This is a genomic window from Halomonas sp. DP5N14-9, assembly GCF_019802175.1.
In the GTDB taxonomy this organism is placed as follows: domain Bacteria; phylum Pseudomonadota; class Gammaproteobacteria; order Pseudomonadales; family Halomonadaceae; genus Halomonas; species Halomonas litopenaei.
This window is the reverse complement of record NZ_JAHVHR010000002.1, coordinates 625,309-682,090: the sequence shown is the minus strand read 5'-3', so window position 1 is coordinate 682,090 and position 56,782 is coordinate 625,309. Positions and strand designations below refer to the sequence as shown.

Below are 56,782 nucleotides of genomic sequence, written 5' to 3'. Positions count from 1 at the left end.
ACCTGCTGCGGCGCAAGATCAGCGACGTCCAGGCCGAGCTGCCCCCCGGCGCCGGGACCTCCATCGTCAACGATGACTTCGGTGACGTCTTCGGCCTGCTGTTGACCCTGACCGGCGAGGACTACAGCCAGCAGGACCTGGAAGACCACGCCGACCTGCTGCAGCGGGAGCTGCGCCTGGTCGACGGGGTCAAGAAGGTCGCCATCGCCGGCACCGTGCAGGACCAGGTGGTGGTGTCGCTGGACCGTGACCGGATGCGCGCGCTGGGGATCTCGCCACAGCAGTTGAGTGACCTGCTCAACGCCCAGAACGTGGTGGGCGACGCGGGCCATATCAAGCTCGATGGCCTGTCGCTGTCGGTGCAGCCCACCGGCGAGTTCGACAGCGTCGAGTCGCTCGAGCGGCTGGTGGTGGGCCGTCCCGGTGACGGCCTGATCCGCCTTGGCGATATCGCCGAGGTCACTCGCCAGACCACCGATACGCCCCAGTTGCTCTACCACGCAGGGGGGCAGTCCGCGCTGTCCATCGGCATCTCGTTTGGTTCCGGCGTCAACGTGGTGGAGGTCGGCGAACGGGTCGAGAAGCGGCTTTCTGAGCTCGAACAGCGCATGCCGCTGGGCATGGAACTGGCCACCGTCTACCACCAGCCCGAGGTGGTGGAAGACGCGGTCAACGGCTTTCTGATCAACCTGGCCGAGGCGGTCGGCATCGTCATACTGGTGCTGTTGCTGTTCATGGGGGTGCGTAGCGGGCTGCTGATGGGCCTGATCCTGCTGCTGACCATCCTCGGCACCTTCATCATGATGTCGATTCACGGCATCCAGCTGCAGAAGATCTCGCTGGGCGCCTTGATCATTGCCCTCGGCATGCTGGTGGACAACGCCATCGTGGTCACCGAGGGCATGATGATCGGCCTTGCCCGGGGCAAGACCAAGCGCCAGGCGGCGCTGGAGGTGGTCGGTCAGAATCGCCTGCCGCTGCTGGGTGCCACGGTCATCGCGATCACCGCCTTTGCTCCCATCGGGCTGTCGCCGGACGCTACCGGCGAGTTCGTCGGGTCACTGTTCTGGGTATTGTGCTATTCGCTGTTCCTGAGCTGGATCACCGCCCTGACCCTGACCCCCTTCTTCTTCGATCTGTTCTTCAAGGAACGCATCGAAGCGGGCGAGGAGGGGGATAGCGATCCCTATCGTGGCCTGCTGTTCCGGGTGTTTCGCCGCCTGCTGGTGGTGGGGATTCGGTTCCGCTACCTGACATTGGTGCTGGCGGTGGCGCTGCTGGCCGGTGCCTTGTCGCTGTCGGGGCAGGTCAAGAACGCCTTCTTTCCCGACGCCACCACACCGCTGTTCTTTGCCGATGTGTGGTTGCCGGAGGGCACCGACGTGCTGGAGACCGAGCGCACCATCGCGCGCCTCGAGACGCAGGTGCTGGAGATGCAGGACGTGACCCGGGTGACCAGCGTGATCGGTGGCGGCGCACAGCGCTTCACCCTGACCTATGCCCCCGAGGACCGCTATGCGAGTTTTGGTCAGCTGATCGTCGAGACCGAGGACCGCGCGTCCCGGGAAGCCCGCATGAAAGAGGTGATCGAGACCCTGCGCGAGGACTTCCCCCGGGTCCAGTACAAGGTCCAGGCGTTGCAGGTCGGCCCCTCGGCCAAGGCCAGCATCGAGGCGCGCATCTACGGTGACGATCCCGAGACCCTGCACCGCCTGGGCGCCGAGGTGCGTGGCATCTTCCAGGACGAGCCGATGACCGACAGCATCCGGCTGTCCTGGAGCAATCGCGAGAGCGTCATCGTGCCCGAGTTCCTCGAGCAACAGGCACGTCGCGTCGGAGTCACCCGGGACGCCTTGCACCAGGCGCTCAGGCTCAACAATGACGGCGAGCAGGTCGGCGTCTACCGCGAAGGCAGCGAGCTGATTCCGATCGTGATGCGCTCCCGGGAGGACCAGCGCCACGACATCGACAACCTCAGCGCGGTCAACGTCTGGAGTGAAGAGCAGGGACGTTATCTCAGCGCCGGCAACGTGCTCGGCGAGCTGCACACCGAGCTGCGTGATCCGCTGATCAAGCGTCGTGACCGGCGTCGCATGCTGGCGGTGTACGCCGAGCCGATGCCGCTGTCCGGCGAGACCGCTGCCAGCGTGCTGGCGCGGCTGCGTCCCCAGGTCGAGGCCATCGAGCTGCCGCCGGGCTATGCCATCGAATGGGGCGGTGAGTACGAAACTGCCAGCGACGCTCAGAAGGCGCTGCTGTCATCGCTGCCCATGGGCCTGCTCGGCATGTTCATCATCACCGTGCTGCTGTTTGGCCGGCTGCGCCAGGCGCTGGCGATCTGGTCGATCGTGCCGCTGATGCTGATCGGTATCATCGGTGGCCTGGCGTTGCTCGGGGCGCCCTTCACCTTCATGGCGCTGCTCGGCACCTTGAGCCTGATCGGCATGGTGCTGAAGAACGCCATCGTGCTGATGGAAGAGATCAACGTGCAGCGTGGCCAGCAGGACAATGCCCACGACGCCGTGATCCAGGCCGCGGTCAGTCGTGTGCGGCCGGTGACCATGGCCGCCGTGACCACCATGCTGGGGATGCTGCCGCTGTTCACCGATGCCTTCTTCGCCTCCATGGCGGTGGTCATCGTGTTCGGTCTGGGCGTCGCCACCCTGTTGACCCTGGTGATCCTGCCGGTGGCGTATTGCACCCTGATGCGAATTCGCGCTGGCTGATCCTGCCGCCGCTGTCTAGCCGCCGGCTCCCTGAACGCTGGCCCCATGGGGGCCAGCCTCGTCGGCGATGGGGGACCAGGGGGCGGCTGACACGCCATCTGGCTGCGTCGACGGGGCCCGCTCCACCAGCCAGGAAGAAACCAGCGGCCACAGGGTGTCACGGTGGCGGCGGCGAAATCCTTCCAGGTGCCCCAGCACACCACTGCCCATTACCCTGGGAGACAGCTGCAGGCGCTTGATCGAAGCCCCGGTGAAGTAGCCTGCCAGCAGGTCGATGCTGTCGCTGCTGGCGTAGGGGTCGTCGTCGAGCCCCACCACTAGCAGAGGTAACGCCACGCGGGCGAATCGCACTTCGGCCTCGAGTTCCGGGTCGTCGAAGAAGTAGCGCGGCAGGCTGGTCCAGCGGCTGCACTGGCGGGCCACGCCCTCCGGCACGTCCTCGCTGATACCGAGCCGTCGGCAGGGCACATAGCCATTGATCCGGGACAGCAAGGGAAATATCAGCTTGAGCAGCATCCAGGCGCGCAGCCGCAACCAAGGCGAGGAAATGAAGCGCAGGCAGCTGGCATTGCAGGCGATCAGCACCGCGCCGCTCAAGTGTCGACTGGCGTCGCCCAGGCCGATGGCATGGCCACCGAAGCTGTGACCGATGGCAAGCAGCGGCAAGTCCGGCCAGTGCTGGCGAGCCCACTGGGTCACGCTGTCGGCGTCTAGCTCGGCCCAGTCCTGCATGCGCACCCCCAGTTTCTCGAGATGCTCCGGTCGCGACCGCCCGATGCCGCGGTAGTCGTAGCTCAGCACGTGGAAGCCTTGCTCGGCCAGGAACAGTGCGAAGGCCTGATAAAGGCGTTGTGACACCGCCGAGGCGGAGTGAATGATCACCACCCCACGCAGCGGCTGTGTGGCCTCGAAGTGGCTGGCGCCGAGCGGATAGGCATCGGAGGCGGAGAGGGTGAAGCGGGTCACGTTGGCCATGATGCTGCCCTTGCACAGAGTGTCTAAGAACTCTTAATACGATGCAGGAACGGCGTCGAGGCTTTACCTAATCAGGAGCGCGAGGGGGTGAAAAGTCGAAGAATATGCCGGAAACGCACTGTCAAAATCGTCGTTCTGAACGAGTAGCCCCCGCGAAGCGGGGGCTGTGTGGTTGTGCTGGAGGCTACCCTGAGGGTCAGTAGCCCAGCAGCATCGAGGGCAGGCCTGTGACCAGGGCGGGGAAGTAGGACATCAGCACGCAGGCAATCAATATCAGCGCGCAGAACGGGATCACCGCCTTGTACAGGTCGAGGGTCTCGACCTCCGGTGGCGCCACGCCCTTCAGGTAAAACAGCGCATAGCCGAAGGGCGGGGTCAGGAAGGAGGTCTGCAATACCACCGCCACCATCACCACGAACCACAGCATGTCGACGCCCATGGTCTCGATGATCGGCAGCATGATCGGGAAGCTCAGCAGCACGATGCCGGTCCAGTCGAGGAACATGCCCAGCACGAATACCAGCAGGAACATCAGGATCAGTGCGCCGGTGGTGCCACCGGGCATCGCCAGCACCAGTTCGCTGATCACGTCCATGCCGCCGCCGATGGAGAACACCCCGGTGAAGGCGGTCGCCCCCACCAGCACAAACATCACCATGGTGGTGGTCTTGCCGGCCTCGATGAAGGTGTTGTAGCAGGTCGACAGCTTGCGATCACCGAAGATCAGGAACAGCAGGAAGGCCAGGGTCACGCCGATGGCCGAGGCCTCGGTGGCCGTGGCGATACCGGTGAACAGGGCGCCCAGCACCCCGAGGATCAGGCTCATCGGTGGCAGTACGTACTTGCACAAGCGGATCACCAGCTCCCCGGTGCTGGTCTCGGCACGCTCCTCGGCGCCTACAGGAGGGCCGAAGTCGGGCTTGATCAGGCAGATCACCAGCACGTAGAGCGCGTACATCGAGCCCAGCAGCAGACCCGGCACCAGGGCGCCGGCGAACAGCGCGCCCACCGACACCGGCGAGTAGCTGGCCATCAGGATCAGCATGATGCTTGGCGGAATCAGGATGCCGAGACAGCCGCTGGCCATGATGACGCCGGCGGACAGGCCCTTGTTGTAGCCGTACTTGAGCATCGGTGCCAGGGCGATCAGGCCCATCACCGCGATGGAGGCGCCGACGATGCCGGTGGTGGCCGCCAGCAGCACCGAGACGATGACCACGGTCAGCGCCAGGCCGCCGCGCACGCGTCCGAGCAACAGGCGCATGCTCTCGAACATCTTCTCGGTGACGCCCGAGTCGTTGAGAAAGCGCGCCATCAGAATAAACAGCGGGATCGCCACCAGGACATAATTGTCCATGGCGCGCCCATAGATGTTGTTGATGATGATGCCGAGCACCTGGGGACCGGGGCCGAACCAGGCGCCGAGTACCGCGACACCGCCCAGCACGAAGGCCAGCGGATGGCCCATGAACAGCCCCAGCATCAGGCCTGCAAACATGAAGATGGTCAGAAGTTCAGCGCTCATTTGGCTTCCTCCACGCCCTGGCCTGTCAGCTCATTGATGGCGCGAATGACGATGGCGATGGCCTGCAGAAGGATCAGCACGCTGGCGATGACCAGCACGGCCTTTACTGGGTAGACCGGGATCGAGACGATGCCGTAGGTGGACTCGGCGCGGCTCCAGGAGCGCTCGAAGAAGCGCCAGCTATAGGTAATGAACATGATGATGAAGGGGGTGAAGAACAGCAGGTAGCCGAGCAGGTCGATCAGTGCGCGACCGCGCCGGGACAGCAGCTGCTTGACGATGTCCACCTCCACATGGGCGTGATGGCGCAGCCCGTAGGCGGCCATCAGCATGAAATGGGTACCGAACAGCATGGTGGTGACGTCGAAGGCCCAGTCGCTGGGGCGTCCGATAAAGAAGCGCATCGCGATGTCGTAGACCACCACGAGGGTGATGATCGCGATCAGCGGAGCGATCAAACGGCCGAACCACTCGTTCAAGCAGTCGATGGCCTTGGCAATGGCGTTCATGGTGGGGTTCTCGTCGAAGTCCAACGATGACCGGCGGCCTCGCGCAGAGAGCCGCCGGCCGGTAGTGACAGAAACGTGCCTGGTTGTTACTCGAGGCAGGCTTCGATCTCGTCAAGCGACGGCAGGTTGTCGGTGACGCGGCTCATGTTGTAGGGCACCGAGACGTCACGCCACTGGGCGTAGTCCTGCATGTAGCTGATCATCGACTGGTAGACCTTGCCGAGCATCGGGTCCTCGCAGGAACCCTGCACGATCACCTGGTTGGTGACCTCCTGGATCTGGGCCAGGTCTTCCTCGGACAGCTGGTTGATGGTGGTGCCGTCCTCGAGGAACTTGGCGGTACCCTCGGTGGACTGCTTCTCGGACCAGGCCAGCGACCAGGCCATGGTGGCCTCGGAGGCGATCTTCAGCTTCTCCTGGGTCTCCTCGGACAGAGCGTCCCAGGCGTCCTTGTTGATCATCACGCCGAACACGCTGGCAGACTGGTGCCAGCCCGGCGTCATCCAGTAGTCGGCAACCTCGGAGAAGCCGGCCTTGTAGTCGACACCGGGGGTCGAGAACTCGGCGCCGTCGACCACACCACGCTCGATGGCCTGGTAGATCTCGCCGCCGGCCAGGGTGACCTGGGAACCACCAAGCTGCTCGAGCACCCGGCCCTGGTCACGCCCGGACAGACGCAGACGCTTGCCTTCGATGTCGGCGAGAGACGCGATCGGAGTGCCGCCGCGGAAGCCGGACTCGTTGTTGGTGATACCGTAGGGCAGGTAGACCAGGTTGTACTGGCCGTAGATCTCCTGGTAGAGCTCGAAGCCGCCCCACTGGGTGATCCAGTTCAGGTAGTCCATGCCGTTGAACAGGCTGGGGGTGGCTGCCAGCGGCGAGAACGCCGGGCTGCGGCCGGCCCAGTAGCCCGGCCAGTCGCCGGCGGCCTGGATGCTGCCGGTCTCGGTGGCGTCGAAGACCTCGGTGCCGGGCATCAGGGTGCCGCCGGCGTAGAACTCGATCTGGATCTCGTCCCCGGCCAGCTGGTTGACCAGCTCGGCCCAGTGCTTGTCGATCTGGATCAGGTCGAGGTTTTCCGGCCAGGTGGTGGTCATGGTCCACTTTTCCTGGGCCATGGCGCCACTCGACAGGGCGGCCAGGGCGATGCCGGCAGCCATGCTGGTCAGGGTAAACTTGGTCATTTGCTTCATGCAGGTGCTCCCCGTGGGTTGTTGTGTTCTGTGCAAAGGAGGCGATCGCTGCCTCACCGAAATTGCGTCCGGCACCCTGGGCCATTGTCTTGGATTCGGTGCCTGGGGGTAGTGGCGTTCCAGCGTGGGGTTGGCCCACGATGGCGCCTCGGCTTCATCAAGCTAGCACGGTCTTCAAGAGATGATCGATGCGACCCATGTCGATGAAACGGCACACTTTTTTGGCGGCTGCACAGTCGATGGCGTGAGAAAAAGTTTCGACAATTCAGCAAAATGAATAAGTTAGAGCGACATCTATGCTGCGCTGCCGTAGTCGGCTCGATCGTTTAATCGGCGCAGCCTTTAGACCAAAGTTGATTTATCAGGGAGCCTTAATGTCCCACTTTTTGACCCGACAGGACCTCGCGCGGCTCGCTGCCTTTCGACAGCAGCTGCGAGGGCGGCGCTTTCGCGGCTTGCTGTGGGTGAGCGAGGCTCCTGACCGGGCGCGGGGCGTTGCCCACGAGTGCCTGGCCCAAGGCGGATGGTCGGCGCCGCTGTGGGTCGGGGAAACGTCGATCGACGAGGCTGCTGACAGGGCCGGCAACGGGGCCCATGACAGGGCCGCCAACCCCCCGCCGTCGCTTGAGCGCCTTCCCGCCGCCAAGGCGCGCACCCGGCTCGGCGGCGAGCACGACCTGGTGGTGTTCGACGCCGCCTCGCCAGGCACTGGCCTCGATCCTGACGCCCTGGGGGCGGTGGCCGGTACCCTGGTGGCGGGAGGCCTGCTGGTGCTGTTGACCCCCGACGACGGTGGCCGCCGACCCGACGACGACTACCGCCGCCTGGCGGCCCACCCGTGGCGGCTGGAACAGCTCACGAGCCGTTATCTAGAGCGCTGCCATCGGCTGCTGGCGGGTTTTCCCGGGATGCTGCGCTGGCGGCAGGGGGAGGGCCTGACGTCAACGCTCGATGATGGCCAGGAAAGCCCTTTTGCCGATGGCTCATGTTCAGACAGCCCTTGTCCAGACAGCCCGTGTCTAGACAGCCCCGACCCGGATTGCCTGAGCCCCGACCAGGCCGAGGTGGTACGTCGGTTGACGCACCTCAGGCGACGCCGCCCGTTGGTGATCACCGCCGACCGTGGTCGCGGCAAGTCGGCGGCGCTGGGCATCGCCTGCGCCCGCCTGCTGGTCAAGGCCGAGCAGCAGCGCCAGGCGCCGCTGGATATCCTGGTGACCGCGCCGCGGGCGTCGTCGGTGGCGCCGGTATTCGAGCGGCTGGCGGCGCTGTTGCCCGAGGGGCAGGGCGACGCCAAGGGCTTCGAGGCGCCTGGTGGCAGGGTGAGGTTTGTCGCCCCGGATGCGCTGACCGACGCAGTCGCCCGGGGGGAAGCCGGTGGCCCCGGCTCGCTGCTGCTGGTGGACGAGGCGGCGGCGATTCCGGCGGCGCTGCTGGGCGAGTGGCTGGCGGCATTTCCGCGACTTGCCTTCGCCACCACGGTGCACGGCTACGAGGGCTCGGGGCGAGGCTTTGCGTTGCGCTTTCGTCGTCATCTGGAGGCGCAGACGCCCCAGTGGCAGGCCATCGAGCTCAGGACGCCGATACGCTGGGCCGATGGAGACCCCCTTGAGCGGGCCATCGACGCGCTGTTGTGTCTGGATGCCGAACTGCCCTCAGCGCCGAAGGGGGCGCGGGTGAATGCGCCTTGCCCTGGTCAAAAGTTGGCCGAGCTGCCCTGTGCCACGCTTGATCGCGAGGCCCTGGCCCGGGACGAAGCCGCGCTGAGGGCCATCTTCGGCCTGCTGGTCCAGGCTCACTACCGCACCACCCCGGCGGACCTGCGGGCGCTGCTTGACGCGCCGGCGACCCGCATCTCGATCCTCGGGACATCACGTGCGCCGCTGGCGGTGTGCGTGTGCGTCGACGAGGGGGGCTTCGATGCGGATCTGGCCGAGCGGGTGCTGCTGGGACAGCGACGCCCGCGTGGTCACCTGATGGCCCAGTCGCTGGCGGCCCACGCCGGTGAAGCCGCGGCGCTGAAGGCACCCTGTGCCCGAATCACACGGATTGCCGTACACCCCGACTGGCGCCGCCTGGGGTGCGGGGCGAGGCTGATCCAGGAGGCGGCATGCCAGGCCGAACAGGCCGGCAAGGCGCTGCTGGGGGCGAGCTGCGGCGCCGATCCCGAGCTGCTGGCGTTCTGGCAGGCCCAGGGATTTCGTCCGGTGCGCCTGGGACTGACCCGGGAGGCCGCCACCGGCGAGCATGCGGCGATGGTGGCGCTGGCCCTGGGGGAGCACAACCGGGACCTGATCGAGCGGCTGTCGCGGCGCTTTGAGCGGCAGTTGCCGGGGCTGCTGGCGTTCGAACTGACACGCCTGTCGCCACCCTTGGTACTGGCGCTGCTGGCGAGCGTCGGCGATCGCTGTGCATTCGACGCCGATGACCGCTTCTCGCTCGACGCCGAAGATCGCTTTTCTTTCGACGCCGAAGACTTCTTTTTGCTCGACGCCGAAGATCGTCGTGATCTCCAGGACCTGGCCAGGGGCCAGCGCGAGCCGGCGCTGGCGCGTCCGGCCATCCAGGCCTTGGTGCGTCGGCTGGCGTCGCTGTCGATGTCGTCGTCCATGTCGTCGTCCATGTCTAAGGCTGACGATGACCACGACAGTCTGGCCTGGCTCGCAGCGTGGGCGTTTCAGGGACGTTCGGAAAGTTCCCTGGCGCACGGGCTATCGCTGCGCGGCAAGGCACAGGTCAAGCAATGGTTGCGGGACGCCGTGGGCCGAGCCCTGGCACTGCTGGAGACCCTTTCCAAGGCCCCGGGGCGAGGGTAGAGTGCCAACATTCGCAAAGGCAGACATAGACATCATGAACGAACATCTCGATAGCCTCGCTCCGACCGCCGTCTGGCGTCACTTCCGTACCCTGTGCAACACGCCGCGCCCCTCGGGCCACGAGGCGGCTCTGGTCGAGATCCTTGAAGCCTGGGCAGACGAGCGCGGCATCGCCCACGACCGTGACGCCTACGGCAACCTGCGTCTGTCCAAGCCGGCGAGCCCCGGGCGCGAAGGGGCACCGGGGGTGATCCTCCAGGGCCATCTGGACATGGTGGCCCAGGCCAACGCCGACAAGCCCCACGACTTCACCCGGGATCCCATCGTCACGCGGGTCGAGGACGGCTGGCTCAAGGCCGACCAGACCACCCTGGGCGCCGACAATGGCCTGGGGGTGGCGGCGGCGCTGGCGATCCTCGGCGATGATGAACTCGTCCATGGTCCGCTGGAGGCGATTTTCACCCTGGAGGAAGAGACCTCCATGGGCGGTGCGCTGAATCTGGCCGAAGGCTGGCTGGAGGGCAGTCTGTTGCTCAACCTGGACTCCGAGGACCGTGGCCAGGTCTACATCGGTTGTGCCGGTGGCGCCGACGTGGTGGTCGAGGCCCAGTTGCCGGTGGAGTCGGTGGGCGAGGACGAAGAAGCCCTGACGCTGAGCCTCAAGGGACTGCGTGGTGGCCACTCCGGGATCGATATCGACAAGGGGCTGGGCAACGCCAATCGCCTGCTGGTGCGGGTGCTGCGCGCCCTCGACAGCTGCGAGGTGCGCCTGGTCGACTACCGTGGCGGCACCCTGAGAAACGCCATCCCCCGCGAGGCCGAGGCGGTGGTAATGGTGCCTCGGGACGAGATCGACGCGCTGCGCTCGCGCATCGAGCGCCTCGAGGCCGACATGCGCCGAGAGCTGTCCGGCGTCGACGAGGGCCTGCGGCTGACCCTGGAGCCCTGCGCCACGCCGCGCGAGGAAGCGCTGACCCGCCACGCCAGCCGCCTGCTGGTGGCGGCGCTGCATGCCGCGCCCTGCGGTGTCGAGCGCATGAGCGTCGAGGTGCCAGGCGTAGTCGAGACCTCCAACAACCTGGGCGTGGTCAGCCTCGAGAACGGCCGCTTTCACCTGTGCGCCCTGGTGCGTTCACTGCGCGACAGCGCCACCATGGATCTGGCCGAGCGCTTCACCGCGCTGTTCGAGCTGATCGGTGCCCGTACCCGGGTCGAGAACGGCTACCCCGGCTGGACGCCTCAGCCCGACAGCGACCTGCTCAAGCGCTTCTGTGAGCTGCATCGTCAGCGCCTGGCGGTGGACCCGGAGATCAAGGTCATCCACGCGGGGCTCGAGTGCGGGATTCTCGGCGGCAAGTACCCCGAGCTTCAGATGATTTCCTTCGGCCCCCTGATTCGCGGCGCCCACTCGCCGGACGAGCGCGTCGAGATCGCTTCGGTGGAGGAATTCTACGGCCTGCTCAAGGCGCTGATCGGCGACCTGGCCGAGGGCACCCGCTGATATGAGGCTGAGATGAGTCCGGCCCTCGAGTCACTGTTCGCCCAGCCCCTGGCGCCGGCACTTGCCGGCGTCTCGCTGCTGGCGATTGCGTTGCTGGCGCTGGCCTGGCGAGGGCATCGACAGGGGCAGCGGCGTGAACAGGCCCTGGCAGCAGAGCTCGAGACGACCAAGGCTCAGCTCGAGCAGCGGCGCGAGGCCGCACGCCAGCTCGAGCAGGAGCTGGCCATCAGCGATGCCCAGCTCGACGCCAGCCGAGAGCAGCTCGAGACCCAGCGGGGCGAGCTCGGGGCCGCCCGTCAGCAGCTCGCCGATGTGCGTGAGCACAACGCCCGCCTGGAGACCGAGCGCGAGCAGATGGCGGCGCGTCATCGCGAGCAGATGGCGCTGGTGGAATCCTCCCGGGAGCAGCTCAAGCAGGAATTTCATCGGCTCGCGGGCCAGGTCTTCGACGAGCGCCAGCAGGCCTACCAGACCCAGAGCCGCGAGGGACTCGAGTCGCTGCTCAAGCCGTTTCGCGAGCAGGTGGACCAGTTCCGCCAGCGGGTCGAGGACCTGACCGGACAGCACAGCCGCGAGGCGGTATCGCTCAAGGCCCAGATCGAGCAGCTGGCGGGTCTCAACGCCCGCCTCGGCGAGGAGGCGGCGGGGCTTGCCCGGGCACTCAAGGGCGACCAGAAGGCTCAGGGCGGCTGGGGTGAGTTGATGCTGGAGACCGTGCTGGAACGCAGCGGCCTGCGGCGCGACATCGAGTACCGCCGCGAGGTGTCGATGAACGGCGAGCAGGGACGACAGCGTCCCGACGCCATCATCTACCTGCCCGAGGATCGCCACCTGATCGTCGACGCCAAGGTCTCCCTGACCGCCTGGACCCGGGTGGTCAACGCCGACGACGAGACCGAGCGTGAAAGCGCCATGAGCGCCCATCTGACCTCGCTGCGCAGCCATATCCGCGGACTCGCCGCCAAGGACTACCCGGCCCTGCCGGGGCTGCATTCGCCGGACTTCGTGTTCCTGTTCGTACCGGTGGAACCGGCCTTCGCCGCGGCCTTCGAGCGTGATCCTTCGCTGTTCCAGGAAGCCTTCGACCGCCAGGTGGTGGTGGTCACCCCGACCACCCTGCTGGCCAGTCTGCGTACCGTGGCGGGGCTCTGGAGCATGGAGCGCCAGAACGAGAACGCCCGGGTCATCGTGTCACGGGCAGAGCGCCTGCTGGCCAAGTTCTCGGGGTTCGTCGACAGCCTCGACGACGTCGGCAAGCACCTGGAGCGCGCCAGCGCCAGTCATCACCAGGCGATGAACCGGTTGTCCCAGGGCCAGGGCAGCCTGGTCGCTCAGGCGCTCGAGCTCGAACGCCTCGGCGCGCGGATGAAAAAGCCGCTACCGGAGGAGCTCAAAAGGGCGGCTCAGTCGCCGCGAATAGAAGAGTGAATTCAGCAGGTACATGATCAATCGGGTGCTGCACTTGCTCACTGAGACCGCCAAGCCATTGTTTTATTGTGGATGGGGGCGCCTTTTTAGAGATAAGGCGATTCTAGTTAAGTAAACCTGTCTAATTGTTGCGATGATAAAAACAAGGGTCAGAGCAACTAATGCCGGTATTTTTTCTATAATTGAAAGCTCCCCTAGGGTTGAATTAGCGTAGTAAAAAGACGCAGAGGTAGCCATGAGTTGAAGGGTTCCATAAGGATACCCTAATTTTCCAGGGTTTGTTATCTCTAATATTGTTGCTATTTCAATTTCTCTATTTTGTAGTTCGAGTAGTTTTGTTAGCCTAAAGGCTTCCCTTGCATGGTGTAACGATACTGAAAGAAGCGCAAGAGACATAAAGTAAAAAAGCCACGTCCAGTTTTTGTAAGATGTTTTTATTCCCGCGTATTCTATAGTGTTGTTGTTAGACGCTTTGGCTTCTAGGTTTTCAATGAAATTTTGTGCAGAATGCAATGATGTTTGATGGAGGTCTTTGTTGTTGCCAAACTTCTCAATGTTTTTAAATATAGATAGGTCCTGTTGTGCTTCTTCCGAAGTTTGGTTGTTCTTGGCAGTGCGGATGTTGTCAAGTAGATGTTGAAAGCTTGAGGCGTCTATCTCTTTTTTTTCAAGTTCTTCGGACAAATATTGTTGTATATTTAAGATCGATGGAGATGTTCCAAGTCTATGGTTTTTGAGAATGCTGTTTACCTTTTTTAGGCCGTATTCTTTGCAGTTTCCCTGAAGATCTATGGGGAGATAAATGTTAGATTTTATTATTTCTGTAATGATTCTAAGTCTGTTGGTGGCGATTTGGTTTTGAAGCGAGGAGTGGTTTCTATTTCTAATGTTGTTAATTGTTTCATTTACTGAGGATAAAGCTGTTATAAGGTTTAGTGTGGAAGCTTCTGCTGTTTCTTGGCTACATATTTGTAATTCTTCAATATATTCGTACTCAAGCCATGTGGATGAAATAAATTCCTGGTAAGTTTTTTCGGTTTGGCTTTTCTTGTGGTCCAGCATATGCCTGTCGATGATGTCAAGAGAAGCGGAGGTTATAATGTAAAGTAGGCCAAGTGATATGGCGTAGACCCATTTTTTGCATTTTTCTATGTGGGATATGCAGTTGTCGTGAACTTTATCGTAGTCGAGTGAAGGTACCTTGTTGGTGGTTCCGGGCATTGTCCTCACCTCCCAGCCGGGTGACGGATTCCGGTCCCTTGTGGACGGGGTGTTTATCTAGGGTAGTCGAAGATCAAACGGCCCGAGTGTGTTGTACAGTGGTTTGTGTTACTTCGATATATGTTTCTGGATTAACATCTTTAACAGTCAGCGCCAAGGCGGATGGGCAATATGCGCGTAAGAAAGCGCCCCGCTGGAGCCAGCGGGGCGCTTTGCATCTTTTTCGGTCCGTTCTGACCATAAAACCGTGCAAGGTTATTCAGTCCAGGTAGGCGCCCAGCATCCACACGGTCTTTTCCTGCTCGCGGATGTAGTCTCCGACCTGGGAGGCGGTGCCTTCATCGTCGGCGTCGGAGGCAACGGACAGGATCTCGCGCTGCAGTTCGATCAGCCGCTGGTAGCCTTCCAGCACGCCGCGTACGCAGGCTTCGCCGTCATGTACGTCCTTGGCCTCGGTGATGCGCGACAGCGAGATATAGTCGCTGTAGGCGTGAACCGGCTTGTGTCCGAGGGTCAGGATGCGCTCGGCGACCTCGTCCACCTTGGCCAGCAGGTCGGTGTAGAATTCCTCGAATTTTTCGTGGAGTTCAAAGAAGTTCGAGCCCTTCACGTTCCAGTGATAGCCACGAACGTTCATGTAGAAGATCTGGTAGTTGGCCAGGAGCTCGTTGAGCTTTTCGGCCAGATCGCTGGCGCTGCCTGAATGCAGGCCGATGGCGTTAGTGTCGCTCATGCAATACCTCCTTGATCGCTGTGTTCCAGTCTATCCCTAAGGGAAGGCGTTGGAGAGTGAATCTCTTCCATCGCCACGATAGCGTCCATTGATGACGCCTGCCAATGACGTAGGGATGACATAGGGACGACGAAGGCCGCTTTCAAGGGCAGCCCTGTCACCTTGGTAGGCCGGGCCTCCCTTCAACGGCCGATGGCCTGGAGCGTGCGAATCAGGTTCTCGCTTCGATCGGCGAGCAGCTCGGCGCAGCGTTCCAGCGCCTCGTCCAGTGCCATCGGGCCGTCGGCCAGGGCGAAGGCGGCGCTGACGCCCTCGTCCAGCGCCGCCTGCCAGCCTGGCGCCATACGTCCGGCCAGCACGATCACCGGCACCCCCTTGGCGCGGGCCGCCCGCGAAATGCCGATGGGGGTCTTGCCCGACAGGCTCTGGCCATCGAGCTGACCCTCGCCGGTGATCACCAGATCCGCTCGTGCCAGGCGTTCGTCCATGCCGGCCTGTTCCATGATCATCTCGATACCTGGGCGAAGCTCGCCGCCAAGGAAGGCAGCGACGGCAAAGCCCATGCCTCCGGCCGCGCCCGTGCCGGGGGCGTCGCGCAGGTCCTCGCCGAGGCACTCGGCGGCCTTGTCGGCCCAGTGCGCCAGGGCGGCGTCCAGGCGCGCTACATCGGCTTCGCTGGCACCCTTCTGGGGACCGAATACCGCGCTGGCGCCGCGCTCGCCCAGCAGCGGATTGTCCACGTCCACCGCCGCCTCCACCCTGACATCGGCCAGGCGCGAATCGAGCCCCGACAGATCCACCCGAGCCAGTCCCTCGAGTCCCGCCCCGGTGGGGGGAATCGGCTGGTCGTCGGCGTCGAGCAGGCGGGCACCCAGGGCCACCAGCATGCCGGCGCCCCCGTCGTTGGTGGCGCTGCCGCCCAGGGTGATCAACAGGCGTTCGGCGCCAGCGTCCAGGGCGGCCAGGATCAGCTCGCCGACGCCGTGGGTGGTGCTGTCCAGCGCGGTGCGCTCTGACGAGCTCAGCGCCTGCAGGCCGCTGGCCTCGGCCAGCTCGATATAGCCGGTGCGGGACTCTGGGTGCCAACCCCAGGCGGCCTCGGCGGGGCGCCCCAGGGCGTCCTGTACCCTGACGCTGCGTTTTTCGGCCCCGGTGGCGCCGAGCAGGGCGTCGAGGCTGCCCTCGCCACCATCGGCCATGGGGCACTCGTCGATGGTGATGTCCGGGTCGGCGCGGCGGGCCCCCTCGGCAATGGCGCGGGCGGCGTCGCTGGCGGCGAGGGCATCCTTGTAGCTGTCGGGGCAGATCAACAGGTTCATGGTCGGTCCTCTGGTGAAAAGGTGGGCGTACGCCTGAGGGGCGGCAGGCGGATCGCCGCTGGGCCCGAGGTTCGGCTGGGCGAGCGTTTGCCCGTGGCTCGGGACAGCGTAGACTCTTGACAGTATTTCACGCCCCTGGCTGGGAGGTCCTGATGCAAATGTACAAAAATTTGCCCGATAGAGGCCGCAACATTTGGGCGAAATGCTCATCAGTGGCGGTGCTGGGCCTGTTGCCCTGGCTGAGCGCCTGTCAGAGCACGCCTCAGCAGATGCCGGTGGCGGAACCCGCTCCCTCGTCCGGGTGTCAATGGCCGGTGGTAGCCGGCTCGGTATCCCTGGCCGATGTGGTCACGGTGCTGGAAGGCCGCGACTTCCTGGTGCGTGATACCGATACCGCACTCGGGGTGGTCAGCGCCGAGAAGACCGAGCGCACCACCTACCATAACGCCGACGCCGTGCGCCCACGCCTGGGCGGCTTCGTGCTGGGTGGCAGCGGTGGCCACGTCGGCGCCGGCGTAGGGGTCGGCTTTGGCTCCTGGGGCTGGGGTACCAACGACGATGCGACCCGGGTCGAGCGGGTCTCGGTGGCGCTGGATGGGCAGGACGTCCGTCTGACGCGGGATATTCGCCTGTTTGACTGGACCGGCCAGCTACGTGAGTCGCGCACCGCCAGTGACGCCGACTTCTGTGCATCGGTGCGTCAGCAACTGGCGTCGGTGGCATCCAGCAGCGGGGGTGTGCAATGACGCGAAGGTGGACATCAGTGGAGCGAAAGGCCCCCGGAAAGAGACTGCTGAGCCTGTCGGTGGTGCTGATGGCCGTCTGGCTGTCGGGCTGCGCCGGCTCATCGTCGGTAGCCGAGCCGCCGCGCCAGATGCTGGTCGCGGTGGCGCCCGGGCCGGCCCTGAACGAAACCCTGGCGATGCTGCTTGAGCAGGGCTATGTCGTCACCCAGGCCGACGGCGAACTGGGGCGTATCGACGCCTCCCTGGCACGTCCGCCGGGCTATCGCCTCGAGGTGCGGGTCGAGCCTGCCGGGGCCTCCGGTGCCAGCGTCTCGCTGCAAGGCTACCGTGGCGGGCGGCGCCTGCCGCCTGCGGTGGTGGAACCCCTGTTTGTCGAACTACAAGGAAGACTCGCCCGTTGATCTATCTCTCGCGTGCTGTGGCCGGATTTCAGGCCGCTTTGGACTTGCATCGCCGCGCCGCGGCGGCATTTCTTCTGTCTCTCGCGCTGGGCGCCGGCCTGTGGCTGGCGCCCGCCACACTGGCGATGGCTCACCCCCATAGCTGGGTGGATCTGTCGGTGACGCTCGAGACCGACGACCAGGGGCGGGTCACCGCCCTGCGCCAGGTGTGGCGCCTGGATCCCTTCTACAGCCTGGTGCTGCTCGAGGAGGCCCGCGCCGCCGAGGACGGCCAGGACGCCGCGCTGGATCGGCTGGGGGGCGACATGCTGGTCAATCTTGCGCCTCGGGACTTCTTTACCGAGGCCGAGGTCGACGGCCAGGCGCTGGCCTTCGCAGCGGTCAGCGAAGCCACGGTGATGGCCCGTGACGAGCGCGTGGTGCTGCACTTTCGGCTGCCGCTGGCCGAGCCTCAGGACCTTGCCGGCAGTACCCTGGAATATCGCGTCTTCGATCCCTCCTACTACGTCGAGGTGGTGCACGAAGCCGACGACGAGGGGCCTCTGGCCCAGGCGTTGAGCGTGCCGGATGCCTGTCAGGCGTCGATCATCGTCGCCGACCCCGATCCCGAGAAGGTCATGGCGGCGGCCCAGCTCGATGTCGACGATAGCGCCCCCCAGGGGCTCGGTCGCTTCTTTGCCGAGACGGGGCGGGTGTCATGCTGAGCAGGCAACGCCCCTGGCTGCAGTTGGTTCTTGCACTGGGCGTGGTGGCGGTGCTCATCCTGGCGCTCGAGGCCAGCGGAGCGCTGGACGCCCTCGGACACTGGGTCATCGCCATGCAGGCCGACCTGCACCGCCGCTTGACCCAGGCGGTAACGCTGCTCGACCGGAAGCCTTCCTCCGACGCCTGGCTGACCTTGATCGGCCTGAGCCTGTTCTACGGCGTTTTCCATGCCGCCGGTCCAGGCCACGGCAAGGCCGTGATCAGCGCCTACCTGGTCTCCCAGGGCGGAGCCTGGCGGCGGGCCCTGGCGCTGTCGGTGGCGGCCGCCCTGCTGCAGGGTGCGGTGGCCATCGTGCTGATCCTGGCGCTGGTGCAGGGACTTGGCTGGCTGACCCGGGAGGCCCTGGGCAGCGTGGTCTGGGTCGAGCGACTGAGCTTTGCGCTGGTCGCGCTGCTGGGCCTGTGGCTGAGTGCACGGGCGCTTGGACGACTGCTCAAGATCGCGCGATCCTCCTCGGCGGACCTGCCGCCTTCTCATGATGGCCACCATGGCCCTCATGAACCGCACCGCCACCACCAACACCACGGTCACCACGAACACCACGATTGCTGCTCCGGCCATCATCATGTCTCGCCCCACGGGCCGCGTCGGGAGTCCTGGCTTGCGGTGCTGGCGATCGGCGCAAGACCCTGCTCCGGGGCGGTGCTGCTGATGGGGGTAACCAGCCTGCTCGGCCAGCCCTGGATGGGGGTGGCCGCTGTACTGGCGATGTCGCTGGGTACTGCCTTGACGGTATCGACGCTGGGGCTTGCCAGCGTGTTGGCGCGGGACTGGGTCTCCGCCCGTGCCGCACGGACCTCCGCCGCTCGTGGTCGAGTAATGGCGCGGCTGGGTGCGCTGGTAGCGCTGACCGGGGGGCTGTTGATCGCCGGGCTCGGGATCCTGCTGATGTCTCAGGTCGGCGCCAGCGACCCCAGCCTGCCACTGATGTCCCCCGGAGGGCGACCAGGGGGACTGGGAGCCTGAGCCAGGCCGCTTCGACCTGGCTTTCGCGATGGGACCTGGGCTGTAGTCCGCTATCTGGCGGCCCGGGGCCATGCCCGGGGCACTGCCCCGAGCATCACACCGTCTCGTTCAACCCTTGAAGGACAGCCCGCCTGCCAGCGCCAGGATACGGTCCTTGGTGGCGGCAAGGCTGTCCTTGTCGTGGGGCGTCGCCTGGCCCTGACCCCACACCGGGCCAGGCCAGGCGGGGTCGCCCTGGTGGCGAACGATGACGTGGATGTGCAGTTGCGCGACCATATTGCCGAGGCTGGCGATATTGAGCTTGTCGCCGCTGGCATAGGCCTTCAACGCCTTGCCGATGCGGGTGGCCTCTCGCCATAGCTGCTGCTGGTCCTGTTCGGACAGATCGTACACCTCGCTCACCTCGGCGCGGCGCGGGATCAGCACCAGCCAGGGATAGCGGGCGTCGTCCATCAGCCGCAGCTGACACAGTGGCAGTTCGGTGATGGGGTAGCTGTCCGCGACGAGGCGCGGATCGACGACGAAGTCGCTCATGCAAGGCCTCCAGGATGGTGTCCAGCGCCTAGGGTACATCAGAGCGGGTGGGCAGGGTGACAACGCAGATGATTCGAACAGAGGACGACAGATGACGCCAGTCGAGGGAGTGGCCCTGCTGCTTGCGGGTATCGTGGCAGGTTTTATCAATGTGCTGGCGGCCGGGGGCTCGATGCTGACCCTGCCGCTGTTGATGTTTCTGGGCCTGCCGCCGCAGGTGGCCAACGGTACCAACCGGGTGTCGATCACCCTGCAGAGCGTGTCGGCGGTGGCCAACTTCTTCCGCGCCGGTGCCCGTCATATCCGTCTCAGCCTGCGCCTGTCGGTGCCCGCGGTCCTGGGCTCGATGCTGGGGGTGTGGCTGGCGCTCAGGGTCAGCGACGCTCTGTTCGAAACCATTTTGATGGTGGTGATGGTGGCCGCGGCGATCATCATGCTGTTGCCCCAGCCGAAGCTCGACACTCGCCCGCTGACCGTCGAGCGACTGACCCCTGGGGTCTATCTGGCGATGTTTGTCATCGGGCTCTATGGCGGCTTTCTGCAGGTGGGTGTCGGCATCCTGTTCATGATCGTGCTCTATCGCATGCTCAAGATCGATCTTGGCCAGGTCAACGCCTTCAAGGTACTGATCATCCTGGTCTACACCCTGCCGGCGCTGGCCATCTTCCTGTGGCACGACCAGGTGCGCTGGAGCTACGGCCTGGTGCTGGCTGCCGGCAGCATGACCGGGGCCTGGCTGGCGGTGAAGGTCAACATGAGCTCCCGTGGCGCCATGGTGGTCAAGTGGCTGACGGTGGCGGTGATTGGCGTGATCATCCTCAAGCTGGCGCTGTCATAAGCGGCTACGCGGTGGTCATGTCCAAGGTGGCGCTATCGTGAGTGGCTTCGCCGTGATCATCCTCAAGCTGGCGCTGTCATAAGCGGCTACGCGGCGGTCATGTTCAAGGTGGCGCTGTCGTGAGGGTCTTCGCCGTGATCATCCTCAAGCTGGCGCTGTCATAAGCGGCTACGCGGTGGTCATGTCCAAGGTGGCGTTATCGTGGGGGTCTACGCCGTGATCATCCTCAAGCTGGCGCTGTCGTGAGGGGCTTGGCACCGAAGTGAAGAGGCTTGGCACTGACGTGAAGGGGCTTCGTAGTAGCCGGACGGCGTCTGGCGTTGTGCCGTGTGGCGGATTACCTCGTCCGAGCGTTGGCTGGGAGGCTAGCGATGGGCGGTGATCGTGCTAGATTGTCAGAGGATGATGTATTTCGCTTACCTGCCTGGCTGCAAGGAGATAGGAACCATGAAAAGGATGCTGTCGTTGATTCTGGTATCAGTATTCACCCTGGCGCTGTTGAACGGCTGCAACACCGTTCGTGGGGTGGGCGAGGATATCGAGAAGGGTGGAGAGGCGATCCAGAAAAGCTCCAGCTAGCCAGAAAGGCTCGGTCTAGCCGGAAACGTTCCCGCTAGACCGAGCCAGGAAACGTAGGGGCAGCGAGAAGAACCACGGCGGTGAGCCGCCTCGTCGTCGCTGTTCTCCCCATGGGTGCTCTTTGTCGCCGTGCCTCTGCTGACTCGCGCTATCCGTTTTTCCGTCGGAACTTTCCCGCCATTGCTGTCTCCAACAGGTTCCATGTTCGTCGTCCCGACCGCCAGGTCTGTCAGTTGGCAACGAGTTGACCACGGCCTGTCCGTCAGGCGCAGCGCCGTGATAGGTTTTGAGGCGCGCTGCAGCGATACGAGGCTGGCGGGCGCTTGCACAAGGATTTCTGGCACTGGAGGCCATCGATGAAACCACTTCTTCCCCTGCTGCTGGTCGCGGCTCTGGCCGGCTGCTCGTCGTCGTCCGGCGGATCCGGCGAACCGGCACCGCTGCCGCCGGAGCGCGCTCCCATGGCCGAGGCCTGCGACGCCGAGGCGGTGCAGGGCCTGGTCGGCCAGAGCTACGACGCCAGCTTCGATGAACGGCTCAAGGCCGAGAGCGGGGCCAAGACGGTGCGGGTGCTGCGTCCCGGCGGGGTTGCCACCATGGACCTGCGGCTGGATCGCCTCAACGTGCGCCTGGATGATGCCGATGTCATCCGTGAGCTGGCCTGCGGCTGAGGGTCAGGCTGCCCGCCCTGCAATCGACAAGGCCGCCCTTTGGGGCGGCCTTGTTGTGTGGACTGGTTGTGTGGACTGGTTGTGTGGACTGGTTGTGTGGACTGGTTGTGTGAAGACCTATCGAGCTGTCGGGCGATGACACACCTTCAGCGCTCGCCCAGTTCCTGGTTCGTTCGCATTTCTTCCTCTTCGGCCTGCTTGCGTAACTTCTTGCGCAGCGCGGCTTTTTCGTAGCGCAGCTTGCGGATCGGCGTGTCCAGGGTCAGCGGAGGCACCGAGGCCGGGCGGCCGTCGGGGTCCACCGCCACCATGGTCAGGTAGCAGCTGTTGGTGTGGCGAATGACCTTCTGGCGGATGTCCTCCGCCACCACCTTGATGCCGATCTCCATGGAAGAGCGGCCCACATGGTTGACGCTGGCCAGAAAGGTCACCAGCTCGCCCACGTGGATCGGTTGCTTGAAGCGCACCTGGTCCACCGACAGGGTCACCACATAATGGCCCGAATAGCGGCTGGCGCAGGCGTAGGCGACCTCGTCGAGCTTCTTGAGGATGGCGCCACCGTGTACCTTGCCACTGAAATTGGCCATGTCGGGGGTCATCAGTACGGTCATGCTCAATTCGTGCTGACCCGGTAGGCTCTGCTCTGCCATCGAAGTTTCCTCGGAATACGGTGCGCGGGGGGCTGTAGGCGTCTGTCTGGCGCTCCACCACAGCATAACGCCTTGCCCCCCGGCAAGGGGACAAGGCGCTCGTTGAAAGTCAGTTGTCGCCTCGGCTGTACAGGTCGCCTGGCGCCCGGCTGACGCTCCGGGAGGCCTCTACAGCCAGGTCAGGCAGACCGAGATGATGATGCCGGTGACGAACAGCTGGATCAGGCAGAAGCCCATGATGTCCTTGGCCTTTAGCCCGGCGATGCCGAGTACCGGCAGCGCCCAGAAGGGCTGCAGCAGGTTGGTCCAGGCGTCACCCCAGGCCACGGCCATGGCCGCGCGGGGAATATCCACGCCAAGCGCCTGGGCGGCAGGAATGACCACCGGGGCCTGAACCGCCCACTGGCCGCCGCCGGAGGGCACAAACATGTTGACGATGCCTGCGCTGAGGAAGGTCCAGAACGGCAGGCTGGTCTCGGTGGCAAAGGAGATCATCGCCTCGGACATGGTCTCGGCCAGTCCCGACTGGATCATGATGGCCATGATGCCGGCGTAGAAGGGGAACTGGATGACGATGCCGGCGCCACCCTTGATGCCCTCGTGCAGGCTGTTGAGCAGGCTCTGGGGGGTGCGGTGGAGGATGATGGCCAGGAACAGGAACATGAAGTTGACCACGTTCAGGTTCAGACCGCCGCCGCCGACGAAGTAGCTGATTAGATAGATCAGACCCGGTACGCCTACCAGCAGCGCCAGAGTCATGCTGTTCTCGAGGCGCTCGGCCGGGCGGGTGATGCGTACCCGACGGTCCTCGTCATCTCCCAGCAGCGCCGGATCGACGTAGACGCTTTCCTTTTCGCCGGGCAGCATCAGCCGGTTGACCAGCGGCACCGCGATGAAAAGAGCTAGCACGATCAACAGGTTGAAGTAGGAGAAGATCGTCTCGCTGGTGCCGATCACGCCGATCTGCTCCACCGAGAAGTGGCCATCGGTGGCGATGGTCAGCGGCACCGAGCCGGCAAGACCACCGTGCCAGACCACGAAGCCGGAGTAGGCGCTGGCCACCAGCAGGCGGTAGTCCACCCGAATGACCCGGGCCAGCTCCTTGGCGAACAGGGCGCCGACCACCAGGCCGAAGCCCCAGTTGATCCAGCTGGCCGCCAGCGACACCAGGGTCACCAGCAGGATGGCGGCGCCGGCATTGTTGGCAAGGCCTGCCAGGCTCTGCAGCAGTCGCTTGACCGGCGGTGAGCTTGCCAGCATGAAGCCGGTGACCAGCACCAGCAGCATCTGCATGGAGAAGCTCAGCAGGTTCCAGAAGCCGTCACCCCAGTAGGTGAGCACGGCCATGGGCGACTGGCGTTCGATGGCGATGGCTGCTGCGGCGGCGATGATCGTCAGCAACAGGACGAAGATGTAGGGATCTGGCAGATAGCGTTCCACCAGTTTCACGGCGGGTCGTGACAATGCTCTCAGCATGGCGTGTATCGCTTCTTCTGGTTGTGAAAGAGGGCCTTCCCGGGCCACTGGGAGTCAACGGTGCCGCAGCAGGCGCCCGTGAGTCAAAACCACCTGTAAGGCAGATAACGTCTCGGCACATTCACCATCGGTGATCTTCGGCCGTCGCTCCTCAGGCGGTGTCACGCCAGCGCGTGCTGCGATAGCGAAGATAGTAGGTCACAAGTACCGCCGAGCGCACTGCGGTAAAGGTCGTAAAGGCCAGCCACAGGCCGTGGTTGCCGAGACCCTGGGTCAGCCACCACAGCGGTAGATAGACCGCCAGACCGATGAAGATGGAGTTGCGCATTTCGGCAATCGCGGTGGCGCCGATGAAGACCCCATCGAGCAGGTAGCTCCACACCGCGATCAGCGGCATGGCGACCATCCAGGGCAGAAACTGGGCCGCCGTGGCACGCACCTCCGGCAGGCCGGTAAGCAGCGCGATCAGGGCATTGCCGCCCAGCGCGAAGGCGAGGCTTGCCAGGGCCGCGGTGGCCAGCGAGCACAGCGCCGCCGCGCGCACCGAGAGAGCGAAGTCATCGAAACGACGGCGACCGATGGCGTGACCGGTGAGGGCCTCGGCGGCGTTGGCGAAGCCGTCCAGTCCGTAGGAGGTCAGCATGATGAACTGCAGCAGCACCGCGTTGGCGGCCAGCACGGTGTCGCCCTGGGACGCCCCCTGGGCGGTAAAGAAGGCCTGGGCGAACAGCAGGCCAAGGGTGCGCACGAACAGGTTGGCGTTGACCGAGAACAGCTCCCGGTAGGCACCAATGGTCAACAGCCGCGCCCGCTCGAAATGTCCGCCCAGTCGGCCCAGGCGTCGACGGCACAGCCACAGCCCCAGGGCGGCGGTGGTGTAGTCGGCGATTACCGTGGCCCAGGCCACGCCGTCGCTGGTCATGTCGAGGCCCACCACGAACAGCACATCGAGCACGATATTGACGCCGTTGTTGGTCAGCAGCAGCAACAGCGTCACCCGACTGTTCTGCTGGCCGAGGAACCAGCCGAGGATGGCGTAGTTGGCCAGCACCGCTGGCGCCGACAGCAGGCGAATGGCGGCGTAGCTCTCGGCGAGCCCGGTAGCCTCGGGGCTTCCATCCAGTAGCCACAGCCCCAGCGCGATCAGCGGGTCACCCAGCAGGATCAGCGCAAGTCCGATCCCTCCTGCCAACAGCAACGACTGCCCCAGCAGGTGGCGCACCTGATCGTCGCGCTCGCGTCCCAGCGCCTGGGAGGTCAGGCCGGTGGTCCCCATGCGCAGAAAGCCAAACCCCCAGTAGAGGAAGCCGAACAGGGTCGCGCCCAGCGTCACTCCGGCCAGGTAGCGTGAGTCGGGCAGGTGGCCGACCACGGCGGTGTCGACGAGGCCCAGCAGCGGCACCGTGATATTGGACAGGATGATCGGCCAGGCCAGGCCGGCGATGCGCGGCAGGCGTTCGAGGGTGGACGAGAAGGTGCTGGTGGAGGTCGACACGATGAAAGGCCTGTTCGGCTGAAGGCAAGGGCGCTACGGGACGGCGGCGAGGTGGGCAAGTGTCCGGTGATGGGAGAAGGGGGTCAAGGCCATGACCCCAAGGCGACGGCCTCAAGGTAATGCCGTCGCCAGGCATGGCGGTCGCGTTGCGGGAAGTGGTTGCTCAGGGCAGGGCCATGTCTGGAGTTGAAATGTCCGATATATCATTCAAGTGTCATCTCGTGTGATGAAACAATCTGTATCTCCTGATAATCAATAGATACGTTTTGTTTCATTCTAGAGGATGACAAAAATAGTCAGGATGACTACTAATAAAGAGAGGCAGATATTAATAAAAAAGGATTAATAAAAGACAGGAGGTATAAGAAGAAAACAGGAATCACTCGCGAAAAGCTGACGATATACAAAGAAAAAAACGATTTTACGCAGGAGTGTCAAAATGAAAGTTTTCCAGCGCTTTTCCCGGGGCGAAGCGGCCCCTGTGCACAAGATTTCCTCCCTGAATCACCCCCGCTACCGTGGGCAGCGCGGAGCCAGCGCGATCGAGTATGCGATCATTCTTGCGGTGATAACTGTGGTGATCATTGGCGTGCTTCAAACAGATTCTTTTACCTCGGGAATTTCTGGCCTGGCTACCGATATTGGGTCTCTTTTCTCTTCTGATGATTGAAAAAACAAATAGTCGTTAAGGCTTGCCAATGTCCCCATCATTATTAAGAGTTCTTGCGGGGTGTCTTGTGCTCTGCGCTCTGGCCATGGCCTTTATCGGCTGGTCGCTAAGTCGTACCGCGATGACGACGAGCGTCGATTCGGTGTCAGGCCCCGAGCCCACCCCCGAACCTCTGGGCCATCCGGTTCTGGTGGCGGCCAGAGACCTGGCAGCGGGGGAGCGTCCTGCCGATCTCGAAGACGCGTTGCGCCTGGCCTACTTCCCCGAGCCGCCTGCAAGCACCTTCTCAGCTCTCGATCAGTTGCCCGACACGCGCCTGGCACGTCCTCTGGCGGAAGGCGACGTGCTGCGTGAAAGCGGCTTTGTCGGTGGCAGCGCTCTGGCCGAGGTGGTGCCTCCGGGCTTTCGCGCGGTGGGGGTCGGCATCGATGCGGTGATCGGTGGCGGTGGTTTCGTCGCCCCGGGGGATCGCGTCGACGTGCTCTATTTTGCCGAGGCTCAGGGGGAAGGTGGCGAGCGACACCGCCTGGCGCGACGACTGTTTGCCGACGTGTCGGTGCTGGGGGTCGGCGAGCGACTGATGGGCGTGGACGGTGACGACGAAAAGGGTGGAGAGCGCACCGCGGTGCTGGCGATGCCCGAGACCGAGACCGCCCGGCTGCTGCTGGCCGAGACCACCGGGCGGCTGCGCCTGGCGGTGGTGGGCAGCGAGGAGGCCGCCGGCTTTGGCGAGGGGATCGATGATCTGCGCATGATGGCAGGCGGCGCCAGCTTCCTGCCGGTATCCCTGGGCCAGAGCCTCAGTGAGCCGGGCCAGACCGTCAGCTTCGAGGAGTTGACCGGTGTCGAGCGACCGGCAGCGAAAAGTGCTCCCGCGCCGCCACAGACCGGCTATCGGGTGGTGCAGCACGTCGGCGCCAGTCGCAGCGTGGTCACCCTGCCGTGACGGCGGTGGAGGAAGCAGGCAGACAACCATAACGAGAGGCCGGTAGTCGCCGAGGGAAAGGCGAGATACCGCGCCCGCGCAGGGAACAGGAAGGACCATGACGCGAGACAAAGAGATCGTCCCACGCAGATCGGGGCGCGGGGGTACGTGCGCCGGAACACCGGTTAGCCGTCTGGCGAACGCGGCCCCTTCGGCACCGTGCCTGATGTTCGGCCTTGGGCGTAGCCTGGTGCTTGGCCTTGTAGTCGGTCTGGCACTTATGCTGGCCGGCGTCACGACAAGCAACGGCCTGGCGCTGGCGCAACAGCCGCCGCTGACCCTGGCGGTCGGCGATCAGGAGTGGCTGGGCCAGCCCGGCCGTATCACCCGCACGGCGGTGGGGCGGGGCGACGTGGTCGAGGCCCAGGTTCTGGACCCGCGTTCGCTGCTGGTCACCGCGGTGGGGTCGGGCAGCACCACCCTCAAGGTGTGGACGGCGGGGGCCAGTCAGCCCCGCGAGACGTTCATTCAGGTACGTCCCGCCGGCGGCGAGGGGCTCGAAGGCGAGTACTCGCTGGCCCCCCATTCTTCCAGCGCCGAGATCCGTGGCGTTACGAGGTCGCTGGAACGCCACGATCAGGCGGTGTCACGCTTCGCTACCCCTCCCATCGATGCCAGCCAGCAGCTAGGCCCTGTTCAGGTGCAGACGGATATCCGCGTCGTCGAGGTCAACCGCAGTCGCATGGCTTCGGCCGGCTTCTTCATCGGTCGCAACCAGGCCGGCTCCACCCGCTTCGCGCTGGGGCGCAGCGACGAGACCCTCGACTTCCTTTCTGGCGGTGCGGTGGCACCCAACGCCGGAGACGGGGGCTTCTCGATCATCCAGGTCAACACCAGCGGGGTGCTGTCGGCGATCAGTGCGCTGAGCGCCAACGGCTTCGCCTACACCCTGGCCGAACCCAGCCTGGTCAGCCTGTCGGGCCAGACCGCCAGCTTCCTGGCCGGTGGCGAGTTTCCCTTCCCGGTGCAAAGCGGCGATGACGAGATCAGCGTCGACTTCAAGGAGTTCGGTATTCGCCTGCAGCTGACGCCGACGGTGCTCGATGAGCGTCGGATCATGCTCAAGGTGGCGCCCGAGGTGTCCGAACTCGACTTCTCCCGGGGCGTGCAGACCGCAGGAGTGGCGGTGCCGGCACTCAACGTGCGCAGGACCGACACCACCGTGCAGCTCGGCAACGGCGAGAGCTTCATCATCAGTGGCCTGGTCAGTCGCAACATCATCCAGAGCGTGGACAAGATTCCGGGGCTTGGCGATATCCCGGTGATCGGCAGCTTCTTTCGCTCCACCCGACTGGATCGCGACGAGAAGGAGCTGGTGATGATCGTGACCCCCCACCTGGTGCGGCCACTGGCTGCCGGCGTCGATCTGGGGCCGCTGCCTGGGGAGGCTTTCGAGGACTATGACCCCAATTTTCTCGAGCTGATGTTCGATCCCCGTGATGCCCAGGAGATCCAGCGTGTCTCCGAGGTCGGCTTCAGTCCCTGAAGGTTGGCGTTCGACGGCTGGTGTTCGGCGATCAGGAGGATGCATGCACTTTCGTCAAAAGCGAGTCCAGGAAACTGAGCCCCAGTCCGCCCCGGTCGTGGGGCCTGGGCTGGTCAGCGAGTTGCACCAGCTGGTCATCGAGCGCCTCGAGGATGATTCACGGGGGCTGCTGGACGATCCGCTGCAGCTACGCCAGCGGGTGCGGGAGCTGATCGAGGAGACCCTCAGACTCAGGGGCTACGCCCGTTCCGACGAGTGTCTCGAGCGGCTGGTCGAAGGTGTCTGCCGCGAGCTCAACGGCTTTGGGCCGCTGGAGCCGCTGCTCGCCGATGACGGTATCTCGGACATCCTGATCAACGGCCATTCCCAGGTGTTTATCGAGCGCGGTGGTCGGCTCGAACCCTGCGCGGTCAACTTCCTCGACGACGACCATGTGCTGAGGGTGGTGCGACGCATGCTGGCCCCCCTGGGTAAACGGCTGGACGAGTCGAGCCCCATGGTCGACGCGCGACTGGCCGACGGCTCCCGGGTCAACGCCATCATCGCGCCGCTGTCGCTCAATGGCCCCAGCGTGTCGATTCGCAAGTTTCGCCGCGAGGCGCTGGGTGCCGATGACCTGGTGGCCATGGGCAGTGTGCCGCCCAACCTCATGACCTTTCTGCGCCGGGCGGTGGAAGAGCGCTGCAATGTGCTGATCAGCGGTGGCACCGGTGCCGGCAAGACCACCCTGCTCAACGTCTTGAGTGGGGCGATACCGGCCAGCCAGCGGGTGGTGACCATCGAGGACAGCGCCGAGCTGCAACTCGCCAGCCAACACGTGGTACGCCTCGAGACCCGGGCGCCAAACATCGAAGGCGAGGGCGAAGTCGGCGCCAGCGCCCTGGTCAAGAACGCCCTGCGCATGCGTCCTGACCGGGTGCTGCTGGGGGAGAGCCGGGGCGACGAGGTGCTCGACATGCTGCAGGCCATGAATACCGGCCACCAGGGCTCCATGAGCACGGTGCACGCCAACTCCGCCGGCGACGCCGTGGTGCGCCTGGAAATGATGGTACGGATGTCACGCTTTCAGGGCACCGACGCCCTGGTACGCCAGATCATCACCACCGCCCTCGATCTGATCGTCCATGTGGAGCGGGGCAGCGACGGCAAGCGTCGGGTGGCCGAGGTACTGCGAGTCGGTGGTCTCCAGCTTGGCGAAGTCCAGCTGGAGCCCTTGTACCGAGCCGGCGGTGGCGCGGTGCCCTCGCTGCAGCCACCGGGCGACGATGACTCACCGATCGGCTGGCGCCGACTGCTGAGCTCCCTGCAGGAGCCTTCGCCATGACGGTCTGGGGGATGTTTTCGCTGGTAGCCCTGTGCCTGGGGGGCGCCGCCTGGCTGCTGCTGAAGAGCGCCAGTGCGCTTACAGAACGCGCCGCAGGTGGCACACGTACCGCCCGGCGGCGGCTGATGTCCCAGGATTCGTTGATGGAGTGGCTGGTGGAGCGACTCACCGCGGCGGGGCTGCCGGCCTCGCCGGCCGTCGTGGCGCTGTCGGGAGGCAGCCTGCTGGTGCTGGCGATGCTGCTGCTGTCGCGGCTGGGGGCGGTGTGGGGCCCCGCCATGGTGCTGGTCATGGTGCTGGCAGCCAACGCCCTGATTCGCTTCAGAGCGGCGAGGCTGCGACGCCGGGCGAGGCGCCAGCTTGGGCCCTTTCTTGGGCATATCACGCGAGGGCTCAGCGCCGGTCAGGGCCTGGAAACCGCCTTCGAACTGGCCATCAAGCGCTCTCGACCGCCGTTGTCGGATGTCCTTTCCCGAGTAAAGCTGCGTCGCCAGCTGGGCCAGGAGCTGGACGAGGGCCTGGCCCGGGAGGGCCAGATACTCAGGCTCGACGAACTGCGGCTGCTGGCCACCGCGATACGCATCAATCAGCGTCACGGCGGCAGCCTTTCCGAGATGCTCGACGCCTTCGCCTCGGCCCTGCATCAACGCGAGCAAAGCAGCCGAGAACTCGCCGCCATGACCGGCGAGACCCGCGTCAGCGCCTGGGTGCTGGGACTGTCGCCGCTGGCGTTGACGCTGTTTATCCACTTCACCCAGCCGGAATTTCTGGCACCGATGCTCGAAAGTGCCGGCGGACGCCAGGCGTTGATGCTGGCGGTGGCGCTGCAGCTCGGCGGCGGCTGGCTGCTGTGGCGAATGCTCAAGTCGGTGTAAACCCGGGCGCGTCGCGACATGACGATAACGAACAGGAGGCGCGGATGTGGAACCTATGGTGGAGCGGGGCGGTGATGGCGTTGGCGCTGGCGGCGTCACTGCTGTTGATCAGCGCCCGCCGGCCGCTGGGCGCCGAGGGCGAGCGACGCCACGACGAATCCCGACTGCTGCGCGAGGGGCGCGGCCTGTGGCGTAGTCGGTCCCGTCAGCAGGGTATGGCGGCGCGACTGTCGTTGCGCCTGCGCCAGTGCGGGCATGTCGGTGCCAAGGCGCAGCTTGCGGTGTTGCTGGCCTGGGGCGTGCTCGCTGTCGGTGCGGTGATGCTGGGGGGGCTTCTGGCGCTGGCCGGTGGCAGGCCACCGTTGGCTGTAGTCGCCATGGGAGCCGCCTGGGGAGGCTTCGCGCTCGGGCTCGGCTGGCTCGCCATGGAGCGCAAGCGGCGGCGGCGCATTCGACGACTCGATGAGGATATCGAGCTGGTGCTGCAGGTGACGCGGATGCTGTGGGACACCGGCATGACCCTGGAGAGCCTGCTCAACCGCCTGATCCAGCAGCTTGGTGCGACCACCCCGGACATGGTGCTGGAGCTTCGTGTCGTGGCCAATCGTATCGACAGCGGCCAGGACCGGGAACGGGTGCTGGAAGAGGCGGCCGCGGTGCAGGCCAGCGAAGGGGTCGAGCAGTTCTTTCTGCTGTTCGCCCAGATCGCCCGTACCGGCGGGCGAGCCAGGGACAGTCTGGCGACCCTGGTCGATCGCCTCGGGGCGCAGCGACGTACCCGGCTGCAACAGAAGGTCAGCCAGCTCTCCGGCACCATGTCGCTGGTCATGATGCTGTGCCTGTTTCCCGCCCTGCTGATCGTCATGGCAGGGCCTGCGCTGGTCAACCTGAGCGGCCTGATGGGGTCGCTCGGTGGACCATGACAACGGATCGCTGGAGGCGCCCATGCGCATGACAACAACGCTGAACAAGCGCTCGCCATCACCGAAGACGCGTCGCCTGTGGCTGGCCACCGGTGTGGTGCTGATGACCGGATGCTCGAGTACACCGGATGGCCCGACGTCGATGGCGGCGCTGGGCGCGCTGTCACCGGACATCTCGCGGGCCGCCCCGGAGCAGAGCGTCGGCCCCTGCGGCCGACGCTACGACGCCGAGATCGGCGTCGAGCTGTCGCTGATCCAGCGCATGCTGGACGACGACAAGCCGCGCTCGGCCGCGGCCCACCTAGAGGCCGGCGACTATGGTCTGCCGCTGGCCTGGCGGCTTGAGGGCGAGGCGCTACGCGCCGTCGGCGACACTGTCGCCAGCGACCGGGCCTACGAGGCCCTGCTGGGCACCTGCCTGGCCGCGGACGGCTATCGCGGGTTGGCCCGCAATGCCTTCAGCGAGGGACGGCGTGAGCAGGCGCTGGCGCTGATGCGCGAAGCCCGGCAGACACGGCCGATTGATCCACGCATTCGCAACGACCTGGGCTATCTGCTGATGCTGGCGGGGGACAATCGGGCCGCCGCCGAGGAGTTCCGCACCGCGCTCGAGCTGGACCCGGGGCACGAGCAGGCCGCCGCCAATCTGGTGCTGGCGCTGAGCCGCAGCGGGCAGCGGCAGCGTGCCGCCGACGCTGCCCGGCACTTCGGCGTGGATGCAAGGCTGGTGGGCGTGCGCGATAGCGCTGCAGCCACAGAGCTCTCTGCATCGGGCTCGGCATCGCCGTCGGTATCACGTCCGGGGGCGCAGGCCGAGAGTGAAGAGTCATGAAGCCTCGTCGATCCATCCATCCGTGCAAGGAGCGCCTGTCCATGCTGTCGAACCTGTTGTCGAAAAAGACCTTGCTCGAGCCGCGAACGCTGGTCTCCGTCGCCCTTATCTGCCTGCTGGTCAGCCTGGCGCTGGTGTTCTGGCCCGACAGCGCCAGCGCGCAGCAGACAGGAACCGCGCAGACAGGAACCGCGCAGACCAGCTCCCAGGCCGTTGCCTCGTCGCAGGTCGTGCGCCTGCCGGCCACCCGGGATCCCTTCGGCGAGCGTACCCGCACGCTACTGGCCGTCCAGCGCGACGGGCGCCTGGCGTCACCCTCGCCCCAGGCGCTTTCTGGCAAGGTGCAAGGTCAGATCTACCAGCGCTATGTGGACAGCTTCGGCCACCCGATTCCTGAGCGCTATATCGAGACGGGCTTTGGCGAGGACTAGACGTGTCATGGCGCCGTCGCCGCGGGTTGAGCCCTGGCCGAATCACGTAACCGGAAAGGCCAGAACCGGCTGGCCGGCGGACGATCGTGCTCAGGCGATTGGGCGAGCGAATGAGCGCAGGTGTGGCCCAGCATCCCAGCGTGGCGCCATCGGCGTGATGACCGCCTTCTTGCTGGTGGGGCTGGTGCTGGTGGTGACGCTGGCACTGGACGCCGGTCGCCTGTATCTCGAGCAGCGCCGACTTCAGCAGGCTGCCGACCTGGCGGCGGTCTCGACGGCGGCAAGCTGCGACGCGCTGTTTCAGGGCGAGGCGTGCCGCTCGGGAGAGCTGCGCCAGGCCGCCATCGCCGCCGTCGCGGCCAACGGAGTCGTCGTGGGCGCCGATAGCGAACAGGGCGAGGCCACTCTGGCGGTGACCCAGGGGGCGCTGGACGATGAAGGTGCTTTTGATGACGAGGCGGGACTGGCCAACGCCGTCAGCGTGGTCCTGAACCGCCAGGTGCCCAGCAGCCTGCTGGCCAACCTGGGAGAGCTGCTCGGGAACGAGGTGGAAGATCTGGTCATGCTCCAGGCCAGCGGTGTGGCGCGGCGAACCGCGGTGGTGACCCTGAGCGCCGGCACCCACCTGCTTGCGCTCGATACCAGCGAGTCGACGCTGCTCGATGCGCTGCTCGGCAAGCTGATCGGGGGGAGTCTCGATCTCACCGTGCTGGGTGCAGATGACGGCGTGGGCCTGGACGTCAGCCTGGGCGAGGTGCTGGACGTGGAAGCGCTGGACGTCGACCTCGATGAGGGCCTGGCTCAGAACTTGGCCCAGACCTTGAACGAGCCCTTGGATCTGCACACGCTGGGCAGTCGACTGGCATCGGTGTTGGATCTGGCGGGTGGCAACCCGGTGCTTGGCGACGCGCCGGGCGATAGCTTCACCCTGGGCGAGCTGCTGGCGATCGATACCAGCGGCGAAGTGTCGATGACATCCTTGCTCGAGGCGCGCGTTCCGGTACGGGATCTGCTCGAAGGGGCGCTGCTGCTGACGACCAGCAAGCAGCAGGATGGCGTCAGCCTCGGCTTGGCCGATCTCTCTCCGCTTGTTGTCGGCCTGGGGCTAGGCCTTGCCGATATCTCGCTTGAACTCGACGTTATCTCGCCGCCGAGCATCGCCGTGGGCCCTCCGGGGCCCGCAGTAGCAAGCCTCGCGAGCGATTGTGCACCTTCCAGTTGCTATCGCAGCGTGGCACGCAATGCCCAGCTCGGGGTGGCGCTGGATGTCGAGCTGAATGTTCTTGGGCTGATCGGTGTGAAGGCGAGCACGCGAGTGATCGGGGCCAGTGGCAAGGCGGCGATCGGTTCACTGGCCCCAGCGGACGATAGCCTCGCGCTGACGCTCGCCGCCAGGCGCGAACTGCTCGAGGTCACCCAGTCGGTGGAGGGTACTGGATTGCTCGGCATCGGCTCGGTTTCGCAGACCGTGCGCTCCGGCGGGACTGGTGATGCCACGCAGCTCATCCGCTGGCCAGCGCAGAAGGGGGCGGAGTTCGATGACCAGGGGGGGGCTCAACTGACCGGCGTGCTCAGCGGCCTGCTATCAGACCTGGGGCTCTCGGCGCTGTTGTCCGGGACCCTCACGGACGTCAATACGATACTGCTCGAGCCGCTGCTCGAGGGGTTGGGCATCGGTATCAACACCCTGGAGGTGCGGGTGCTGGCGGTGGACGCCGGAGGCGTCGAGTCGTTGACTGCCTGCGAGGCAACCCAGGCCGGCTGTCGAGGAGGAACCTAGACCATGCATAGAGGCAAGGGCACGCGAGCGTGCCGCCAGGGCGGAGCAGTGGCCATCGAGTTTGCCATCGTGCTGCCGATCTTCCTGCTGTTGCTGTACGCCCTGGTCAGCTATTCGGTGGCCATGGTGCAGCAGCACCAGTTGACCCAGGTGACCAGCGAGGCGGCCAGGTCTGCCGCGGTGGTGGCGAGCGCCCCCTGGCTCGCCGACGAGGATATGCTTGCCGAGGCCACCCAGCGAGTGCTGGACAGCATCGAGGCCATGGGCTGGCTCGCCGACGATACCCCTGGCTGCATCGAAGGTGCCAGGGTGGCGATCGAGGACGACACCCTCACGGTGTGTCTTGAGCGCTCGCTTTCGATAAAGACCTTGAGCGTGGCGGGCATCAGCGTCCCCGATCTGCCCGACGCCTTGAGTGGGCGGGCGGTGATCAAGCTCTAGCCGGCGTGCCGCCCCTGGCCTTGAAACGACACGAGCCGCCCTTGGGCGGCTCGTTGAGATTTTCGGGTCGTGGCTTGCGTCGTCGAGCAGACTTGGCTCGTTGCCGGACTCAGGCAGCGGTGATGATGTGGTACTTCTCCATCAGCTGATCATGGCTCTCGACCCGCTCCGGGTCCAGCGGAATGCAGTCCACCGGACACACCTGCTGGCACTGGGGCTCGTCATAGTGGCCCACGCATTCGGTGCACAGGTTGGGGTCGATGACGTAGATCTCCTCGCCGGGAGAAATGGCGCCATTGGGGCATTCCGGTTCGCAGACGTCGCAGTTGATGCACTCGTCGGTGATCATCAGTGACATTGGGGGTCCTCGCGCAGAGTCGTGGCCACAGGGCCAAGGCAGCGTGCCGCCGGAATCTCGCCGTCGCGAGGGGGCCGGGCAGGCTGCACGGGGGCTCGGCATGGCCGATAGCCACCCTGGAGTTCGGGATCAACGGGAAGACCACGGCCTGGTCGCAGCGCGCCGAGGTCAATTCCCAGTGTGATGGTCAAGTATTGTAATGGCTACGCAGGGTTTGTGCGACCTTGGGGTGCACATGCTTCGATATGTCGCCGCCCAGCCGAGAGATTTCTCGCACCAGGGTGGAGGAAATGTAGGAGTTCTCCACCTCTGGGGTCAGGAACACGGTCTCCAGGTCCGGCATCTGGGCGCGGTTCATGTTGGCCAATTGCAGCTCGTACTCGAAGTCGGAGACGGCGCGCAGCCCTCTCAGCAGCACCCGGGCGTTCTGCTCTTTCATGAACTCCGTCATCAGGCCGGAAAAGCCCACCACCTCGACGTTGCCAAGGGAGGCAACCACCTCGCGGGTCAGCGCCAGGCGGGTGTCCAGGTCCAGCGTCGGGCCCTTGCCAGGGCTCGAGGCGATGGCCACCACCACCTTGCCGAACAGCCGCGAGGCGCGCTCGATCAGGTCATAGTGGCCATTGGTGATGGGATCGAAGGTGCCAGGATAGATGGCGGTGGTCATCACCTCTTCTCCTGTCTCTCGTCAGCGAACGGCGTGTCCAGCTCGTCGCCGGCTTCGTCGAGCCGGCCGAAGGGATTGTCCACGCTCAGCGACACCGGCTGCTGGTAGCCGGGGATGTGGATGCTGTCGGCACCGACCTCAAGCTCAGGGCCTTCCAGCACGCCTTCACCGAAACGATAGCGCACGGCGAAGTGTCCCGCATCGGCCTGTTGGTGGTAGACGGCGGCCTGGGCCCGGGTCGCCTCGCGACGCTCGCGCCAGGCGGCCATGGCATCGGCGCCGTGGCGCTTGGCCAGCAGCCGTTCGGTGGCCTCGGGGGAGATCAGCACCCCGGTGGCGTTGTTGCCGCCAAAGCCCTTGGCGTTGATCAGGCTGGCGTCGGCCTTGAACGTCTGGGTGTCCTTGAACAGTCGCAGGCGCTCGGCGTGGACGTCGTCGGCGACCCGGTCGAGGGTACAGATGCCCGGCAGCAGACCGTAGGCGAAGCTGCCCAGGGCGTTGGTGAGCTGGTCGCCGGCGGCGCTGCCCTGGGAGTGGCCAAGGTAGGCCTTGATCGCCACCACCGGCCAGTCGGTGATGCCGTGGGCCTTGGCCACGGCGTCGAACACATGGGACTCGGTGGTGCGGTTCTTCGGCGTCGAGGTACCGTGGGCGTGGATATAGCTGCGTTCTCGCAGGCTGGTCTCGCCGAGCATGTCGCGAATCAGCGAGCAGGCCTTGCCCAGGGTCACGTAGTTGCCGATGCCGGGGGCCGAGATCGAACGCTTCCAGCCGTCGGCGTTGACGAACACCTCCGGTGCGGCGGCCAGGATATCGGCACCCACCTCCAGCGCCAGGCTGTCGTCCATCAGCATCACGAACTGGCTGGACTCCCCCATGGTAAAGCCGCAGTTGCGGGCGAAGGGGCGGCTGGCGCGCTGGTAGTCGGCGTCGGTCAGAAGCTCCAGGGCATCCAGCGCCTTGAGGCTGTCGTCGTCGGCCAGCGCCCCCATAGTGCGAAAGCCCTCGATGATCTCGGGGGTGATCGGGGCGTCCGAGGTGCCGACCATGACGATGCGGCGGCGGCCGCTTCTGATGTCGTCGATGCCCAGGCGCAGGTTGTAGAGGAAGCTGGCGCAGGCGCCCAGAGCGGCGCCGGTGGCACCGACGCTACCCAGCACATAGGCATTGAGGAAGTCAGCGGGCATCTGGCCGTAGCCCAGCGGCATCTGCTTGGAGGTCGCGCGCTTGCCCGAGACGAAGCTCTTGAGCAGGCCTCCCCAGCCCTCGTCGTCGAGCTGACCGATGGAGTTGCCGGCATAGACGGCGATGGCGTCCGGGTCCAGGCGGTCGCGCAGCGAGTCCCAGTCGAGTCCACTGTCACCGAGGCAGTCGCTGGCGGCGAATACCGCCATGGACAGCCCGCGCGGGTGGTGCACGCTACGGTAGAGCTGACTCGGGTCGAAGCCGCTGGGCAACTGGCCGGCGGCGCGGACCTGGGCCTGGCGGGTCTCTGGCAGCATCACGTCCATCTGGCCGGCGGGTACCGTGACTTCCAGATGGTGGCGATCGACCTCACGCACCTGCCAGGTGGGCGGCAGGTTGTCCGGTAGCTGCCTGCGGCGCAGGCGAAAGGTCAGCGGCGATTCCAGCGCCAGGTTGGCGCGGCGATTGGCGGGCAGCCCCTCGTCATTGAAGCGGGGATCCTCGATGCGACGAATCAGGGTGTGACTGAGCACCTGGTCGCGGGTCTCCTGCGCCAGCTGGGCGGCATCGAGCACCTGCCCCTGGGCGTTGTGCCAGCGCTGGTCGGCGTCGCAGTGCGCCAGGCGCATCATCGCCGCCAGGCCGAGCAGGGTGGAGGTCTGCTCGGCCTCGGGAAGGGCGTCGAGCACGGTGCGACGGAAGGCCTGGTGGCCCGAGGTACGGCCGGCCGGGTTGACGCCGCCCATGCCCACGATCACCGGTAAGTGTGACAAGCCGGAGTCCTCGTATTGAAGCGGGTGAAAGGCTCGCTCTCGGAGCGGAGAAACGACATTGAAGGGCGCTGCGACAGACCCGGACAGCCTGGCTGTCCGTGAACGAGGTAAAGACGGCTCGACTCTCGTGTTGCCTTGCAGCGATAGCGTGACGATCGCCTGCAAGCGTCGGTCGAGAGGAGCCTGAACCTCACCATTCTGGCGGCGAGGAGTCGTGCCTCGCGCGATGCCGCGTGCGCCCCAAGCAAAACGCCGTTCGATATTGCCATGGGAGAGGGATTCAGGCCAGCGATGTTAGCACTTGGTCTTGCCTCAGTCATGCGCGTTTCGGTGAAGCCAAGGGGGAGAAAGGCTTGGCGCCGGGGCTCGCGCCTGGTCTCGCTCGACAACGTGGATGGTGAAGGCGGGACGAGTCCTGCGGTGTAAGCCCCTGCTTACGCGTGAGGCACTTGATACACTGCACGCCAGGGCAAGACCAGGTCTTCGCCTCGCCGTTTCCACTGCCCGAGATCGCCCATGTCCGACGCCCCCCGCATCGTCACCTCGAACCAGACCGGTCCCCACGAGGACCTGCCGCGTCGGGTCAGTCGCGGTCTGTCCCATGTCTGGCGCAAGCCGCTGGCCGAGCACACCCGTGAAGCCTTCGCCGAGGCCGAGACCTGGCGCAGGGCTCAGGGTGAGCGAGGGCTTATTCTCGACGCCTGCTGCGGGGTCGGGCTGTCGACCCGCAAGCTGGCCGAGCGGTTTCCCGAGCACTGCGTGATCGGCGTCGATCGCAGTGCCGATCGACTGTCGCGGGACCACGGTCGGCTGCCGGACAACGCCCTGCTGGTGCGCGCTGACCTGGTCGACTTCTGGCGGCTGGCGCTGGCTGAAGGCTGGCGACCGGAGCGCCACTACCTGCTGTACCCCAACCCCTATCCCAAGTCGGTGCAGCTCAAGCTGCGCTGGCACGGGCATCCGGTATTTCCCGCCATCGTCGGCCTGGGCGGACGTCTCGAGGTGCGCTCCAACTGGCGCCTGTACATCGAGGAGTTTGCCATCGCCGTGTCCCGGGCCACCGGCGTCACCACACCGCTGGGGCCCTTCGACCCCGGCGATGACCCTCTCACCCACTTCGAGCGCAAGTACCATGAGCACCACCAGCCGCTGTGGCATCTGGTCGTCAACCTTGACCATCGCCCGGGGCTGATGCCCGGCATGTAAGCGGCCACTCGCAGACCCCCAGGCCGGTACTCTACCAGGGGGTGATCACGGCAAATGGCTCACCGGGACGAACTATGCTCTAGCGCGCGGAAGCTTTCGCCCAGGGTCCGGGCGAGCCAGCTGGCGATGGGGCCACGGGCGGCGTCGCGGCGGGCCACCGTCTCCACCTCGATGGTGGGGGGCTCGCCGAGGCCCGGTCCGGTCAGCTCGACCAGTTGGCGCCGGAAGGGTGGATAGTGCGCGATGTGCTCCGGTACCAGCGACCAGCCAAGCCCGCGGGCGGTCAACTCGGCCATGGAGTAGAAGCTGTTGAGTCGCCAGTGCTGGGGGCTCAACGGTTGTTCGGCCTGACGGTCTGGCTGGCGCGAGGCGATCATCAGCTGGCGATGATGGGCCAGTTCGCTACGGGTCACCGAGTGGACGCTGGCCAGGGGGTGGTCGCTACCTGCCACCCAGCGCTGGCGCAGGTGGGCGATACGCTGACCCTCCAGCGGGCCGGCGGTGTGGGCCTGGCTCAACAGGATGCCGAGATGGGCGGTGCCCTGTTCGACCCAGTCGGCGACGTCGCCCTGGGCGCCGTAGAGCAGGGTCAGCGACAGCGCCGGGTAGTGTTGCGCCAGTGCCTCCAGGGTGGCATCCACCGGCGGCATCTCGACCAGCGCCTCGTGGATCGCCACCACCAGCTGGGCCTCCTCGCCCTGGGACAGGGTCGCGGCTCGCGCATTCAGGCGCTCGCACTGGGCCAGCACCGCCCTGGCTTCCGGCAGTAGCGCCTGACCCGCCGGGGTCAGGGTTGGCGAGCGCGAACTGCGGTCGAACAACTCGCAGGCCAGATCGAGCTCGAGATGGGCGATGGCGGTGCTCACTGCCGACTGGGCGCGGCCAAGGTGGCGCGCCGCGGCGGAGAAGGAGCCGCGCTCGGCGCAGGCAATGAACAGGCGCAGCTGATCCAGGGTCCAGTGCATGGGGTGGGTCTCACCTATCGTAAAACCTGATAGTAGCTACCTGGCAACCATCGTCCAAGTCACTAGAATAGCGATCCATCGATAGTCATCATGCCGTCGGCGGGGGTAATGAAATGCGGTCGCTCAAGGAACGCCTGGTCCATATGGTGTCGTTTGAACTCGGCGGGCTGGTGATCGTCACCCCGTTGGCCAGCGTGCTGACAGGCCACGGTCTGGGTGAGATGGGCGCGCTGGCGGCGGGGCTGGCCACCGCCGCCATGCTCTGGAACCTGGTCTGGAACTGGCTGTTCGATCGCTGGCTGCCGACCCGTCGGCGCACCCTGTCCCAGCGTTTCGCCCAGGCCATGGGCTTCGAGACCGGGCTTCTGATCATGACCCTGCCGGCGGTGGCCTGGTGGATGGAGATCGGCCTGGTCGAGGCATTCTGGCTCGACGCCGGCTTCATGCTGTTCTTTCTGGTCTATGCCATGGTCTTCAATTCCCTGTTCGACCGCATCGTCGAACGTCGACTCCACGGAGCAAACGGATGAGCTACTTGTACCTGGCGCTCGCCATCGTGGCCGAGGTCATCGCCACCTCGGCGCTCAAGGCCTCCAACGAGTTCACTCGGCTGTGGCCAAGCGTGGTGGTGGTGGTCGGCTACCTGGCGGCCTTCTATCTGTTGTCACTGGTGCTGCGCAGCGTGCCGGTAGGCATCGCCTACGCCTTCTGGGCGGGGCTTGGCATCGTGCTGGTGACCCTGGTGGGTATCGTGGTCTACGGCGAGAAGCCAGACCTTCCCGCGGTGATCGGATTGGCCATGATCGTGGGAGGTGTCGCTGTCATTCAGCTGTTTTCCTCGGTGTCCTCTCACTGATGGGGTGGTTCGTCGTGTGACCGGGTTGAGTCGTTGCCGCCCAGCAGGTCGGTGCGGCCTTCCGGCGGCGTCGTAGTGCCGATGGACTGCTCGATGGCCCGGCGTTCGGTCTCGAGGCCGCCTTCGGCACTGGTGACGTCGGCATTGTCGCTGGCCGGGACGACGTTGCTCGGTGCTGGCGTGGCCGGTGTCGCGACTCCCTGAGGCGGCTCGACGGCGGAGACTTCCGATGGGGAAACGACGGGTACACCCTGGGGAAAGATGATTTCCCGGGCCTCGTCCGGCATCGAGATACCGGCTTCGGTCAAGGTGTTCTTGATCTGGCGCAGTACTGCCGAGCGCAGCTTGACGCCGGCGATGGTCTGGCCGTCAAACCAGAAGTAGGCCTTGAGATTGACCGTGGATGCGCCAAGGGCATCGACCAGTACCATGGGTTCGGGGTGCGCGATGATCGCTTCGTGCGCGGTCAGAACCTGATGGATCAGTGTCTGGGCATGGGTGACAGAGTCATCGTAGCCGATGCCGATATCGACGCTGGTCCTGAGGCCTGGTGAGGTGGAGTAGTTGATGACGATCGTCTTGAAGATCGTGGCATTGGGAATCTGAATATGATTGCCCTCGGCAGATAGCAGCACCGTCGAGCGGGCGTTCATGCTTTGCACGATTCCGCTGTGCTCTGCGACGGTGATCCAGTCGCCGCGACGAAAGGGCTGGCGTATCGACATGATCAGCGTGGCCAGGAAGTTCTCGGCGATGTCGCGAAAGGCAAAGGATACGACAATGCCGATCATGCCGGCGCCGCCGACCACGGAAAACGCCAGGCCGGTCAACCCGGCGACCTGCAGGATGAGATAGATGCCGAGCAGCAACACAGGAAGGGCGATGGCACGGGCCAGCACCTGGCGTAGAAAGGGCGAGGCGACACGCTTGCGCAACAGACGCCTGGCCAGCGCCGAGACCAGGCGTGCAAGCAGCCAGGCCAGCGGCAGCACCAGCAACGCCAGCAAGGCCAGCGGTACATAGGTCAACGCCTCGCGGCCAAAGCGCCCAAGTTCGTCGATGACCGGCGTCAGCGACAGCGTGAATTCGGGCTGCACCTCGATGCGATTGACGACGGCGACAACGCCCTCGGTCTTGGCGGCCAGGGAACCGGCCCAGTCGCGGTGGTTCCCCGAGGCCGTCGCACCGTCCAGGTAGACGATGCCTTCCTTGACCTCGACGTCGAGACTACGATACCAGCCGGCCGAGGCCAGAATGCCGGTCAATCGACGTTCGATATCGGCATCCTCGGTGCGCTCGGAGACCGCGATCGTCTGGGTGCCCTCGACGCTCGGCGCATCCTGGGCACGTGCGCTGCTGTCGAGTACGACGTTGCCAAGCATGGTGCCAAGGATCAGTACGTACAGGATCCCGCGCATGGCCTTTCTCCACGAATGCAAGTCGCTTCTCAGCATGCTGGTATTTTCCTGGCTTAGCCACTGCAGGCTGTGCTTGGCTGGCGCTGTTTCTGCTCGTCGATACGCGCGGTCGTGCGTCGGGTGACGTCGGTCGAATTAGGCGGGTGGTTCTCCGAGGATTGTGAGAATCGTCACCGATCCGCCGCCGGCCCGGTGGCGTAGAGAGCGTGCGTGGTCATGTCATCAAGCTATAGTCGAATCCTTGGACGCCAGGCGGTAGACTCGGCCCTCGTTGCGCCGCATGGGCGCAACGCCCGTTCATCGCAGGGAAGTCTTCATGTCGCCTCGCTCGCCATTCGCCTGGCCCGTTCTCCTCGTTTCCGCCCTGGTGGCGTTGTGCCTCACGCTGTTGTCCGCCGCCTCGGCGCAGGCCGCCGGCTTCGGCAATCTGGCCGAATTATCCAAGCAGGGCTTTCTGATCAGTGCCGAGGCACGTCTGCTCGGCACCGGTGATGCGCCTGGCGAGACCCTCGGCAGCCTGACCCCGGAGCGCCAGCTCACCCCGGCCTCGGTGACCAAGGTCTACACCGCGGCAGCGGCGCTGGATGCCTGGGGCCCGCAGCATCGTTTCACCACCGAGCTTGTCAGCACCGCGCGCCCGGGAAGCGACGGTACCCTGGCCGGCGATCTGGTGATGGTGGGGGGAGGCGATCCCAGCCTGACCAGCGAGGACCTGTGGCGCCTGGCCCAGCGTCTGCACCAGGCCGGGGTGCGCCGGGTGACCGGACGGCTGGTGGTCAGTCAATGGCGCTTCGGCCCGGTGACCTGCCGGACCATCGATCGCTGCACCGCCCGCGAGCGCTCCGACAACGCCTACAGCGCGCTGCTGACCTCGGCCGGGGTCAACTACGGTAGCTGGTGCGTGCAGGTGGCGCCTGGTGCCGTCGGCGGCCCGGCGCGTATCACCGGCTGCAACAGCCAGGCGCCGCTGTTCGCGGTCAACAACAGGGTCACCACCCAGGGCGCCAACGCCGGCACCAGCCTGCAGGCGACCCGGGTCAATGGCGCCGAAGGCGAGACCCTGACGGTCAGCGGCCAGATTTCGTCCAACGCCCTGTCGCGCGAGGTCTACCGCGCCAGCGCCGATCCGGCGGCCCAGACGGCGGCGACCCTCAACGCCATGCTGGCGCGCTCCGGCATCCTCGTCGAAGGCGGCGTGGCCACCAGCAGCGAGGCGCCCCCCGGCGGCGCCCGTCGCCTGGCAGCGGTGGACGGCAAGCCGCTGCAGGAGATCCTGCTGCGCATGCTCAACTACTCCAACAACTACATGGCCGATGTGCTGGCGCTGGATCTGGTGGAGGGGCCTCGGGTCGAACTCGATCAGGCCGGTGCGGCGCTGGAGGCCTTCGTCGCCCGGGTGCCTGGCCACGGCGAGGTGACCCTGGAAAGCGGCAGCGGCCTGACCACCGGTAACAAGATCTCGGCCCGGGGCGGCAACGCCCTGCTCGAGTACATGTTCGGGCGGGCGGACCTGTTCCCGGTGTTCAACGCCGGCCTGCAGGCCCCGACCAACGGCCCCATGCGCTTTATCCGGCGCGGCTCGCCGACCTTCCAGAGCCACGTGACGCTCAAGACCGGCACCCTCAATCAGCCGGTGGCGGTACGCGCGGTAACCGGCTACTTCCGTACCGCCAGCCACCGCTTCGGCGTTTTCACCGTGCTGGTCAACGGCACCGCCAACACCCCTTACATCAGCTGGGCCAGGGTCCTTGACCTGGTATCCCTGGATCTCGACCGCATGATTGCCAACCACTGAGGGGCCGGGAGCGCCCCTTTCGCCACGAGGAACCCTCATGAAGCCCGGACACACCGGCTGGCGCCACCTGATTCACTCGACGCGTTACTCGCTCAAGGGCCTGCGGGCCGCCTTTCGTCACGAATCCGCCTTCCGTCAGGAGCTCGCGCTGTGCCTGGTGCTGGTACCGCTGGCCTGGTGGATCGGTGACACCCCGGTGGAGTGGATCCTGCTGGTCGGTAGCTGCTTCATGGTGCTGATCGTGGAACTGCTCAACAGTGCCATCGAGAGCGTGGTCGATCGCATCGGCCCCGAGCGCCATGTGCTGTCCGGTCGGGCCAAGGACATCGGCTCGGCGGCGGTGATGCTGTCGCTGGCGATGGCGGGGCTGACCTGGGGACTGCTGGCCGGGGAGAAGTTCCTGATGGCATAAGCGGCCGTGCTCACACGCCCGGGCTTGAGTATGCTCAGGGGAGGAGCACAGGCCCAGGCCCGCCGTGATCTGCGCACGGGGGCGACGAGTGAACAAGGAGAGCCGCCATGCAGCTGAGCCAGGATTTCTTGCCCCGAGACGACATCCCCACCGCCCTTGTCGGTGCCCTGGATGCCGCCTGGGAGCGCCTTGCCTCGCGGCTCGAACAGGCAGACAACGTCGCCGAAATGAGTGGCAATGAGCCCCCCGGCGAACTTTATCAGGCATTGGAGCCCCATCGTCGGGTCGAACTCGCCCGGGTGCTGGCGATCTCCGAGTTCGCCTGCGAGACCCTGTGTCGCCATCCCCAGTGGCTGGGTTGCCTGGACTCCAGCGGTGAGCTGGATCGTGCCTTGACGCCCGAGGCGCTCAGGCAGCTGCTCGACGAGGGCCTCGAGGCCGCCGAGGACGAAGCCGCCATGCAGGCGGCGATTCGGCGCTTTCGTGCCGCGCGCATGCTGGCCATCGTGTGGCGCGACATCAACCGCCCCGAGGGCGTCGACGCCTGGGCCACCGGTGCCGCGGTGTCGCGCCTGGCCGAGGTCTGCCTGGAAGGGGCGCTTGGCTGGCTCGAACGCTTTGTCGAGGCCCGCTGGGGCCGTCCCGCCCCGCGCGAGGACGGCAGCGAGCAGCGCCTGGTGGTGCTCGGCATGGGCAAGCTGGGCGCCGGCGAGCTGAACCTGTCGTCCGACATCGATCTGATCTTCGCCTACCCCGAGAAGGGCGAGACCCAGGGTGGGCGCAAGTCGCTGGACCACGTCGAGTACTTCACCAAACTCGGGCAGAAGCTGATCTCGGCGCTGGACCCGGTGACCGCCGACGGCTTCGTCTTTCGCGTCGACATGCGCCTGCGCCCGCTGGGTGACGGTGGGCCCCTGGTCGGCAGCTTCTCGTCGCTGGCCGGCTACTACCAGGATCAGGGCCGCGAGTGGGAGCGCTACGCCATGCTCAAGGCGCGCCCGGTGGCCGGCGATATCGACGCCGGCTATGAGCTGTTGTCGAGCATCCGCCCCTTCGTCTACCGCAAGTACCTGGACTTCGGCGCCATCGAGTCGCTGCGCGAGCTCAAGGCGATGATCAATCGCGAGGTCCGGCGCAAGGGTATGCAGGGCAATATCAAGCTGGGGCCCGGCGGCATCCGCGAGGTGGAGTTCATCGTCCAGGCGTTTCAGTTGATTCGCGGCGGGCGCGATACGGAATTGCAGGTGACCTCGCTGAAGACCGCCATGCAGCGGCTGCCGGAGTTGGGCCTGCTGCCCCAGGAAGTGATCGACGAACTGCTGCCGGACTACGCCTTTCTGCGCGACCTGGAGCACGCCATCCAGGCCCTCGAGGACCGCCAGACCCAGGCGCTGCCCGACGACGACCTCGACCGCGAGCGGGTGGCGCTGGCGATGGGCGCCCAGGGCTGGCCGGCGCTGATGGCGCGTCTGGATGAGGTGCGTGGGCGGGTGCGCAAGCACTTCGACGCGGTCATCAGCGACCCCGAGGACGAGGTCGAGGAAGATGGCGTCGACGAGGGCGCCAGTCTCGATACCTGGCGCCAGCTATGGCGCGGCGAGCCGGACGATGACGAGGCCCAGGCGACACTGCAGGACGCCGGCTTCGACGATGCCGCCACCGCACTCAAGCGAATCAAGGGACTGGCCGGGTCACGCCAGGTTCAGGCCATGCAGCGTGTAGGCTACGAGCGCCTCGATGCACTGATGCCGCTGCTGTTGGACGCGGTGGCCGAGAGCGAGGCCCCGGATGCGGCGCTTGAGCGGGTGCTGCCGCTGATCGAGGCGGTGCTCAGGCGTACCGCCTACCTGGCGCTGTTGCGCGAGAACCCCGACGCCCTGGGCCACCTGATGAAGCTGTGCGGCGCAAGTCCCTGGATCGCCGAACAGATCGCCCGCTACCCGATCCTGCTCGACGAGCTGCTGACCCCGGACACCCTCTACACCCCGGCGGACAAGGCGCGCCTGGCCGACGAGCTGCGCCAGACCCTGGCGCGGATTCCCGAGGACGACGAGGAAGCCCAGCTCGAGGCACTGCGGGTGTTCAAGCACGCCCAGGTGCTGCACGTGGCGGCCTCGGACATCGCCGGCACCCGCCATCTGATGAAGGTCAGCGACTACCTCACCTACATCGCCGAGGTGATCCTCGACGCCGTGCTGGCCATGGCCTGGAAGACCCTGACCCGCAAGCACGGCTATCCACTGGGCAAGGACGGCGAGCGCGCCGGTAAAGCGCCGGAGTTTCTGATCGTCGGTTACGGCAAGCTTGGCGGCATCGAGCTTGGCTACGGCTCGGATCTCGACCTGGTGTTCCTGCACGACTGCGCCTCCCAGGGCGAGACCGACGGCAAGCGGGTCATCGACAACACCGTCTTCTTCACCCGGCTGGGCCAGCGCATCATCCACCTGTTGTCGGCGGTGACGCCGGCCGGTTCGCTCTACGAGGTCGACATGCGGCTGCGCCCCTCGGGCAACTCCGGCCTGCTGGTCAGCCCGCTCAAGGCCTTCGCCGAGTACCAGCGCGAGCAGGCCTGGACCTGGGAGCACCAGGCGCTGGTGCGCTCCCGGGTGGTGGCCGGCGACGCGACCCTGGCCGAAGGCTTCGAAGAGGTGCGCCGGGAGATCCTCGGCCGCGAGCGCGATCGCGAGGCGCTGCGCGAGGAGGTGGTCAAGATGCGCCACAAGATGCGCGATCACCTGGGCTCGAAGGGCTCCGACGATACCTTCGACCTCAAGCACGACCCCGGCGGCATGGTCGACATCGAGTTCCTGTGCCAGTACGCGGTGCTGGCGCTATCCCACCAGACACCGGAGCTGATGCGCTTCAGCGACAACATGCGCATCCTCGAGACCCTGGAGGAGACCGACCATCTCGAGGCCGGCGAGGCCCAGGCGCTGCGTGACGCCTACTTGGCCGCGCGCAGCGCCAACCACCGCGCCGCCCTGACGCGGGAAAGCGCCCGGGGCGACGTCGAGGCGTTCAAGGACCACCGCCGGGCCATCATCGACGCCTGGAAAGCCTGGCTCGAGCCTGAACAGGGGTGAATGACGGCGGGGTCCAGCCCCGCTCGAGTGGCACACCGCAAGAGGGCGAGGCACGCCAGGGCAACAGGGCAAACACCTGGTGAAGCGACATGACCGTGGATTCAAGCGTCGCACCTCGCTGCCTGTTCGCGCCAGCCGGTTCGTGGTCCTGGGCGTGGACGCCTTCAAGCAGTTCTGTGAGGATGAGCGAAAGCGTGCCGCCAACGAGCAGGCCGTCTCTCTTTTTTGCCCCCCACGGCGTGAACTGTTGAAGGAGAATCCTTGATGAGTGGCAAGGTACTGGTCCTGCACGGCCCCAACCTCAATCTGCTGGGTACCCGAGAGCCCGAGATCTACGGCCACGAGACCCTGGCCGATATCGACAACGCGCTGCGCGAGCACGCCGTGCTTGAAGGCTGGGAGCTCGCCAGTCGCCAGAGCAATCACGAAGGTGAGCTGATCGACGCCATCCATGCCGCACGTCTCGATGGCACCGTCGCCATCATCATCAACCCTGCGGCCTATACCCACACCTCGGTGGCGATCCTCGATGCCCTGAACGCCTTCGACGGCACGGTGATCGAGGTGCACCTTTCCAACGTGCACAAGCGCGAGAGCTTCCGCCACCACTCCTACGTCTCGCTGCGTGCCGATGGCGTCATCGCCGGGCTCGGCAGTCAGGGCTACCACGCCGCCCTGGATGCAGTGATCAGGAAGGGCTGATCGGAAAGGGGTGACGCCGGTTCAGCGATCGCGCCCCCGAGTCAGCGCCAGGGTGATTCCGGCGGCGCTGATCAGCGCCGCGCCGATCCAGGTCTCCGGGCGTGGCACGTCGCCGAAGAAGAGGAAGCCGAACAGCGCCGCCCAGACGATCTGCAGATACAGAAAGGGCGAGACCAGCGAGGCCGGCGCGTAGCGCATGGCCAGGATCAGTGTGAGCTGACTGGCCGCGCCCATCAGGCCGACAAAGACGAACAGCGGTAGATCACCCAATGCCACCGGGGTCCAGAAGGCCGGAACCACCGCCGAGCTGACCAGGGCGCCGGCAAGGCCCGCGTAGAACAGCGAAGTGAGGGGATGGTCCTCGCGCCCGAAGCGTCGGGTAGACAGCTGGTAGAGGGCGAAACAGGCGGTCAGACCGAAGGGCAGCAGTATCGCCGGGTTGGCGCGCCAGTCCACCGGGCCCACACAGATCACCACCCCACCGAAGCCCACCAGGATCGCCAGCCACTGGCGCCAGCCGACCCGCTCCTTGAGCAGCGGAATCGCCAGCAGGGTCACCAGCAGCGGCGAGCTGAAGTTGATGACGTAGACCTGCAGGATCGGCAGGGTGCGAAAGGCCAGGTAGGCGAAGGTGCTGGCCCCCAGCAGCAGCAGGCCACGAACGAACTGTCCGCCCAGGGATGACGTCTTGAGCATGGCCATGCCCGGCCCACGTCCCAGATAGACCAGGTAGCCGGTCAGCACCAGCATATGGCCAACGTAGCGCGCCCAAACCACCTGCACCGGCGAATAGTCCTGGGCCAGAGTCTTGACCCCGGTGTCGAGCATGCAGAACAGGAGCCCCGCCGCCAGCATGAAGGCGATGCCCTTCATCGGCCGGTCGCGATTGAGGGCCTGGGGCGGCGTCAGGGGCGTAGTGTCTGGTGTCGATGAAGGTGTGGACATGGCGGGCCGTTGGCGGTCGAAGCGGGACGGCGACATTCGGCGCCGACAAAAAAAGTAGCAAGCTAAATGATGCCTTTCATGGTACGTGAGCCAGCAGTCGGTCGCCAGCGAGTCAGCAGGAGTTGGGCATCAGGCCTCAGTCACTCGTCGGCAGCGCAATGGTGTCAGCCAAGCAGTGGCATCAGGCCGGTGTGTGATAGCGCCCACAGGACGACGCTAAGGGTCACGAAGCTTGATAGCGTGCTTGCCATCAGGGCGGCGGCACCCACGCCCTCCATGCCGAAGCGCTGGGCGATCAGCGGGTAGATGCTGATCATCGGGCAGGCGGCGAAGATCATGGCGCCGGCGAAGATCAGAGGGGGCAAGGGCGCCAGGACGGCCTGGAAGGCCAGCAGCATGCCGAGCACCAGCAGCGGGTGGAGTACCAGCTTGCCGAGCATGATCTGGCCCATGTCCTTGACCATGCCGCGGATCTTGAGGCCGTACAGGGTGCCGCCGATGACGAACAGCGCAGCGGGCCCGGCGGCGCCGGCCAGCAGCTCGATGGTGCGATCCAGCGTCGCCGGCAGGCGTATTCCCAGTGCCGCCAGTGCCAGCCCCAGGCTCAGCGAGATCAGGATCGGGTTGCGGGTTAGCCTGGTCAGGGTCTGGCGCAGGGCATCACCGGCGCGAGTGTCGCGCTGCTGACCGACCTCGGCCAGTACCAGTGCGCCGGGAATCACCAGCAGGATTTCGACCATCATGGTGTGGACCATGATGATACCCGCCGCCGCCTGACCCAGCGCCAGGGCAGTGATCGGGTAGGCGACAAAGCCGCTGTTGGAGGCGGACATGCCAAGGGCCTGGATGGCCCGCTCGGTGGGGGACTTCTTTTGGCGATTGCGCGGCAGCCACAGGCAGGCGACGAAGGTGGCCACGGAACCCAGGGCGTAGGCTGCCAGCAGCGGTAGGCTGATCACCTCGCCAAGCGAGTTGCGGGTCAGGGCGCCGAGGATCAGTGCCGGCAGCGCGGCGTACAGCACGAAGTTGGCGACACCGGAGAGCTGCACCGGCGACACCAGGTTCCAGCGCCGGGCCAGAAAGCCGACGCCGATCAGCAGAAAGATCGGTGTGGTGATGGAGAGTATCGCTAGCATTCAGGCCTCCCTGCCATTGTCATACTTCCCCATATGCGCCTGTCCCCGGTGCGCTCAGACAAGGACGATCAGCTCACGTTGGCGCGAATCTGGCGAGCCTTGCCCTGGAGCAGCGGCAGGTAGCGCTCAAGCAAGGTGTCGTGGTCGATTCTGGCGGCATTGGTGCTGATATTGATCGCACCGATCAGCTCGCCGTTGGCGTCGAAGGCGGGTACTGCCAACGAACGCAGCCCAGAATCCAGCTCCTGATCGACGATGGCATAGCCCTGCTGGCGAGCCTGGAGGATGGCGCGCTTGAGCTCAGCCTTGTCGGTGATCGTCTTGTCGGTGAAGCGCTCGAGGGTGGTGCGCTCGATAAAGGCATCCAGTTCGTCGTCGGTCTTCTGTGCCAGCAGCATGCGCCCCATCGAGGTGTAGGCGGCGGGCAGCCGCGTGCCCACCGACAGGGTGATGGCCATCAGCCGCTGGCGCGACGCCGAGCGCGCCACATAGGTGACCTCATCGCCGTCGAGTACGCCAAGAGAAGAGGATTCGCCGCTTTCTGTGGTGATGTCCTCGAGCACCTGCTGGATCAGGTGCTGATAATTGTTGGCGGACAGGAAGGCGTAGCCGAGCTTGAGCACTCGCGGCGCCAGCTCGAAGTGGCGGTGGTCCTTGCGCACATAGCCCAGGGCATGCAGCGTCAGCAGAAAGCGTCTGGCGCGAGCACGGTTCATGCCGGTGCGCGTCGCCACCTCACTCAAGGTCATCCGAGGGTGGGCCTCGTCGAAGGCCAGAATGACGTCGAGGCCGCTGGCGAGGGCAGTGACGAAGTCGCGGTCATCCGGGCTCAGGGCGGCGTCGGCCGGTGCCGTATCCATCGAGGTGTCCTTTTTTCAGATTCGAGTGTCACTAAGATCTAGTGTTGCAGTGATCGAGCGCCACGACGTGAGAGCGTTGTACAGCCCGAGCGACGATGATAGCAGGGCAGCGTCCGGATACGGCCCCCGATGTCATGGCGGCAAGAAGACATTCGTCTTCTGTGGGCGACGGTTTGCTCCCGTGTTGTCGATAATCTAGCATGCTTGTTCGAGGTGCGAACACCTGTGCGACTATTGGTGGAGCGGCCATGCTGTCGCCATCGCGTGTCCTTGTCGTTGCCTCCTCGCTGCTATCCCCTTGAACTCGCCCCGGTCGATACGCCCCATTCGCTCCCCAGAAGAAGAGGAACCTTGCCATGTCCGACGCCCTGCTGAGCCATCCATTCATGAGCCAGAGTGCCCTGGAAGCCTGTCGCGACGATGACCTGGTGGCCTCGATGCTGGCCTTCGAACTCGCCCTGGCGCGCGTCCAGGAAGGTGTCGGCGCACTGCCAGCGGGCAGCGCCGGGCGCATGGCGGCGGCGCTTGAGCATCATGACTTTGACACCGCGGCCATCGCCCGGGGTATCGCCAGCGGCGGCAACGCGGCGATCCCCTTCGTCAAGGCCGGGCGAGCGGCGTTGCCGGACGAGCTCAAGGCGTGCTGGCACCAGGGGGCGACCAGCCAGGATGTGGTGGATTCGGCGCTGATGCACCTGCTGACGCCGCGCCTGGCGAGCCTTGATGGCCTGCTCGAGCGCTGTCGCAACGCGGTTCTCGCGCTGATGCGTGACCACGAGCAGACGCCCATGGTCGGCCGTACCCTGATGCAGCAAGCGCTGCCGATGACCTTTGGGGTCAAGGCGGCCCAGTGGGGCATCGGGCTCGAGCGCGCGCGACGCCGGCTTGGGGATATCGCCGCCGAAGGACTGCCGGTGCAGTTCGGCGGTGCAGTGGGGGTGCACTCGGGCTGGGGGGAACAGGGGCTCGAGCTGATGCAGGCCTTGGCCGAGGAGCTTGGCCTGTCCTGTCCGGTACTGCCCTGGCATACCGACCGCCAGCCGATCCATGCCTTGCAGACCGCCCTGGACGCCGTCGCCGGGGCGCTGGAGAGCCTGGCGCTGGACGTCGCCCTGCTGACCCAGACAGAGGTTGGCGAAGTCAGCGAGCCGAGCGCCCCTGGCATGGGCGAATCGTCGTCGATGCCGCACAAGCGCAATCCGGTACGCTGCGCCCTGATTCGCGGCGCGTCGCGTCGGGTGCACGGCCACACCACTGTGATCATCGGTGCCGTAGCCCAGCCGCTGGAACGAGGCCTCGGCGAGTGGCACGCCGAGTGGGCACCGCTCAGCGAATCGGTGCTGCTGGTGGAAGGGGCGCTGGAGCAGGCGGCAACCCTGCTGGAGGGACTCGAAGTACATCCTGAGCGCATGGCCGCCAACCTGGCGTTGACCGGCGGCGCGATCATGGCCGAGCCGGTGGCGCGCTTGCTGACACCCCACCTCGGCAGCGACAGGGCCAAGGCGCTGGCGGCCGAGGCTGCCGAAACCGCGCGCCGTCAGGGGCGTCCTTATCACGAGGTCTTGCATGAGACTCTCCGGCTGCCCCCCGATATCAGTGTCGAGCAGCTCAAGGCCGCCACCGATCCGGCGTTATACATTGGTAGCAGCCGACAACAGGTCAGCAAGGCCAGGGAGTGGCTGGAGCAACGCTAACACGTTGATTGATTGGTAGAAGGACGTGAAGGGGCGGGAGCGGCATATGCCGTTCCCGCCCTTTTTGCGTTTGACGGCCCTGACGATCACCAGTAACTTGTTCGTATAACAAACCTACGTTCACATAGCGAACAAGGCTGTTCTGTCCACCGCATTGGTTCATCGTTAACAGAGGCAACCCACATGGCCGAGATCCTGAGTCTTGACGAAGCGGTAAGGCGCTACGTCCACGACGGCGCCACCGTCGCCATGGAAGGCTTTACCCACCTGATTCCTTTCGCCGCCGGGCATGAGGTCATTCGCCAGCGTAGGCGCGACCTCACCCTGATCCGGATGACCCCGGACCTGATCTACGACCAGTTGATCGGTGCCGGCTGCGTGAAGAAGGTGATCTTTTCCTGGGGGGGCAACCCTGGCGTCGGCTCGCTCCATCGCCTGCGTGATGCGGTGGAAAAGGGCTGGCCCCACAAGGTCGAGATTCTCGAGCACAGCCACGCCGCCATGGCCTGCGCCTTCGAGGCCGGCGCCGCCGGATTGCCGCTGGCGGTGCTGCGCGGCTACGTCGGCAGCGAGCTGCCCAACGTCAATGACCAGATCAAGTTCATCGAGTGCCCCTTCACCGGCGAGCGCCTGGCGGCGGTGCCCTCGGTGCGCCCGGACGTCTCCATCGTTCACGCCCAGAAGGCCGACCGTGCCGGCAATGTGCTGGTCGAGGGCATCATCGGGGTGCAGAAGGAAGCGGTGCTGGCAGCCAGCCGCGCCATCGTCACCGTCGAGGAGATCGTCGATGACCTGGACACCCACCCCAACGCCTGTGTGATCCCAGGCTGGGCCATCGACGCCATCGCCGTGGCCGAAAAGGGCTCGCTGCCGTCCTACGCTCACGGCTACTACCCGCGTGACAACCGCTTCTACAAGGAGTGGGACGCCATCGCCCGCGATCGTGACGCTTTCACCCGCTGGATCGAAGACAACATCATGAACACCGGGGAGGACGCCCGATGAGCACCGCAATCGACTACAGCGCCAGCGAGATGATGACGGTCACCGCCGCCCGGGCGCTGGAAAACGGCATGACCTGTTTCGTCGGTATCGGCCTGCCGTCCGAGGCCGCCAACCTGGCGCGGCTCACCCATGCCCCCGAGGTGGTGCTGATCTACGAATCCGGCACCCTGCAGACCAGGCCGGACGTGCTGCCGCTGTCGATCGGCGATGGCGAACTGTGCGAGTCGGCGCTGACCACAGTGTCGGTGCCGGAGATGTTTCGCTACTGGCTGCAGGGCGGAAAGGTCAGTGTGGGCTTTCTGGGAACCGCCCAGATCGATCGCTACGCCAACCTCAACACCACCCTGATCGGCGACTACACCGCACCCAAGGTACGCTTGCCCGGTGGCGGCGGGGCGCCGGAGATCGCTACCAACGCAGGTGAAGTGTTCATCACCCTGAAGCACTCGCCGTGGGCCTTCGTGCGTGACGTCGATTTCATCACCACCCTGGGCTTCGGCCGCGACGGCAAGGGACGCGACGGTGTACCCAATATCGGCAAGGGGCCGACTCGCGTGATCAGTGACCTGTGCGTGATGAAGCCGGACCCGGAGGATCGTGAACTGACGGTGGTCTCGCTGCATCCCGGCGTGACGCGCGAGCAGGTCCAGGAGGCCACCGGCTGGGACATTCGTTTCGCCGCCGAACTCGAGACCACGCCGGTCCCCAGTGCCCATGAGCTCGAGGTGCTGCGTGAGCTGAAGGCGCGCACCGATCGTGCCCACAGCGGCCAGTAACCGGCCCGTCAGCCCCAACCAGACCTCCATTTCGCCCCTTCCCCGACACACCCTGCGCCAGTGCGCGGGGTGACCAAGGAGTCCGACATGACCGACGTCTTTCTCTGTCATCCCCGTCGCAGCGCCATCGGGCGCTTCGGTGGCACCCTGGCAAGTGTGCGCCCCGACGACCTGGCCGCCGACATCTTCAAGGCGGTGCTGGCCCAGGCGCCAGAGCTTGACCCAGGCGCCATCGAAGAGGTGTTCATGGGCTGTGCCAACCAGGCCGGCGAGGACAACCGCAACGTGGCGCGCATGTCGGCGCTGCTGGCGGGTCTGCCGACCTCGGTGCCCGGTACCACCATGAATCGTCTGTGCGGCTCCGGCATGGATGCGGTAGGCACCGCCATGCGCGCGATCAAGGCCGGCGAGATGGATCTGGCCCTGGCCGGCGGGGTGGAGTCGATGTCCCGGGCGCCTTACGTCATGGGCAAGGCGGAAGGCGCCTTCTCCCGGGGGCAGCAGATCGAGGACACCACCATCGGCTGGCGCTTCGTCAACCCGCTGATGAAGAAGCTCCACGATACCCACTCGATGCCCGAGACCGCCGAGAACGTGGCCGAACAGTTCGACATCTCCCGCGGCGATCAGGACGCCTTTGCCGTACGCTCCCAGCAAAAGGTCGCGCGGGCCCAGCAGGAGGGTCGCTTCGCCGAGGAAATCACCCCCATCGAGATCCCCCGGCGCAAGCAGCAGCCGCTGGTGTTCGACATCGACGAGCATCCTCGCGCCGGCACCACCCTGGAGAAGCTGGCCACCTTGCCGACCCCGTTCAAGGACAATGGCAGTGTCACCGCCGGCAACGCCTCCGGGGTCAACGACGGCGCCTGTGCCATGCTGGTCGCAAGCCAGGCTGCGGTGGAGCGCCATGGCCTGGTGCCGATGGCGCGTATCGTCGGCATGGCCACCGGCGGGGTGGAGCCGCGCATCATGGGCTATGGCCCGGTCCCGGCGGTGCGCCGGCTGCTCGAGCGCAGCGGCGTTGCGATCGACGAGATCGACGTGATCGAACTCAACGAAGCCTTCGCCGCCCAGGCCCTGGCCTGTCTGCGCGACCTCGGTGTCGCCGACGATGACCCTAGGGTCAACCCCAACGGCGGGGCCATCGCCCTGGGCCATCCGCTCGGCATGTCCGGGGCGCGCCTGTTGATGACCGCCGCCCACGAGCTCAACAGGAGCGGCAAGCGCTACGCCTTGTGCACCATGTGTGTGGGCGTGGGCCAGGGCATCGCCACCCTGATCGAACGGGTATAGAGGAACAGGAGAGAGGTCATGGCATTTCTGAATATCGAAGGACGCAGCGTCGCGTATCGCCTGCTCGGCGCCGACGCCAATCCCCTGGTAGTGCTGGCGCATCCACTGGGCATGAGCCAGGCGGTGTGGGACGACGTCCTGCCGGCGCTGCTGCCACGCTACCGGGTGTTGACCTGGGACCTGCCCGGTCACGGCGCCAGCCAGGCCTGGGGCGACGGGCCGATCACTCCGGCTGAACTGGCGAAGGAAGCCATCGCCCTGGCCGACCACGCCGGCGCCGGCCGCTTCCACTTCGTCGGTACCTCTATCGGTGGCGTGGTGGGGCAGCAGCTGATCAGCGAGCACGGCGAGCGCCTGCTCTCCGCCGCCCTGACCAACACCGGGGCGGTGATCGGCACCAGCGAGCTATGGACCACCAGGGCCGAACGTGTGCGGCGCGAGGGCCTGGCGGCGATGTCCGACGAGATCGTGCCGCGCTGGTTCGCTGCCGCTTGCTTCGACGCCGAGCCGGCCCTCAAGGCGGGCTGGTGCACCCAGATGGGGCGCGGTGACGACGAGTCCTACGCGCTGCTGTGCGAAATGCTGGGGCGAGATACCTTCACCGGCAAGCTCTCCGGCAAAGGCGTCAAGGTGCAGCTGTTCGGTGGCAGCGAGGACCTGGCGACGCCACCGGCCACCCTGGAGGCCCTGGCGGCCGAGTGCGACGGCGCCCCGCTCGAGGTACTCGAAGGCGTCGGTCACGTGCCTTCGGTAGAGGCGCCAAGCCGATTCGCCGAGAAGCTGCTGGCGGTGATGGCGTTGGACCTGGGCGATGTGGGCGCGCAGGGCGTCGACTATT

52 protein-coding genes (2 of these 52 running past the window's edge) are annotated in these 56,782 nt (G+C 65.6%); 33 read left to right on the top strand and 19 right to left on the bottom strand.

What is annotated here, in order from left to right:
- Positions 1-2,726, top strand: partial view of an efflux RND transporter permease subunit gene (locus KUW00_RS04690; protein ID WP_045991384.1) — the 3' portion only. 319 nt of this gene lie to the left of the window's left edge; only the last 2,726 of its 3,045 coding nucleotides appear in the window; its start codon lies beyond the left edge, outside the window; its stop codon occupies positions 2,724-2,726.
- Positions 2,727-2,741: 15 nt separating this feature from the next.
- On the opposite strand, the gene KUW00_RS04685 is transcribed toward KUW00_RS04690, so the two are convergent.
- The 4 genes from KUW00_RS04685 to dctP form a co-directional block, all read right to left on the bottom strand.
- Positions 2,742-3,701: an alpha/beta fold hydrolase gene (locus tag KUW00_RS04685; RefSeq protein ID WP_222568342.1), complete on the bottom strand. Its 960-nt coding sequence runs from the start codon at positions 3,699-3,701 to the stop codon at positions 2,742-2,744.
- A gap of 196 nt (positions 3,702-3,897) precedes the next feature.
- Positions 3,898-5,226 (bottom strand): TRAP transporter large permease subunit, encoded by a 1,329-nt coding sequence (locus tag KUW00_RS04680; RefSeq protein ID WP_045991386.1) that lies wholly within the window; start codon positions 5,224-5,226, stop codon positions 3,898-3,900.
- Entirely contained in the window at positions 5,223-5,735 is a 513-nt protein-coding gene (locus tag KUW00_RS04675; protein ID WP_045991387.1) for a TRAP transporter small permease subunit, read from the bottom strand. The genes KUW00_RS04680 and KUW00_RS04675 overlap by 4 nt, the downstream gene beginning before the upstream one ends.
- Before the next feature lie 86 nt (positions 5,736-5,821).
- On the bottom strand, positions 5,822-6,928 hold the full coding sequence (gene dctP / locus KUW00_RS04670) for a TRAP transporter substrate-binding protein DctP (RefSeq protein WP_045991388.1): 1,107 nt from the start codon (positions 6,926-6,928) through the stop codon (positions 5,822-5,824).
- A 374-nt stretch (positions 6,929-7,302) separates the two neighbouring features.
- On the opposite strand from dctP, the gene KUW00_RS04665 reads away from it, so the two are divergent.
- Genes KUW00_RS04665 through rmuC form a run of 3 tightly spaced genes read left to right on the top strand, consistent with a single transcriptional unit; the run spans position 7,303 to position 12,673 of the window.
- Entirely contained in the window at positions 7,303-9,744 is a 2,442-nt protein-coding gene (locus KUW00_RS04665) for a GNAT family N-acetyltransferase (RefSeq protein WP_222568341.1), read from the top strand.
- A 34-nt stretch (positions 9,745-9,778) separates the two neighbouring features.
- Positions 9,779-11,245, top strand: a complete 1,467-nt coding sequence (locus KUW00_RS04660; protein WP_108131142.1) for an aminoacyl-histidine dipeptidase — start codon at positions 9,779-9,781, stop codon at positions 11,243-11,245.
- A gap of 12 nt (positions 11,246-11,257) precedes the next feature.
- Entirely contained in the window at positions 11,258-12,673 is a 1,416-nt protein-coding gene (gene rmuC, locus KUW00_RS04655) for a DNA recombination protein RmuC (RefSeq protein WP_222568340.1), read from the top strand.
- 63 nt (positions 12,674-12,736) lie between these two features.
- Here rmuC and KUW00_RS04650 read toward each other — a convergent pair whose 3' ends face one another.
- The 3 genes from KUW00_RS04650 to KUW00_RS04640 all read right to left on the bottom strand — a co-directional run bounded on the left by KUW00_RS04650 (position 12,737) and on the right by KUW00_RS04640 (position 15,946).
- Positions 12,737-13,894 (bottom strand): hypothetical protein, encoded by a 1,158-nt coding sequence (locus KUW00_RS04650; protein WP_222568338.1) that lies wholly within the window; start codon positions 13,892-13,894, stop codon positions 12,737-12,739.
- 259 nt (positions 13,895-14,153) lie between these two features.
- Positions 14,154-14,627: a Dps family protein gene (locus KUW00_RS04645; RefSeq protein WP_222568336.1), complete on the bottom strand. Its 474-nt coding sequence runs from the start codon at positions 14,625-14,627 to the stop codon at positions 14,154-14,156.
- A gap of 182 nt (positions 14,628-14,809) precedes the next feature.
- Positions 14,810-15,946: a glycerate kinase gene (locus KUW00_RS04640; protein ID WP_222568333.1), complete on the bottom strand. Its 1,137-nt coding sequence runs from the start codon at positions 15,944-15,946 to the stop codon at positions 14,810-14,812.
- A gap of 212 nt (positions 15,947-16,158) precedes the next feature.
- On the opposite strand from KUW00_RS04640, the gene KUW00_RS04635 reads away from it, so the two are divergent.
- From KUW00_RS04635 to KUW00_RS04620, 4 genes are read left to right on the top strand one after another with little or no spacing between them, the layout of a single operon-like run.
- Positions 16,159-16,692: a hypothetical protein gene (locus tag KUW00_RS04635; RefSeq protein WP_108195008.1), complete on the top strand. Its 534-nt coding sequence runs from the start codon at positions 16,159-16,161 to the stop codon at positions 16,690-16,692.
- Between the two features lie 17 nt (positions 16,693-16,709).
- Positions 16,710-17,093 carry a hypothetical protein gene (locus KUW00_RS04630; RefSeq protein ID WP_213229991.1) on the top strand — a complete coding sequence of 128 codons (384 nt, stop codon included), beginning with the start codon at positions 16,710-16,712 and terminating at the stop codon, positions 17,091-17,093.
- Between the two features lie 44 nt (positions 17,094-17,137).
- Entirely contained in the window at positions 17,138-17,797 is a 660-nt protein-coding gene (locus KUW00_RS04625; RefSeq protein WP_261391965.1) for a DUF1007 family protein, read from the top strand.
- Entirely contained in the window at positions 17,791-18,825 is a 1,035-nt protein-coding gene (locus KUW00_RS04620; protein ID WP_222568331.1) for a nickel/cobalt transporter, read from the top strand. Before KUW00_RS04625 ends, KUW00_RS04620 begins: the two co-directional genes overlap by 7 nt.
- Before the next feature lie 108 nt (positions 18,826-18,933).
- Here the strand turns inward: KUW00_RS04620 and KUW00_RS04615 are convergent, their stop codons facing one another.
- Complete coding sequence (locus KUW00_RS04615) at positions 18,934-19,359, bottom strand: HIT domain-containing protein (RefSeq protein ID WP_222568328.1); 426 nt, start codon at positions 19,357-19,359, stop codon at positions 18,934-18,936.
- A 91-nt stretch (positions 19,360-19,450) separates the two neighbouring features.
- Between KUW00_RS04615 and KUW00_RS04610 the strand changes: the two genes are divergently transcribed.
- The 3 genes from KUW00_RS04610 to KUW00_RS04600 all read left to right on the top strand — a co-directional run bounded on the left by KUW00_RS04610 (position 19,451) and on the right by KUW00_RS04600 (position 21,447).
- Positions 19,451-20,197 carry a sulfite exporter TauE/SafE family protein gene (locus tag KUW00_RS04610; protein WP_045991398.1) on the top strand — a complete coding sequence of 249 codons (747 nt, stop codon included), beginning with the start codon at positions 19,451-19,453 and terminating at the stop codon, positions 20,195-20,197.
- A gap of 447 nt (positions 20,198-20,644) precedes the next feature.
- On the top strand, positions 20,645-20,776 hold the full coding sequence (locus KUW00_RS04605) for an entericidin A/B family lipoprotein (protein WP_045991399.1): 132 nt from the start codon (positions 20,645-20,647) through the stop codon (positions 20,774-20,776).
- Between the two features lie 356 nt (positions 20,777-21,132).
- Positions 21,133-21,447, top strand: a complete 315-nt coding sequence (locus KUW00_RS04600; RefSeq protein ID WP_045991400.1) for an I78 family peptidase inhibitor — start codon at positions 21,133-21,135, stop codon at positions 21,445-21,447.
- A gap of 146 nt (positions 21,448-21,593) precedes the next feature.
- Here KUW00_RS04600 and KUW00_RS04595 read toward each other — a convergent pair whose 3' ends face one another.
- The 3 genes from KUW00_RS04595 to KUW00_RS04585 form a co-directional block, all read right to left on the bottom strand.
- Positions 21,594-22,097, bottom strand: coding sequence for an acyl-CoA thioesterase (locus tag KUW00_RS04595; RefSeq protein ID WP_045991401.1), 504 nt, complete (start codon positions 22,095-22,097; stop codon positions 21,594-21,596).
- Positions 22,098-22,265: 168 nt separating this feature from the next.
- Entirely contained in the window at positions 22,266-23,573 is a 1,308-nt protein-coding gene (locus tag KUW00_RS04590; RefSeq protein WP_045991402.1) for a short-chain fatty acid transporter, read from the bottom strand.
- Positions 23,574-23,724: 151 nt separating this feature from the next.
- Entirely contained in the window at positions 23,725-25,068 is a 1,344-nt protein-coding gene (locus tag KUW00_RS04585; RefSeq protein WP_231498423.1) for an MATE family efflux transporter, read from the bottom strand.
- Positions 25,069-25,507: 439 nt separating this feature from the next.
- On the opposite strand from KUW00_RS04585, the gene KUW00_RS04580 reads away from it, so the two are divergent.
- From KUW00_RS04580 to KUW00_RS04535, 10 genes are all read left to right on the top strand, one after another.
- The gene (locus KUW00_RS04580; protein WP_222568326.1) at positions 25,508-25,738 is read left to right on the top strand and encodes a Flp family type IVb pilin; all 231 of its coding nucleotides are present in this window, start codon (positions 25,508-25,510) and stop codon (positions 25,736-25,738) included.
- Between the two features lie 67 nt (positions 25,739-25,805).
- Positions 25,806-26,684, top strand: a complete 879-nt coding sequence (gene cpaB / locus KUW00_RS04575; protein ID WP_222568325.1) for a Flp pilus assembly protein CpaB — start codon at positions 25,806-25,808, stop codon at positions 26,682-26,684.
- Positions 26,685-26,889: 205 nt separating this feature from the next.
- Entirely contained in the window at positions 26,890-28,209 is a 1,320-nt protein-coding gene (locus KUW00_RS04570) for a type II and III secretion system protein family protein (protein WP_222568323.1), read from the top strand.
- A gap of 43 nt (positions 28,210-28,252) precedes the next feature.
- Positions 28,253-29,533 carry a CpaF family protein gene (locus KUW00_RS04565; RefSeq protein WP_222568322.1) on the top strand — a complete coding sequence of 427 codons (1,281 nt, stop codon included), beginning with the start codon at positions 28,253-28,255 and terminating at the stop codon, positions 29,531-29,533.
- Entirely contained in the window at positions 29,530-30,408 is an 879-nt protein-coding gene (locus KUW00_RS04560; RefSeq protein ID WP_222568321.1) for a type II secretion system F family protein, read from the top strand. Before KUW00_RS04565 ends, KUW00_RS04560 begins: the two co-directional genes overlap by 4 nt.
- 44 nt (positions 30,409-30,452) lie before the next feature.
- Positions 30,453-31,331: a type II secretion system F family protein gene (locus KUW00_RS04555; protein WP_222568320.1), complete on the top strand. Its 879-nt coding sequence runs from the start codon at positions 30,453-30,455 to the stop codon at positions 31,329-31,331.
- 22 nt (positions 31,332-31,353) lie between these two features.
- Positions 31,354-32,163: a hypothetical protein gene (locus tag KUW00_RS04550; protein WP_222568319.1), complete on the top strand. Its 810-nt coding sequence runs from the start codon at positions 31,354-31,356 to the stop codon at positions 32,161-32,163.
- On the top strand, positions 32,160-32,594 hold the full coding sequence (locus KUW00_RS04545) for a DUF3613 domain-containing protein (RefSeq protein ID WP_213230018.1): 435 nt from the start codon (positions 32,160-32,162) through the stop codon (positions 32,592-32,594). Before KUW00_RS04550 ends, KUW00_RS04545 begins: the two co-directional genes overlap by 4 nt.
- Before the next feature lie 154 nt (positions 32,595-32,748).
- Entirely contained in the window at positions 32,749-34,374 is a 1,626-nt protein-coding gene (locus tag KUW00_RS04540) for a pilus assembly protein TadG-related protein (RefSeq protein ID WP_222568318.1), read from the top strand.
- A 3-nt stretch (positions 34,375-34,377) separates the two neighbouring features.
- Positions 34,378-34,815: a TadE/TadG family type IV pilus assembly protein gene (locus KUW00_RS04535; protein WP_124804980.1), complete on the top strand. Its 438-nt coding sequence runs from the start codon at positions 34,378-34,380 to the stop codon at positions 34,813-34,815.
- Between the two features lie 109 nt (positions 34,816-34,924).
- Here KUW00_RS04535 and KUW00_RS04530 read toward each other — a convergent pair whose 3' ends face one another.
- The 3 genes from KUW00_RS04530 to KUW00_RS04520 form a co-directional block, all read right to left on the bottom strand.
- Complete coding sequence (locus tag KUW00_RS04530) at positions 34,925-35,173, bottom strand: YfhL family 4Fe-4S dicluster ferredoxin (RefSeq protein WP_045991409.1); 249 nt, start codon at positions 35,171-35,173, stop codon at positions 34,925-34,927.
- 187 nt (positions 35,174-35,360) lie between these two features.
- Positions 35,361-35,840: a pantetheine-phosphate adenylyltransferase gene (gene coaD / locus KUW00_RS04525; RefSeq protein ID WP_045991410.1), complete on the bottom strand. Its 480-nt coding sequence runs from the start codon at positions 35,838-35,840 to the stop codon at positions 35,361-35,363.
- Positions 35,840-37,771, bottom strand: coding sequence for a beta-ketoacyl synthase (locus tag KUW00_RS04520; protein ID WP_222515824.1), 1,932 nt, complete (start codon positions 37,769-37,771; stop codon positions 35,840-35,842). The genes coaD and KUW00_RS04520 overlap by 1 nt, the downstream gene beginning before the upstream one ends.
- A 543-nt stretch (positions 37,772-38,314) precedes the next feature.
- Here KUW00_RS04520 and KUW00_RS04515 point away from each other — a divergent pair.
- Entirely contained in the window at positions 38,315-39,004 is a 690-nt protein-coding gene (locus KUW00_RS04515; protein WP_045991412.1) for a tRNA (guanine(46)-N(7))-methyltransferase TrmB, read from the top strand.
- 59 nt (positions 39,005-39,063) lie between these two features.
- Here the strand turns inward: KUW00_RS04515 and KUW00_RS04510 are convergent, their stop codons facing one another.
- Positions 39,064-39,969, bottom strand: a complete 906-nt coding sequence (locus tag KUW00_RS04510; protein ID WP_222568317.1) for a LysR family transcriptional regulator — start codon at positions 39,967-39,969, stop codon at positions 39,064-39,066.
- A 113-nt stretch (positions 39,970-40,082) separates the two neighbouring features.
- Between KUW00_RS04510 and KUW00_RS04505 the strand changes: the two genes are divergently transcribed.
- Positions 40,083-40,499 carry a PACE efflux transporter gene (locus KUW00_RS04505; protein ID WP_124804978.1) on the top strand — a complete coding sequence of 139 codons (417 nt, stop codon included), beginning with the start codon at positions 40,083-40,085 and terminating at the stop codon, positions 40,497-40,499.
- Positions 40,391-40,825, top strand: a complete 435-nt coding sequence (locus KUW00_RS04500) for a DMT family transporter (protein ID WP_287163456.1) — start codon at positions 40,391-40,393, stop codon at positions 40,823-40,825. The genes KUW00_RS04505 and KUW00_RS04500 overlap by 109 nt, the downstream gene beginning before the upstream one ends.
- On the opposite strand, the gene KUW00_RS04495 is transcribed toward KUW00_RS04500, so the two are convergent.
- On the bottom strand, positions 40,819-42,243 hold the full coding sequence (locus tag KUW00_RS04495; protein ID WP_222568316.1) for a mechanosensitive ion channel family protein: 1,425 nt from the start codon (positions 42,241-42,243) through the stop codon (positions 40,819-40,821). The two genes, KUW00_RS04500 and KUW00_RS04495, sit on opposite strands and share 7 nt — an antisense overlap.
- Before the next feature lie 316 nt (positions 42,244-42,559).
- Between KUW00_RS04495 and dacB the strand changes: the two genes are divergently transcribed.
- The 4 genes from dacB (at position 42,560) to aroQ (ending at position 48,235) form a co-directional block, all read left to right on the top strand.
- Entirely contained in the window at positions 42,560-44,038 is a 1,479-nt protein-coding gene (gene dacB / locus KUW00_RS04490; RefSeq protein WP_222568315.1) for a D-alanyl-D-alanine carboxypeptidase/D-alanyl-D-alanine-endopeptidase, read from the top strand.
- 37 nt (positions 44,039-44,075) lie between these two features.
- A complete protein-coding gene (locus KUW00_RS04485; RefSeq protein WP_222568314.1) occupies positions 44,076-44,450 on the top strand; it encodes a diacylglycerol kinase in 375 nt (124 codons plus the stop codon).
- A 107-nt stretch (positions 44,451-44,557) separates the two neighbouring features.
- Positions 44,558-47,533, top strand: coding sequence for a bifunctional [glutamate--ammonia ligase]-adenylyl-L-tyrosine phosphorylase/[glutamate--ammonia-ligase] adenylyltransferase (glnE, locus tag KUW00_RS04480; RefSeq protein ID WP_222568313.1), 2,976 nt, complete (start codon positions 44,558-44,560; stop codon positions 47,531-47,533).
- A gap of 261 nt (positions 47,534-47,794) precedes the next feature.
- Positions 47,795-48,235 carry a type II 3-dehydroquinate dehydratase gene (gene aroQ / locus KUW00_RS04475; RefSeq protein WP_108131164.1) on the top strand — a complete coding sequence of 147 codons (441 nt, stop codon included), beginning with the start codon at positions 47,795-47,797 and terminating at the stop codon, positions 48,233-48,235.
- A 21-nt stretch (positions 48,236-48,256) separates the two neighbouring features.
- On the opposite strand, the gene KUW00_RS04470 is transcribed toward aroQ, so the two are convergent.
- The 3 genes from KUW00_RS04470 to KUW00_RS04460 all read right to left on the bottom strand — a co-directional run bounded on the left by KUW00_RS04470 (position 48,257) and on the right by KUW00_RS04460 (position 51,176).
- Positions 48,257-49,180 (bottom strand): DMT family transporter, encoded by a 924-nt coding sequence (locus tag KUW00_RS04470; RefSeq protein WP_108131594.1) that lies wholly within the window; start codon positions 49,178-49,180, stop codon positions 48,257-48,259.
- A 164-nt stretch (positions 49,181-49,344) separates the two neighbouring features.
- Entirely contained in the window at positions 49,345-50,316 is a 972-nt protein-coding gene (locus KUW00_RS04465; RefSeq protein ID WP_222568312.1) for an AEC family transporter, read from the bottom strand.
- A 68-nt stretch (positions 50,317-50,384) separates the two neighbouring features.
- Positions 50,385-51,176, bottom strand: coding sequence for an IclR family transcriptional regulator C-terminal domain-containing protein (locus KUW00_RS04460; RefSeq protein WP_108448464.1), 792 nt, complete (start codon positions 51,174-51,176; stop codon positions 50,385-50,387).
- 356 nt (positions 51,177-51,532) lie between these two features.
- On the opposite strand from KUW00_RS04460, the gene KUW00_RS04455 reads away from it, so the two are divergent.
- The 5 genes from KUW00_RS04455 to KUW00_RS04435 form a co-directional block, all read left to right on the top strand.
- Positions 51,533-52,870 (top strand): adenylosuccinate lyase family protein, encoded by a 1,338-nt coding sequence (locus KUW00_RS04455; RefSeq protein WP_222568311.1) that lies wholly within the window; start codon positions 51,533-51,535, stop codon positions 52,868-52,870.
- A gap of 183 nt (positions 52,871-53,053) precedes the next feature.
- On the top strand, positions 53,054-53,875 hold the full coding sequence (locus tag KUW00_RS04450) for a CoA transferase subunit A (RefSeq protein WP_222568310.1): 822 nt from the start codon (positions 53,054-53,056) through the stop codon (positions 53,873-53,875).
- 8 nt (positions 53,876-53,883) lie between these two features.
- The gene (locus KUW00_RS04445) at positions 53,884-54,651 is read left to right on the top strand and encodes a CoA-transferase subunit beta (protein ID WP_409996280.1); all 768 of its coding nucleotides are present in this window, start codon (positions 53,884-53,886) and stop codon (positions 54,649-54,651) included.
- 87 nt (positions 54,652-54,738) lie between these two features.
- Positions 54,739-55,944: a 3-oxoadipyl-CoA thiolase gene (gene pcaF / locus KUW00_RS04440; RefSeq protein WP_222568308.1), complete on the top strand. Its 1,206-nt coding sequence runs from the start codon at positions 54,739-54,741 to the stop codon at positions 55,942-55,944.
- Between the two features lie 18 nt (positions 55,945-55,962).
- Positions 55,963-56,782, top strand: the 5' portion of a protein-coding gene (locus tag KUW00_RS04435; protein WP_222568307.1) for an alpha/beta fold hydrolase. Its footprint extends 359 nt past the window's final position; the window shows 820 of its 1,179 coding nt (coding positions 1-820); its start codon is at positions 55,963-55,965; its stop codon lies beyond the right edge, outside the window.

Coding starts and splice junctions, on each gene's coding strand:
- KUW00_RS04685 (WP_222568342.1), bottom strand. CDS start 3,701: ATGGCCAACGTGACCCGCTTCACCCTCTCCGCCTCCGATGCCTATCCG.
- KUW00_RS04680 (WP_045991386.1), bottom strand. CDS start 5,226: ATGAGCGCTGAACTTCTGACCATCTTCATGTTTGCAGGCCTGATGCTG.
- KUW00_RS04675 (WP_045991387.1), bottom strand. CDS start 5,735: ATGAACGCCATTGCCAAGGCCATCGACTGCTTGAACGAGTGGTTCGGC.
- dctP (WP_045991388.1), bottom strand. CDS start 6,928: ATGAAGCAAATGACCAAGTTTACCCTGACCAGCATGGCTGCCGGCATC.
- KUW00_RS04665 (WP_222568341.1), top strand. CDS start 7,303: ATGTCCCACTTTTTGACCCGACAGGACCTCGCGCGGCTCGCTGCCTTT.
- KUW00_RS04660 (WP_108131142.1), top strand. CDS start 9,779: ATGAACGAACATCTCGATAGCCTCGCTCCGACCGCCGTCTGGCGTCAC.
- rmuC (WP_222568340.1), top strand. CDS start 11,258: ATGAGTCCGGCCCTCGAGTCACTGTTCGCCCAGCCCCTGGCGCCGGCA.
- KUW00_RS04650 (WP_222568338.1), bottom strand. CDS start 13,894: ATGCCCGGAACCACCAACAAGGTACCTTCACTCGACTACGATAAAGTT.
- KUW00_RS04645 (WP_222568336.1), bottom strand. CDS start 14,627: ATGAGCGACACTAACGCCATCGGCCTGCATTCAGGCAGCGCCAGCGAT.
- KUW00_RS04640 (WP_222568333.1), bottom strand. CDS start 15,946: ATGAACCTGTTGATCTGCCCCGACAGCTACAAGGATGCCCTCGCCGCC.
- KUW00_RS04620 (WP_222568331.1), top strand. CDS start 17,791: ATGCTGAGCAGGCAACGCCCCTGGCTGCAGTTGGTTCTTGCACTGGGC.
- KUW00_RS04615 (WP_222568328.1), bottom strand. CDS start 19,359: ATGAGCGACTTCGTCGTCGATCCGCGCCTCGTCGCGGACAGCTACCCC.
- KUW00_RS04610 (WP_045991398.1), top strand. CDS start 19,451: ATGACGCCAGTCGAGGGAGTGGCCCTGCTGCTTGCGGGTATCGTGGCA.
- KUW00_RS04605 (WP_045991399.1), top strand. CDS start 20,645: ATGAAAAGGATGCTGTCGTTGATTCTGGTATCAGTATTCACCCTGGCG.
- KUW00_RS04600 (WP_045991400.1), top strand. CDS start 21,133: ATGAAACCACTTCTTCCCCTGCTGCTGGTCGCGGCTCTGGCCGGCTGC.
- KUW00_RS04595 (WP_045991401.1), bottom strand. CDS start 22,097: ATGGCAGAGCAGAGCCTACCGGGTCAGCACGAATTGAGCATGACCGTA.
- KUW00_RS04590 (WP_045991402.1), bottom strand. CDS start 23,573: ATGCTGAGAGCATTGTCACGACCCGCCGTGAAACTGGTGGAACGCTAT.
- KUW00_RS04580 (WP_222568326.1), top strand. CDS start 25,508: ATGAAAGTTTTCCAGCGCTTTTCCCGGGGCGAAGCGGCCCCTGTGCAC.
- KUW00_RS04570 (WP_222568323.1), top strand. CDS start 26,890: ATGTTCGGCCTTGGGCGTAGCCTGGTGCTTGGCCTTGTAGTCGGTCTG.
- KUW00_RS04565 (WP_222568322.1), top strand. CDS start 28,253: ATGCACTTTCGTCAAAAGCGAGTCCAGGAAACTGAGCCCCAGTCCGCC.
- KUW00_RS04560 (WP_222568321.1), top strand. CDS start 29,530: ATGACGGTCTGGGGGATGTTTTCGCTGGTAGCCCTGTGCCTGGGGGGC.
- KUW00_RS04555 (WP_222568320.1), top strand. CDS start 30,453: ATGTGGAACCTATGGTGGAGCGGGGCGGTGATGGCGTTGGCGCTGGCG.
- KUW00_RS04550 (WP_222568319.1), top strand. CDS start 31,354: ATGCGCATGACAACAACGCTGAACAAGCGCTCGCCATCACCGAAGACG.
- KUW00_RS04545 (WP_213230018.1), top strand. CDS start 32,160: ATGAAGCCTCGTCGATCCATCCATCCGTGCAAGGAGCGCCTGTCCATG.
- KUW00_RS04535 (WP_124804980.1), top strand. CDS start 34,378: ATGCATAGAGGCAAGGGCACGCGAGCGTGCCGCCAGGGCGGAGCAGTG.
- KUW00_RS04530 (WP_045991409.1), bottom strand. CDS start 35,173: ATGTCACTGATGATCACCGACGAGTGCATCAACTGCGACGTCTGCGAA.
- coaD (WP_045991410.1), bottom strand. CDS start 35,840: ATGACCACCGCCATCTATCCTGGCACCTTCGATCCCATCACCAATGGC.
- KUW00_RS04520 (WP_222515824.1), bottom strand. CDS start 37,771: ATGGGCGGCGTCAACCCGGCCGGCCGTACCTCGGGCCACCAGGCCTTC.
- KUW00_RS04515 (WP_045991412.1), top strand. CDS start 38,315: ATGTCCGACGCCCCCCGCATCGTCACCTCGAACCAGACCGGTCCCCAC.
- KUW00_RS04510 (WP_222568317.1), bottom strand. CDS start 39,969: ATGCACTGGACCCTGGATCAGCTGCGCCTGTTCATTGCCTGCGCCGAG.
- KUW00_RS04505 (WP_124804978.1), top strand. CDS start 40,083: ATGCGGTCGCTCAAGGAACGCCTGGTCCATATGGTGTCGTTTGAACTC.
- KUW00_RS04495 (WP_222568316.1), bottom strand. CDS start 42,243: ATGCGCGGGATCCTGTACGTACTGATCCTTGGCACCATGCTTGGCAAC.
- dacB (WP_222568315.1), top strand. CDS start 42,560: ATGTCGCCTCGCTCGCCATTCGCCTGGCCCGTTCTCCTCGTTTCCGCC.
- KUW00_RS04485 (WP_222568314.1), top strand. CDS start 44,076: ATGAAGCCCGGACACACCGGCTGGCGCCACCTGATTCACTCGACGCGT.
- glnE (WP_222568313.1), top strand. CDS start 44,558: ATGCAGCTGAGCCAGGATTTCTTGCCCCGAGACGACATCCCCACCGCC.
- KUW00_RS04470 (WP_108131594.1), bottom strand. CDS start 49,180: ATGTCCACACCTTCATCGACACCAGACACTACGCCCCTGACGCCGCCC.
- KUW00_RS04465 (WP_222568312.1), bottom strand. CDS start 50,316: ATGCTAGCGATACTCTCCATCACCACACCGATCTTTCTGCTGATCGGC.
- KUW00_RS04460 (WP_108448464.1), bottom strand. CDS start 51,176: ATGGATACGGCACCGGCCGACGCCGCCCTGAGCCCGGATGACCGCGAC.
- KUW00_RS04455 (WP_222568311.1), top strand. CDS start 51,533: ATGTCCGACGCCCTGCTGAGCCATCCATTCATGAGCCAGAGTGCCCTG.
- KUW00_RS04450 (WP_222568310.1), top strand. CDS start 53,054: ATGGCCGAGATCCTGAGTCTTGACGAAGCGGTAAGGCGCTACGTCCAC.
- pcaF (WP_222568308.1), top strand. CDS start 54,739: ATGACCGACGTCTTTCTCTGTCATCCCCGTCGCAGCGCCATCGGGCGC.